This is a genomic window from Pseudonocardia benzenivorans CB1190 (assembly GCF_000196675.2).
In the GTDB taxonomy this organism is placed as follows: domain Bacteria; phylum Actinomycetota; class Actinomycetes; order Mycobacteriales; family Pseudonocardiaceae; genus Pseudonocardia; species Pseudonocardia benzenivorans.
Genome location: NC_015312.1, coordinates 1 through 57,671, shown reverse-complemented (window position 1 = coordinate 57,671; position 57,671 = coordinate 1). Strand labels below are relative to the sequence as shown.

The window sequence follows — 57,671 nt, the reverse complement described above, 5'->3', positions numbered from 1 at the left end:
CCAGCGCATCGCCCAGCGGGTTCGGCCCTTCCCGGTGGGGTCGAGTGAGCGGGTGACCAGGTAGAGGCACTTCAGCGCGGCCTGCTCGGTCGGGAAGTGCCCCCGGGCCTTGATCGCCCGCCGGTAGCGGGCGTTGAGCGACTCGATCGCATTCGTGGAGCAGATGACCTTGCGGATCTCCACGTCGTAGTCCAGGAACGGCACGAACTCCGACCACGCCGCCCGCCACAGCGCGATGATCGCCGGATACTGCCCGCCCCAGGTCTCGGCGAACTCGGCGAACCGGGCCTGGGCCGCGGCCTCGGTCGGGGCGGTGTAGACCGGGCGCAGGTCCTTGGCCAGCTGCTCCCAGTAGCGCCGGGAGGCGTAGCGGAAGGTGTTGCGGATCAGGTGCAACACACACGTCTGCACCACCGCCTGCGGCCAGGCGGTGGTGATCGCCTCGGGCAGGCCCTTCAGGCCGTCGCAGACGGCGATGCACACATCGCCGACCCCGCGGTTTTTGATCTCGGTCAGAACCTGCAGCCAGAACTTCGCGCCCTCCCCACCGGTGCCGCCCTCGCCGGCCCAGATCCCGAGGATGTCGCGCTGCCCGTCCACGGTCACCCCGATGACCACGTAGAAGGGCCGGTTGGTGACCTGCCCGTCGCGGACTTTGACGTAGAGAGCGTCGATGAACAGCACCGGATAGACGGCGTCGAGCGGGCGGTTCTGCCACTCGCCCAGCTCGTCGAGGACCTTGTCGGTGATCCTCGAGATGGTGTCCTTGGAGACCTTGGCCCCGTAGACCTCGGCGAAGTGCGCGGCCACCTCCCCGGTGGTCAGGCCGCGGGCGGTCAGCGACAGCACGATCTCGTCGATCCCGTCCAGGCGGCGTTGGCGCTTGCGCACGATCTGAGGCTCGAAGCTGGCGTCGCGGTCGCGCGGCACCTCGATCTCGACCGGGCCGATCTCGGTGAGCACGGTCTTGGTGCGGGTGCCGTTGCGGGAGTTCCCGCCGTCGCGCCCGGCCGGGTCGTGGCGGTCATAGCCCAGGTGCTCGCTGAGCTCGGCTTCCAGGGCGGTCTCGAGCACTGTTTTGGTCAGCCCGGTGAGCAGCCCGTCCGGGCCGACGAGCTCCACCCCGTCGGCCTTGGCGGCCTCCACCAACTGCTGAGCGAACTGCTGGTGATCAATCCGAGCCCGCGGCATGGGCTCGATCGTGTCGGTCATTGGTGGTCCTTCCCCCGGGACACGCCCGGAGCTACAGACCAGTTACACCGAAGATCGGACACTCCCCAGTTGGTTATGTATGTCGTTCGCGGCGGCGGTAGTGGGCTTCGCGGGCTCGGTGTTGGTGGCGGCGTCGCCAGCGCGACCAGGCCCACCGCAATGGTTATGCTGGATGGTGGATCAGAGGTGCCAGGAGACGTCGGATCTCGGCGAGGGTGAGCGGGATGAGGCCGCTGCCAGGTCTTTTGGGGCGATCGCGGCGGTGACTGAGAGGTAGGCGTGGGCGAGTAGGGCGAGGGTGATGTGGCGGTACCAGGCGTCGTAGCGGCGGACCTGGTACTGGTCGAGGCCGACCTCGTTCTTCGCGGTTTGGAAGCATTCCTCGATGGCCCAGCGGGTGCCGGCGACTCGGATGAGGTCCTCGTCGGTGGTGCCGGGCGGGCCGGCGCACAGGTAGTAGGCCAGCTCGGGCTCGACCCCGGCCTGGAGCTGGTCGGGGTCGAGGATCTGGCGGCGGACCAGCAGCCAGCGGCCCCAGCCGGCGGGGGCGTTCTCCGGCGGAAACAGCGAGGCCACCGCCCAGTCGTAGAACCGCTCGCCCTTCACCCCGGGGCCGGCCGAGCCCCGCTTCCATGCTTGTTCTGGGGCACCGGCGACGAGATCGTCGGCTCGGCGTGAGCCGGCCATCTGGGCGAGGTTGCCGTCGATCGACAGTGGGATGGTCTGGCTGCGCGGGACCGCGACGACGTAGCCGATCCGGCGCTGCTCGCACCAACTGCGGAACTTGTAGTCCTGCCCGTAGGCCTCGTCCGCGGTCACGAACGATGCGGGCACTCCGGCGTCGAGAGCGCGGCCGAGCATCTGCTTGGCAAGCTCGGTCTTGGTGGCGAACTCGACCTCGTCACCGACCGCCGCGCTCCGACACCGTTCCCGGTCCGAGGTCCAGGACTTGGGCAAGTAGAGCTCGCGGTCGATCAGGGTGCGACCCTTGCCGGTGGCGTAGGCCAGGAACACCCCCAGCTGGCAGTTCTCGATCCGCCCGGCGGTGCCGGAGTACTGCCGTTGCACCCCGGCGGACTTGGTGCCCTTCTTCAGGAATCCGGTCTCGTCGACGATCAGCACCCCACCCGGCTCACCGAGGTGCTCGACGACGTAGTCCCGCACATCGTCACGCACCCCGTCGGCGTCCCAGGTGGCGGCGTTGAGCAGCCGCTGCATCCCATCCGGGGTCGCGTCCCCGGCGACCTCGGCCAGCGTCCACCCGTTCTTCCCGGCCAACGGCGCCAACAACCCCCGCACATACGCCCGCGCCCGACGCCGCGGCTCCGCCCGGAAGAACCGGCCCGCCACCAGCCCGAACAACCCATCCAGCCCGCTGGCCCACGCCTCGAGATCCTCCGCCGACTCCACAAGATCGGACCCTAGCGGACGCCTGCATAACGAAGTACGGCTGGAGTACTAGTACTCCAGCCGCAGTTCGTTAGGTGTGCTGTTCCCGTCGGCGGTAGTGGGCTTCGCGGGCTCGGTGTTGGTGGCGGCGTCGCCAGGTTGACCAGGCCCATCGCAGCGGTTGGGTCGGGATGTGGGTCAGAGGTGCCAGGAGACGTCGGATCTCGGCGAGGGTGAGCGGGATGAGGCCGCTACCAGGTCTTTTGGGGCGATTGCCGCGGTGACCGAGAGGTAGGCGTGGGCGAGGAGGGCGAGGGTGATGTGGCGGTACCAGGCGTCGTAGCGGCGGACCTGGTACTGGTCGAGACCGACCTCGTTCTTCGCGGTCTGGAAGCACTCCTCGATTGCCCAGCGGGTCCCGGCGACCCGGATCAGGTCCTCGTCGGTGGTACCGGGCGGCCCGGCGCACAGGTAGTAGGCCAGCTCCGGCTCCGCACCGGCCTGGAGCTGGTCGGCGCCGAGGATCTGGCGGCGCACCAGCAGCCATCGGCCCCACCCGGCCGGGGCGTTCTCGGGCGGATACAGCGAGGCCACGGCCCAGTCGTAGAACCGCTCACCCTTCACCCCGGGGCCGGCCGAACGGCGCTTCCATGCCCGTTCGGGAGCGCGGGCGACCAGATCATCCGCCCGTCGTGAGCCGCTGATCTGCGAGATGTCGGCGTCCACGGACAACGGGATGGACTGATTTCGGGGAACCGCGACGACGTAGCCAATCCGGCGCTGCTCGCACCAGGAGCGGAACTTGTAGTCCTGCCCGTATGCCTCGTCCGCCGCCACGAACGAGGCCGGAACTCCGGCATCGAGGGCGCGGCCGATCATCTGCTTGGCCAAGACGGTCTTGGTAGCGAACTCAACCTCGTCGGGCACCGCCGCCTCCCGGCAGCGTTCCCGATCCCCGGTCCAGGACTTGGGCAGATAGAGCTCGCGGTCGATCAGGGTGCGCCCCTTGCCAGTGGCGTAGGCCAAGAACACCCCGAGCTGGCAGTTCTCCACCCGGCCCGCCGTGCCGGAGTACTGGCGCTGCACCCCGGCGGACTTCGTGCCCTTCTTCAGGAACCCGGTCTCGTCGACGATCAGCACCCCACCCGGCTCGCCGAGATGCTCGACCACATAGTCCCGCACATCGTCACGGACCCCGTCGACGTCCCAGCTGGCGGCGTTGAGCAGCCGCTGCATCCCATCCGGGGTCGCCTCACCGGCAACCTCGGCCAGCGTCCACCCGTTCTTCCCGGCCAGCGGGGCCAGCAACCCCCGCACATACGCCCGCGCGCGCCGCCGCGGCTCCGCACGGAAGAACCGGCCCGCCACCAGCCCGAACAACCCGTCCAGGCCACCGGCCCACGCCTCGAGATCCTCCGGCAACTCCACAAGATCGAAGCCTATCGGAAGATCACATAACAAACTGCGGCTGGAGTACTAGTATGCAACGGCAGTTGGCCGCTGTTTGGGATAGTCCCGCTCGTGGTGGTGGATCTTGCGGTGGCCGAGCTTGATCGGTTGCACGAGCGGGTGGCGGGCCGGTTTCGGCGGGCGGAGCCGCGGGCGCGGATGCGCGAGTACGTGTCCGGGCTGGTCGCGGGGTTGGAGCGCAAGAACGGCTGGACCCTTGCCGAACACGCCGGCGAGGTCTCTCCCGACGGTATGCAGCGGCTGCTGCGCTGGGCGGACTGGGACATCGACGGGCTGCGCGACGACGTGCGCGAGCACGTCGTGGAACAGCTCGGCGACCCAAACGCGGTGCTGATCCTCGACGACACCGGACGCCGTCCGGGCACGCGTGCCCGGACCGATCCTGGCCGGCGGCCGATTCCGGGCCGGGTTCCGGGCCGGGACAGGGGCCGGGACATGGCTCGGCTCGGTCTGGACATCGGCAGCTGCAGCACGGTCGTGTGGGACACCGCCGGAGGCTTCCTGCTCGACGAACCCTCGGTGATGCTGGACATCCCGCACGGCGGCGGCACGGAGATCGGCTGCGGCGCGGCCGAGCTGGTGGATCGGCTGCCGGCGGGCGCGCAGGCCGTCCGCCCCGTGCTCGCGGGCGTGGTGACCGACCTCGACGGGGCCCGTCGGTACGTCCGGGCCGTGCTGCGCCGGGTGCTGCCGCGTCCGTGGCAGCGCACGCGGCTGTCCACGGCCGTTGTGGTGCGATCGGCGAGCCCCGCCCGGGGCTCCGACGGGGCTCGGGACGGCCCTCCGTCCCTGCGGCCCGGCGGCCGACGAGCGGCCGCGTCGACACGTCGGGCCGATACGGCACGGACGGCATCCGCCTCCGCCCTCAGCGCTCGCCGGCCGCCCAGCCGCCGGCGCTCGTCATCGCGTAGATGATCACGACGTCGACGGCGATCACCACCACCGCCCACAGCGGGTGGGCCCCGATGAAGGCGAGGTTGACCAGTGCGCACAGCGCGGCCAGGACGATCCCCGTCACGGGTGCCACGTTGTTGCGCGCGAGCACGCCGAGACCGCTGAGGATCAGCAGGGCGCCGAGGATCAGGTGCACCCGCCCCCAGACGGGGTAGCCGACCTGGACCACCAGCTGCTGGTCGGTGGCCACGTAGTAGCCGCTGTTCAGGAGGGCGACGAGGCCCTAGATTGTCGCGGGCCGGGTGGCCAGGCCCGCCGGCCGGCCGCGAACCTCCATCAAAACCCGGGACTTGACAGACGGGCTTCCGCGACCGGCGCTTCGACTTGGCCGGCTCGTCGTCGACGCACGACTGGTCACCGGAGGCCGGCACGGCCGCGGTCACCTCCCCCGACACCGTCTCCATCACCGGCTCCCTCGTCGGTGCTGTCGCGGGTGGCGCCACTGCGACCGGAAGCGTCGCTCGCAGTCATCCCGGCAGCATCGGCCGAAATCCGCGGACCGGCCAGAATGCTCGACAGATTGGGGCGGTCTTGGCCAAGAGTTTGTTCCGGACGAACCGAAAGATTGACCTGCTGCCGCCCGAGAACGGGAGGATGACGACAGTTCCGCCGTAATACGGAATGGCGAGGACCTCGCTGCGCAACAGCCAGCAAGAGCCGGAGTCGTGCCGGTTGTTTGGGGTCGACGGACAAATGCGGCGGCCACTAGCATCGCTGGGTCAGGCCGGAGGGCGACACATGGTGGGTAAGAGGTCCGGAGGGAGGCGATGTCCCGGGCCGCCGCGGCGCCGGGCGCTGGCCGCTCCGCTCACGGCCGGTCTGGTGGCGATGGTGTCGGTCACGGCGTGCGGACCGGGCCCTGCCTCGCCCACTGTCGTCGGCACACCCTCGCCCACACCGCCGAACACATCGGTGCTGTTCGGGCAGCGATTCACGTGGCCAGACGGCCCGACGCTCATCGTCCTCGCGCCTGAGCCGGATGCGACCGGCCATCGCCAGGTAGAGCTGCGTCTGCGGATCACCGCCGGTGCGAGCGGCGTGGACCCCGCCACGGATCTGCACCTGGACCTGACCGCGCGCGGCCAGCGGCTCGCACCGCAGCAACCGCCGTCGAGCGGAACTTGGCGGGCGGTCGGCCTTCCCGCGACCGCCCTGCCCGCGGGGACATCAGTGGGAGCGACGCTGGAGTTCGCCGCACCACCCGACCAGGGCGGCTGGCAGTGCACCGCGACCCTGCGAGGCAGCCCGCTGGTGGTGACCTACTCCGAAGACATCTGAGGGCTGGACGATACGACGGCGGAGCCTGGCGGCCGCACGTGCCGGACCAGCGGAGCGGGTCGCCGCCTCCCGATCGGTTCGAGAGTCAGAAGCGCTCTCAGACTCGATGACGCACCGTCGGCGGGCTCGGGGTCTTGCGCACATGGCGACGGGCCGGGTCGGTCAGCGGGCTCGATATCTGCGGGGGAGGAACCCCCGGAGTGCGGGGGGTCGGCGTCGGCGCTCGAGGTAGGCGCGGCGCATAGCTTGTTGGTCGGGTGTGTCGAGCGGTGTCAGGTCCTGGCCAGTGGCAATACCGAGCAGGTGGTCGGCGAGCGCGGGGTTGCGCGCGAGAACTGGGCCGTGCAGGTAGGTGCCGACGATCGTGGGGGTCAGCGCGCCTTCGGTGGGCCGGCCATGGCGGCGGGTTCCGTTGCCGGTACCTCGGCTGGGAACGGCCAGGGGCTGCACGCCGGGGCCCAGGGTGGTGTGGCCGCGATGGTTCTCGAAACCGGTGAGTTCCCCGATCGAGGAGACGGTTGCCGAGGCGATGACCTCGCCGACGGCGCGGCGAGGTCCTGCACTGGTGGTCACGTCAAGCGCTCCGACCCCTTCCAGGACGCGTCCGTCGCGATCGGTGATCGTCGTGCCGAGGAGCTGGAAACCGGCGCACACGGCGAGCACGGCATGCCGGTCGGCGAGCTCGTCACGCATCCGGTGACGCAGCAGCCAGCGGGCGGCGGCCTGCTGGGCAGCGTCCTCACCGCCGCCGAGGACGTATATGTCCGCGCTGCGGGGAGGAGCGTCGGCGATCGTGACGGTGCAGACCTGGGTCGCGATACCACGACGGCGGGCTCGTTCGGCCAGGATTACGGCGTTGCCCGCGTCGGAGTAGGTCCCCAGCACGTCGGGCAGCAGCACGGCGATCGTCAGCTCCACAGCACTGGCTCCGCTTGCCCCGTGTCCGCTCACATGAGGCCTGGACCGGTGATCACCTGCAACTCCCGTTCGAGGTCGAGGGCACCGCCCGGGTCGTGGTCGGTCGTGGCGAGCCGGGAGGCCAGCGACCGGAACGCCGTGTAGTTGGCGATGACGTCGACCTTCCCCGGGGGAAGTGCGGTCAACGCGATCAGCGGGTCGGCGAGCGTGATGTGCGCGATGTTCGCGTAGCTCAGCCGCAGGCCGAGATCGTGCGCCTTCTCCCCGGCGACGGCCACCAGCCCGGGCCCGCGGTCGATGTTGTCGTGCTGGGCGAGCTGTTCGAACGGGACGTCCCAGAGCCATGACGTGTCGCGGCCGTCCGCGGCGCGGGCATTGACCACGAGGAGCCGGGCCGCGTCGGGTTCCAGCAGCGGCAGGGTCTCGGCCCAGCCGGCAGGGTTCTTCGCCAGCAGCAACCGGAGCCGGTGCGGTCCGTGGACCGCGGTGCGGTAGCGGCCGCCCACGTGCCGGATCGAGGACAGCGCGCCGGCGGCGGCCACGACGTCGATGCCGAGCTCTGCCGCGGCAGCCAGCGCGAGCGCCGCGTTGCCAAGGTTGAACGCCCCCGGTAGCCGCAGCGACACCCGGATCGACTCGGTGCGCCCGTCGAGGTGGGCGGTCTCTCGCAGGACGGTGTCGTCGGCGGGATGCAACCGCCACCGCGTGGCCGGGCGCGCCAGACCGCACGTGCAGCTCCACGACCCGCTGTCAGCGACCTGGAGTGCCTCGCCGCACGCCGGGCAGCCTGCGGTGTCCCCGGTCCAGTTCGCCCCGGCCGCGACCCAGACGACGCGAGCGGCGGCACCGGTAGCCCACACGACCATGGGGTCGTCGGCGTTGGCCACAACGCACGTGTCGGGATGACGACGCAGGGCCTGCGAGATGGCGGCGGCGACCATGCGGACCTCGTTGCCGCGGTCGAGTTGGTCGCGACTGAGGTTGAGCAGCACCACCACCGCAGGGTCGACGGCCTCGGCCACGGCGGCCACGTGCAGCTCGTCGACCTCGAGAACCGCCAGTTCCGCGTCGGGGGCGGCGGTGAGCGCGGCGACGGCGCCGTCGGACATGTTCGCGCCGGTGGCGTTGTGCGCGACGGAGCCCGAGGTTCGGAGCAATGTCGCCAGCAAATGGCTGGTGGTCGTTTTGCCGTTGGTGCCCGACACCAGCACGACGCGCCGTCGATGCGCGAGACGCCGTAGCGCGCTCGGGTCGAGAGCGAGGGTCACCCGCCCACCAATAATCGCCCCTTCTCCTCGGCCGAGACGCCGCGACAACCCGGCCGTCCACCGACCGGCACGAAGAGCCATCCGGCTCGTCGTCGTGTCCATCTCACCTCTCACAGGAAGTCATCATGCCTCGCACAGCTCCCGCAACCGGAACCGGGCGCTCGAATACGCGAATACTCGATCAATGTCGATGCCAAACCTTTCCGGGCCCGACCTCCCGCGATTTCGGACCGTCGCCACACATTCCACGGAAACCGCAAAACTCGCATTCCCGGCCGAAACCCCCATCCAGGCTTTTCGGCAAGCGCGAAATTCGTGCTCTCCGCGACGTGTGGGGTGGGGCGGGCCTGGCGGCCCGCTGCGGCGACCGTCGCGGCAGGCGTTGGTGCGGCACGTCAGGCACGACCGCCTCGTTCGTGAGGCGCCCAGTTCACCGATCTCGGACCCGACGACCTCGCGTGGTAGACGCAGACGCGTCGAACACGTAGCTCGGTTGGACGACGGGTCATCATGCCGGGGGGCGAGCGTGGCGGACGGCAGCCGCGCGGCCGACGGACGCCGCGGATCGAACGGTAAGACAGGGCGCTCACGGGTTTGGCGAGATGGCCGCCGCAGGTGTCGTCCGTCGGTTCGATGCGGCTTGCCGACAGCTCACCGCGGACTGGCTCGATCCGAACCCGGCGGTCAATACGGTGATGGGCATGGAGCTACGCAGGTCAGCGGGGCCGCCGACTGCCGACGCCCCTGCCCGAGTTCGCATCCGCCCCAGCGACGGCAAGCTCATGGTGTCCGCCTGCATTGCCACGCTCGCCGCTGCCGTCACCTTCATCGCCCTGCTTTCACTCGCGACGTCGTATCGCGCGACCGTTGAAGTGATCCTTGTGCCCAACCCCGCAGCCTCGGCGCAGCAGACGGCAGACGGGACCGTACTGGCTCCCCAGCAGGGCGTGACGGCCGCGGCGGCAGTCCTCAACGAGCCGCAGTGGCTCGCCCCGTCGGCCGCAGCGGCGTCGGTTCCGTCCGGAGCGCTCACATTCGCCGCAGCCGTCGTGCCCACCACGCCGATCGTCCAGCTATCGGCTGTCACGACCAGCCCCCGTGCAGCCGAGATCGCCCTTGCGGCATGGGTGACCAACGCGACTCCACTCGTCGAGCGCTTGAGTGGGCCCTACTCGTTAGTGACGGTCGGGTCACCCGACGGCACCGGAACCGTTCGGGGACTCGCGGCGTCGACGATCCGCTCGCTCGGGACCGGGGCCGCCTTCCTCGTGGTCTTCGCAGGCTCGTGGTTCGTCCTGTCCCGGCGCCGGAGCCGGAGCACTGTCGTCTGACGCCCGGGGTCGCCAGCACCACCACGGCCGCCGACGGATTCGCCCTCCCACCTGCCCCTGCCACCTTCCGCCCGGAGTGAGCTGGGACGCGGTGGTGCCGCTTCCTTCCGACGAGCGAGCTCGTGCCATGAGGAGCTCAGTCGGCCGCGGTAGATCGACGACGGGCCTCACCAAAGGACGCGTCCTCGCGGCACGGCCGCCACCGCTCCCGGGGCGCTGCTGCGGGTGGCGAGGAACGGGCGTCCAACTCGGGGGGTCTCGCTACTCGTGTTCCCCCTCGTCGCCGCGATGCGGCAACGATTGTCGGTCATGCAGTGACCGAGGTCACATCGGGAACTCGTTCCCCGATGTCGACTGATCGCCCGATTCAGCCCAGCCCCCACGCACAGTCGAGCAGTTCGTCAATCTTGAAACCGTGGAGTTCACCTGATGTGCTGTCGCGGCCCGTCTGCAAGCGCCGAAGGGTCGCGACAAGAGGGACAGCGATGGCCACGGCGGGCCTGGTGGCGGTCGCGACCAGCACGACGCCCGCCATCACCAGGCCGGCCCACAGGTGTCGAAGATGGTTCCTGCGTGGCCGTCCTTCTCGACAGTATGTGGCGGCCCGAACACTGTAGGTGTTCTCCTACGCGAAGTAGAAGTAGCGGGCCGGGCCTGCCGGACCGCATTTCAGACGTTGCCGCAGCTATCAGACGACGCGCACCGGTGCGGGCCGGGCAGCGCCGCCTGCTGGTCCGGGCCCTGGTGACGATGGCGTGGTGCTCGGGTGTTAGCCAAGACCGAACCAGCCGAGGATCGTTTGGACGAGCACGGTGGCCGACAACGCGGCGACGACGACCACGCATGCGGTGGCGATGGCGCGGAAGACGGGGCCGTTGGCGGCGTTTCCGAGCACGCTTCGGCGGTTGGCGAGGATGAGGACGTAGGCGAGCAGGATGGGTGTGATGATGCCGTTGAGGACCTGGGCCTGGACGAGTAGTTCGATGAGGTTGCCGGGGATGAGGGCGATCGCAGCGCCGAGCACGATCTGCCCGGTGAATAGGCCCAGGAACAGCGGGGCCTGCCGGAAGCTACGAGAGACCGAGCTTTCCACCCCGACGGCTTCGGCGACGGCGTACGAGGTGGAGAGGGGTACGACGGCGGCGGCGAGGGCGGAGGCACCGAGCAGGCCGAGTCCGAATAGCTGACCAGCGAAGCGTCCTGCCACTGGTTCCAGGGCGGTGGCTGCTTGCGCCGCGGAATCCAGCGGTGCGCGGGTGGTGATGGCGGCCGCGGTGGCAATGATGATGAAGATGCTGATCACGTCGGCGAAGATCGAACCAACGACGGTGTCGACACGCTCGCGGGGGTAGTCGGCCGGGCCGATGCCGCGGTCCGCGACGGCGGCCGCGACGTAGAACTGCATGTAGGGGGTGATGGTGGTGCCGATCAGCGCCACGCCGAGCAGCAGGAAGTCCTTGGACGCGACGAAGTGCGGCAGGGCCAGTTGGGCGCCGGCCTCGGCCCAGTCGGGGTGGGCCAGAATCGCTGCGATCGGATAGGCCAGAAACGCCATTGACAGGACCAGGAAGATTTTTTCGGCGTATCGATAGGAGCCGAAGATGACCAGGCCCCAGATCGCGGCCGCGGCGATCGGCACAGAGATGTAGCGCGACACTCCCAGCAGTTGCATTCCGGCGGCGATTCCGGCGAACTCCGACACGACTAGTCCGATATTGGCGATAGCGAAGCACAGCAATGCGAACGCAGAGACGCGGATGGAGAATTGTTCGCGGATCAAAGCGCCGAGCCCGACGCCGGTGTAGGCGCCGAGCCGGGCGCACATTTCTTGCACCAGGACCAGTCCAACGGTGACCAGCAGCATAAAGAACAACGTGCGGTAGCCGAACTGGGCGCCCGCGGAGGCGTAGGTGGCGATGCCGCCAGCGTCGTTGCCGGCGTTGGCTGCGATGAGGCCGGGCCCGGCGATCGCCAGCGCGGCGACGAGTCGACGGCGCCACCTTCGTCCTGTGGGCGGGAGCCCGGTCGGCCGAGCATCCTCGGCGGCCGGTGCGGTGCGAGTGGTGGATTCCATGACTAAGCGGCCTTTCCGGGCAGGCGCGCCGGGGCGACGGCATGGTGCGAGTCGCCGGGAGAGCGGGCTGTCAGGGGACGAGGGGGAAGATGCGGAACCGGCCGCGATCGGGGACAAGGGCATCGACCAGGTCGTCGGCGAGGATGCGGCCCACGGGGCGGTGCTCGTCATCCACGACGACGACGGATTGGCGGCGGGCATCGATGAACTGCTCCACGACCTCGCGCAGCGGCGTGTCGGGGGCGACCGTCACCGGCCACGGTGCTCCCACGAGCTGCCCGATCGGGGTACCGCTGTCGGCCAGCAGCAGCTCCAGCGTGGTCACGTCGTCGATCAGTCGCCCCTCTGGGTCGACCACGCAGATCGCGTCCAGCTCGCCGGCGTGGTCGGCCTGCGCGCGCAACCGGTGCACGACGACGCCCACGGTGTCGGTCTGGGTCGCGGTGACCAGAACCGGGGTCATCACACCGCCCGCACTGCTTTCGTCGTAGCCCAGTAGCCCCCGCAGCCGGTCAGCCTGCTCGGCCGGTACCGCTGCCAGCAGGCGGTCGCGCTCACCCTCGGGCAGCTCACGCAACGCGTCCACGGCCTCGTCGGGCTCCATCTGCGCGAGCAGCGCCGCCGCCTGGCCGGTCGGCGCCTCGCGCAACAGCGACTCCAGCTCGGAGGACTCCATCTCCTCCAGCGCGTCGGCCGCCGCGCCCGGCTGCACCATCTCCAACAGCTCGTTGCGCGGTTCCCGGCCCAGCTCGGCGAGCAGGTCGGCCAGCTCAGCCGGACGCAATGCGGTCAGCGCGGCGTTGGGTGTGCGCAGCCGCACCTGCCGGGCAGCAGCGCCCTCCTGGTCCGACCCGCCCAGGGCCTGGATCGCCGACCAGTCGATCACCTTGTCCGGCGCCGGGCGAGCCCGCCAGCGCGCCGGGCCGATCCTGCGGGCCAACACCCGCAACCCGACCTCGGCACCCACCAACCGCCACATAGCATCCATTTCGGATAGATAGAGATCGGAGGCGCGGATCACCCGGACCCCGTCGGTGTCCACCATCTGGTGATCCAACACATCGTGCGCCAACCGCACCTCACCGCCGCGCACCTGGAAATCCCGCAGGTCCAGCCGCGCTGAGCGCAGCCGCACGGCGGTGGGCTCGATCCGGTCCACTACCTCGGCCGGCACGTAGGCCCGGCGCCGCCCAATCTTGACCACGAGCCCGGTCACAGGGGGATACGGCTCGCCCGCCCACCGGCACACCACATCGACCAGCTGCCCGATACCGGCCCCCGCCTGGTTGAACACCGGGCGGCCCAGCAAGCCGGCCAACGACACCAAAACGCCCCGCACCGGTCGGCGCGCCCGCACCTGCTGCGCCCGCCGGCGCAACGACTCCGCTCCCGGCATGCTCACCATGATCATTCACTCCTATCGATGCCACAACAAACACGGAGGAAACGGTCACGGAATCACCGCACGCGCAGCCGGATAACGGCCCTGCCACCGCGACACCGGCACCGCAAGGCACCAATCGCAGCCTGGTGATCAAACAGAAAAAGCGAGAACCGGGGGACGAATCGTCAACCCGCCGCCACGGTGAACCGCGACCGGCTACTACTGGGGGGCTCACTGTTCTGCACGAGCCTCACCTCCCACCGATCGCGATTCCCAAGGTCCACCACACAACAGACCGGGCGGACAACCGCCACCAGTATCGCCTCCTGCGGGCCGCCTGTTACACCCGGCCGCCATCGGACACTCCCCGCGCGGCCCTGAGGTGCCCTGCGTCGCCCCTGGCCCGTTAGGAAGCCGTTGTGGGCCTATCCCCATGCGGTCGTTGCGGTCACCGCATCGACGTCGGCAGCTTCCTGCTGGTCACTCGACAACGAGTTGATCACCGCCTTGAGGTCGACGTGAACCGGCCCTCCTCTGCCGCTGTCCTCGCCGAGGTCACGATCGGGGTATCTGCGGTCTGGGCCGAAGTGGCAGTCGGTGTCGGGCTGGTCGAGCGAGGGCTGGTGAGGAGTCGCAGGCCGTTGAGGCAGACGATGACCGTGGACAGTTCGTGGCCGGCGACGCCGAGGGCCAACGGCAGGGTGTCGAGCAGGTCCCATGCCGCGAGCCCGACGATGACTGCGGCGGCAAAGGCGAGGTTGACCCGGGCTATGCGGCGGGCTCGGCGGGCGAGGGTGACCAGCGGGGCCAGTGCGCCGAGGGGGTCACGGGTGAGGACCCCGTCGGCTGCCTGCACGGTCAGAGCGCCCGCGCCTCCGCCCGCGGCGTCGCCAACGACGAGACCCACGTCGGCCGCCACGAGCAGCGGGGAGTCGTTCAGCCCGTCACCGACGGCCAGCACGCGGCGACCGCTGGACTGGTGCCGGCGAATCACGGCGACCTTGTCCGCAGGCAACAGGTCAGCGTGCACCCGGTGCACACCTACCTGGTCGGCGAGGACAGCGGCCGGCCGGGCCGCGTCACCGGTCAAGATCTCGGGCTCGGTGCCGATCTCTTGGCCGAGCGCGCGGACGGCGTCGGCGGCACCAGGGCGGGGTTTGTCCGACAGCCCGACGAGCGCGGCCGCTTCGCCGTCGATGATGACCAGCACCGCGGTGTGGCCGTCGTCCTGGAGTTGCGCGACCATGGCGTCGATGTCCGGGTCGGGCTTGGCCAGCAGTTGCGGGCGGCCGACGAGTACCTCGGATCCGTCGACGCGGGCGCGCACGCCCTCGCCCGGGACTGCGGTGAACTCCTGAGCTGATCGCATGTCCAGGCCGACAGCGACCGCGTGCCGGCGTACCGCCTGCCCCAGCGCGTGCTCGCTGCCGGCCTCGGCTGCAGCGGCGATCACGAGCGCGGCGTCACGATCGGCAGATCCCAGTGCGGTGATGCTGGTGACCTGGGGTCGTCCGGTGGTCAGTGTGCCGGTCTTGTCCAGGGCTACGGTGTCGATGTCGGCGAGGGCTTCAATGACGGTGACGTCCTTGACCAGGGTCCCGCGCCGTCCGGCGACCGCGACCGCAGCCAGCAGCGGCGGCATGGTGGCCAGCACGACCGCGCACGGCGAGGCCACGATCATGAACGTCATCGCTCGCAGCAGCGTCGGGGTGAACGCGGCGCCGACCAGCAGCGGCTCCACGAGCAGCGCGAGCGTGGCCACGACGACGAGGACCGAGTAGCGGGCCTCAACGCGCTCGATGAACAGCTGCCGACGCGCCTTGGTCTCGGCGGCCCGTTCGACCTGCGCGGCGATCCCCGCCACGACCGTGTCGGCGGCGTCACGCAGGACCCGTACCCGCAGTACGCCGGTGCCGTTCACGGTTCCGGCCAGGACCTCGTCGCCGACCCCGCGACGCACGGGGACCGGTTCCCCGGTCAGGCCCGCGGTGTCGACCTCCGAGACCCCGTCGACCACCCGCCCGTCACCGGGGATCCGCTCACCGGGCCGCACGAGCACCTCCTGGCCGGCGACGAGCTCGAGCGCAGGGATCTCCCGCTCGATGTCCCCGGCGTCGTCTCCGTCGGTGGGGTCGAGCACGGTCGCGGTGTCGGGGGTGATGTCGAGTAGCGCGGTGATGCTGGCGCGGGTGCGTGCTGTCATCACCGCCTCCAGCGCGCCGGAGGTCGCGAAGATGACCACCAGCAGAGCACCGTCGAACCACTGCCCGATCGCGGCGGCCGCGACCGCGGCCACGATCATCAGTAGGTCGACGTCCAGTCGTCGCGCCAGCAGCGCCCGCAGCCCTTCCAGCGCCGGTTCCCACCCGCCGGCCAGATAGCAGACCAGGTAGGCAGCGACGGTGACCGGCGACGGCGCCCCGACCAGGCCGAGCATCACCGCGACCACGAACGCCGCCAGCGACGCCGCCGCCCACCTGACCTCGACCACCCGTAGCACCTGACGCATACAAGTCAACGTACCTACGTATACGCGAAGGTACGTAGGGATGTGACCTATAAGATCATGAACTGAACGACTTCGTAGGTGTTCAGGTCCGATAGACTCCCGGCGTGCACGAGTCGATCGCCGGGTTTGAGATGCCGGCCGAGGACGAGGTCCGCCGGGCGGCCGACGTGCTGCGCATGCTGTCCGACCCAACCCGGATGAAGATCCTCTGGGCCCTGCTGCAGGGCGAGAGCTCCGTCGCCTGCCTGGCCGAGCTCGTCGGCGCCACACCCACCGCGGTCAGCCAGCACCTGAGCAAGCTGCGCTTGGCTGGTTACGTGCAGAACCGCCGCGAAGCCACATTCGTCTACTACACCGTCGAGAACCCGGCCGTGCGCCCCCTCCTCGAACAGATCTTCGCCACGACGCCCGCCGCACGCGACGCCGTCACCGCCCGGCCGTAGACCCTTCCGGGACAGACAGCGGGAACCGGCGCTTCTGGGCAGTCCGATCACCGCCGAGGGACCGGCTCGGCTCCCGAAGACAGAATGACCGCGCGCAGAAATTGACGCGCTCATGTCAATAGCCATCTGAATTCGGCACCATTGCTGACGGCGGAATTGTCCGTGGCGACCGACGCACTCGGACCCATGTCGACGTTGCGCAGTGTGCCGGAGTGGGTTGTCCCGCCGCTGCGGGCCGTCGAGGATACCGAACAGTTCCTGCTGCGGGTGTTCGGCACGACGCGGGCGCCGCAGGCGTTGGGGTCCTGGGTGAGCCTGTCGTGGCTGGGCGCGGAGGACGGCGAACAGACGCGCGGGCCATTGGGTGAGGGCTTGCCGACCGAGTCGGCGGCCTTGGCGGCGCTGCTGGTCGCGGACGCGATCGCCGAGAGCGCCCCGTATCCGGGCTCGAAGTGGTGGGCCGCCCGGGGTATCGCCCCGGCGGATCGGATCAGCGCGGACGGGTGGGCGGCCCGGGTGGGTGATGGCTACACCCGCCAGCACATGCATGGGGTGACGGTGGCGCTGGCGTGGCTTCTCGGGCAGCTGCCGGATCCGCGGCTGATGGCCCGGTGTTCGACGGCAACGCCGAGCGCATCCTCGCCGCCGAGCGGGAGGAGTGCCAAGCGAGGCTGTGGGCGATCTCCGAACGCGCACGATCGGCCGTCGCGGGCTGAGCCACGTCCAACGACACGGCGGCCGACCTCGATTCAGGTCCGGCCGCCGTGCGTTGAGAGGTCCTCGCCGGCTCGGCTATGCCGGCGCGGAGTCGAGGGCGTCGGCGTAGTCGTCGCCGATCTCAGCCTCGTAGTCGTCGGCATGGGCGTGGTTGAGTCGGCCTGGGGCGCGGTGCCGGGGTTTCTCCCGGCCCGTTTCCCCAGGCCGCTCGCCGAACCCGCCGTGCGCGTCTCCACGCAACGGGCTCTCCACGGCTTCTGTCATTAGGCGTTGCTCGGTAGGACCCAAGGGTTGGGGATCTTGCTGCGGTAGCGGTACCGGGTCACCGGCACCGTCGCCATGTTGAACAGCTCGATCCCGTCAGCCGCTGGTGGTAGCCATCGCCCGGTAGGGCCGATGAGCCAGCGACGGACGTCGGCCCACTGCCAGTGGTGGCGGTTGCGCACCATCGTGACCACCCGTCGCCAGGCGAACTCGGCGATCACGGCGAAGGTGTGCTTGGCCACCGCGTGGCGGAAGTAGGCCGCCCAGCCGCGCATCATCTGGTTGAGCCGAGTCAGCACGTATCCCAGGTCCAGCTGCGAGTTCCTGCGGGTCAGGGCCCGGATCTTCGCCTTCACCGACCGGACGGGCCGGTCGGCGATGAAGGTGTAGACGTGCCACTTGTTCGTTCCTCGCTTGCGGCGCCACTGGATGCGGAACCCCAAGAAGTCGAACCCCTCGCTCATGTGCACGACCGTGGTCTTGGCCGGTGAGAGCCGCAGACCCATCGGTGCGAGCACACGAGCGACCTCCTCACGCACCGCCTCGGTGTCGGTCCTGGTCCCGTGGACCAGGACGACAAAGTCATCGGCGTAGCGCACGATCCGCCACGTCGGCAACTCCTCGGCGCGACGGCGCCCGCGTCGATACTTGGTCGACATCTCCCCACCCGGCCGCCATGGCCGGTGCAGGTGCTCATCGAGCACCGACAAGGCGATGTTGGCCAGCAGCGGAGACAGGATGCCCCCTTGCGGCGTGCCGGTCGGGGTGTCCCGTTCCTCGCCGAGCTCAGTGAGCAGCCCGGCCTTGAGGAACCCCTTGACCAGCGCCAGGACGCGCCTATCGCTCACCCTCGCCCGGACCCGCTCCATCAGGGCGGTGTGGTCGATGGTGTCGAAACACGCCTCGATGTCCGCGTCCAGCACCCACCGGTAGCCGTTGGTGCCGAACAAGTGGATCTCAGCGATCGCGTCATGAGCTCGCCGCTTGGGCCGAAACCCGTAGGAGACCGGACGGAAGTCGGCCTCGAAGATCGGCTCCAGCACCAACTTCAACGCGGCCTGGACAACTCGATCCGCGACCGTGGGAATGCCCAGGGCACGCAGCTTCCCGCTCCCACCTGGCTTGGGAATCTTGCGTTCCCGCACCGGCAGGGGCAGGAACACACCCGTCTTGAGCTGGGTGCGCACGTCGTCCAGGAACACCGCCGACCCGATGTCGTCCTCGACGTCGGCGACCCGAAGGCCGTCCACGCCACGAGTCCGGGCCCCGGTGTTGCCAGCGACCCGATCCAACGCCACCCTCAGCGTCGCCGGGTCGTGCAGGAGGTTGAACAGGTCGTCGAACCGGCGGCCAGGCTCGGACGCCGCCCAATGGTGAAGCTTGGCCTGCATCCCCGATACCCGCGCCCACGACCCTTCCCGGGTCGCCGGCTCTGGAGCGTCGCCATTCGGCGGCGCGTCTTTCGGCATTGCAGCCTCCTCCCTTCTCGAAACCGCTGCCGCCCTTCCCCATGTGCGCGGGCTCTCCCCGGCTCGGAGTACTACGGCGGCTCCGCCCCCACCCGGATCGCTCAGCGGTCGATGCGCTCAGCCCACCCGCCACGTCGGACACGCAGCCTGCGGGCAAGACCCGGGAGGGTTCCCGTGTTCACTGTGATTCGCTCGATGGACTAGGAGCCCGACTCTGTCCCTGCGGCATCGCCACGAGTACGCCGCAGACCTTCCTCGTGGCCTCCCGACCAGCGACGACATGCCAGCCCGGGAGTTCCCCGACACGCTTGCAGCGCGGCGGGTGCGCACCGCTTCCGGCCCAGATCCGCCAGGTTGAGCCGGTGGCACGTTGAGAGACGTAAAACGCCGGTTCCTCGCGTACTCCTTCCCATCACGCTCGCCGAGCCCGCACCATCTGGCAGTGCTGGCACGTCCCGGCTTTGTCAGGGCTGCTCCCGCCCTCCCCGCCATCACCCGGGTCAGGCTGCCCTCAGCTTCACCGACCTGCTGCGACAGGTCAGAGGCAAAGGTCTTCCACCTCCACTCGAATCTCCAGCACCTCACGGCGCACGTCGTCGGTGTGCCAGCGGTTGAGCTCGGCGGCGCGGTGCTCGGCCTCGGCCTGCTCAGCGAGCTCGCGGGCTTCGATCTCACGTAGCGAGCGGGCAGCGCGGTCGAGCGCCGCGGTGACCTCGTCGGCGCTGGGCACCCGCACCACGTCCTCACCGGTGGGGCGGGGTTCGCCGGCCGCTGCTTCGCGAACGTCCTCGACGGCGGTCTCGACCAGCACGGCCTCGCCGTCGCGCCGGTGCTCAGGCGGGGCTGCAGCATCGGAGGTCAGGTCGGTGAGATCGGTGTCGGTGATGTCGCGGTAGGGGTCCTCGGCCGCCTCGGCTGCGCGGGCTACGGCCAGCCATTCCTCGGCGGTGACCTCCGGCTCGGGCTCGGTGTCGGCGTGGCGGTCGGCGAGCACGCGCCGGGCCTCGTCGGCGGCGGCACGGTTCCCAGCGGTGTGGGCGAGCCAGCGAGCGCGGACGTCGTCGAGCCGCTCCAGCTCGGTGGTACGCGCGTCGAGGGTCTCGGCCAGCGCGGTCGCGTCAGTAGCTTCCTGAATGAGCCGGGTCTGCTCGGCCGGGTCGGTGGCGGCGTCGGCTTCGGCGCGGCGCAGGGTGGCGGTGCGGCGGTGGGCGTCGGCTGCTTGGCGGGTGGCGGCGAGTTCGTTGCCGACGAATCGGGGCGCCCAGGGTTCGTCGCGGGCCGCGCCGCGGATCCGCATCCGCAGTTGCCCGTCGGAGAGCTCCGCGGTCTCCCGGGCGACCTCGGGACGCCCGAGCGCCGCCCACGCGGCGCGGTAGGCGGCGTAGCGCTCGATCTGACCGGGCTTGGGCGCGCGGCCGAGCACGTCGCCGCGGCTGTCCTCGGCGGCGGCGTCGAGGCCGCCGAGTTCGCGGTGCGCGGCGACGGCGGCGACCGCGGCCCGCCACCGCTGCCCGCCTTCGATGTCTGCGGGCGGGGGCCCGAACGCCTCGACCGCCCAGGCCGGCTGCTCGTCGGCCGCGGCTGCGCCGAGCGCGGCGGTGCGCTCGTCGATGACGCCGGCGAGCTGGTCGAGGTAGGTCTGCCAGGTCGGGTCATCGAGCCGGGGAACGCGAGCCGCCCACGTGTCGGCGGTCGGGTCCAGCGGCAGGCCGGCGTCGGTGATGCGGGTGTAGATGACGTTGGTCAGGTTCCGCGCCCCGTCCAGCGGCCGGCCCTCGACCGCGACCGTGAGGACGGCGCGCGGGTTGTGGCCGGCGAGCTCGGCCCGGCGCAGGATCCGGGTCAACGACGCGGCACCGTCCTCGGCGGCGATCCGCCGCCGGTCCGCGATCGACAGGACGCCGTCGGCGGTGAGCTGGTCGAGCCAGGAGGCGGTGCGTTCGGTCGCGGCGAGCTGGGCGGCGTCGGCGAGCAGCTCCACCGCCGCGCGCAGGCTGCCGATCTTCGCGGCGGAGTCGGCCGCGGTCGCCAGGGCGGAGCGGGACACGGTGAGGTCGTCGGGGTCGAGCAGCCCGGCCAGCACGGCGACGGGGTGGCGGTGCTCGGTCTGGTCGGGTCGACCGTCGGCCGGGTCCGCCACCGTGGTCGTGGTAGTGACGTGGGCGGTGTTGCTGGCGCGGCCCCGGGACATGCCGACGTAGAGCGCGGCCGGCCCGGTCTGGCCGGTGACGACGGTGTGGCTGGTGTCCACGGTCGCGCCTTGGGCGGCGTGGACCGTGGAGGCGTAGCCGAGGGCGATGTGTCCGGCGACGTAGTCGGCAGGGAGCACGATCGCCTCGCCCAGCTCGTCGCCGCCGGGGCCGCAACCGGTGATCACCGCGACCTCAAGTGAGCCGTCGGGGCGGGTCGCGGTGACCCGGTAGGTCTCGCGGTTGATCGGCCCGCGCCGGTTGCCCTCGACGCCAGCGAGGTGCCAGCCGTTGCGGCGGGCCTGGACCAGGTCCCCGACCCCGGCGTAGACGCCCTGCAACCCCAGCGGCACCCCGTCCTCGGCGACCCGGCCGAGCCGGACCAGCTCGGCGCGCAGCTGCGCGGACAGCTTCGCGGCTTGGTCGTTGGTGTCGACCAGCAGCAGCGACCGGCGCCCGGCCAGGGTATCGGCCAGCCATGCGGTCGCGGCGGACTGCTCGGCGGCCTCCGGCGTGCCGGCGTCGACGAGCCGGCCCTGCTCAAAGTAGTCGCGCAGGACCGTCTCGTCGCCCGCGCGGAGCCGCAGCGACGCCCCGCGCTCCCACGGTGCGGTGAACCGGCGGGCCTCGGCGAGCTCGTAGCGGGCGCCGGCGCCGGCGAGCAGGTCCATGCCACCGCCGGCGCCGACGGCGGCGAGCTGCTTGTGGTCCCCGACGAGCAGCAGCTTCGCCCCGGCGGCGTCCACGTGGCGGTGGATCGCGGCCAGCGCGGCGGTGTCGGTCATCGCGGACTCGTCGACGACCACCAGGTCCCCGCCGCGCAGCGCCCACCCCGCGTTGTCACCGACCGCCCGACCCTCAGCGAGCGGGGCGGCGAGCCGGTCCTGGGTGGCGAGCCAGCGGGCGACGTTGCGGGCGGTCAGCCCCTCCCCGGTGAGCACGTCGGTGGCGACCTGGGAGGTGGCGAGCCCGAACACCCGGCCGGCGGCCGTGCCATCGGGGCGGTCCGCGGTCGTCCACCCGCGGGCGATCGCGCCGACGACGAACGACTTGCCCGTCCCAGCCGGCCCGACCAGCGACTCGATCCGCGCTCCGGAGGTGAGCACGCCCCGCACGGCGGCGGCCTGGTCGACGCCGAGCTCGATGCCTTGCTCGGCCAGCCCGGCGAGGAACCGCGCCGCCGCATGAGCCGGCAGCGCGGCGGCGCCGCCCTCGGCGGCGGCCGCGGTGAGCACCTGCTCGATCCGCACGTGATCCGGGGTCGAGTAGAGCCGCCCACCGGGCTTCGCGTAGGCCGAATCCCCGTTGGCCAGCCGCAACGCCGCCGGCAACACCTCCTCGGCGGGGCGGGCGGTGTCCATCGGCGTCGCGAACGCCAACGCCTGCTCGGTCAGCTCGTCGAGCAGGGTGGCGATCTCGGTTCCGTCGGCGAGGCCGAGGTAGTCCGGCAGCGCCGCGTTGATCGCCGCGGTCAGGTCCGCCCGGGTCCAGGTCGACTTGCGGGACTGCACGTCGGCGAGCGCGGTCTGCATGACCGCGGTCGGCGACCACGCCTGTGCCCCGACCTTGTGGCTGCGGGCGGCCAGCGCCGCATCCGCGACCCCGGCCAGGCCGCCGGCGATGTCGGCGCGGATCCGCGCGTCGACCCGATCCAGCAGCTGCGCGCGGGTCTCCCCGGTATGGGACTTCGCCTCACGGGTGACCAGCGTGGCTGCCTGGTGAATGCGCTCACGCTCGTAGCTGGTCGGGGCCCGCCCATAGCGCGTCTCGAAGTCGGCGACCAGCTCCGCCGCCTTCGCGGTCAGCGCCCGCCGACGCGACGACACCAGCGCCATCGCCTGCGCCGAGACCCCGACGACCTCGCGGGCCTTCCCGTCCGGGCGGGTCGCCAACAGCATCCCCAGCGCGGCGGTGATCCGCTCCTCGGTCGTGCGCTCCGCGACCGCGGCGCCGGCCGCCCGCCACCGGTGCAGGCTGCGCCCGTCCACGGCCAGCCACTTGCCGTCCGGGCCCTCGACCCGGTTGAGGATCGTGTTGTGGATGTGCAGCTGCGGGTCGTGGTCGCGGCTGTCGTGCTGGAAGAACGACGCGACGACCCACTCGTGGGCGTCGGCGTGCCGGCCGGCGACCCCGCCGTGATGGCCAACTCGGGTGTAGCCGGCCCTGTCCTGCAGATAGGTCAGGCCAGCGTTGTTGCCCGCCCAGATCGCCTCCTCCACCGCCGCCCGGAACTCCCCCCACGCCGCCGCAGCCACCTCGTCCCCGCCCGCGCGGGCGGCGACCTCCTTCGCCTCGAACGCGGTGTGCAGCAGCGTCACCGACTTCTGCACGCTGAACGTGGCGTCGTAGAACGCGACATTGCGCCGGGCGTTCTTGCCCGCTTCTGTACGCAGTTCAACCCGGCGTTCAGCACTCGCCTCGGGCTCGCGTTCAAGCGCCGCGGCGTACAACTCGTCCTCCGTCTTGTACACCCGACCGGTCTGCCCCAGCGTGCTCACCTCGTCCCACCGCGACGGGTCGTTGAACCCCTCGGAACGCGGGTCGAGGAAACGCTCGTAGACCGCCCGCATGTCCTGCGCCTCGACCAGACCCCGCAGGCCCAGCCGCTCGGCCCCGGCACCCCACCAGCGCCCCGGCGGCTCCCCCTCGGCGACCGCGCCGGTGTAGTAGTTCTCCCGCCCCGTCGCGACCTGCTTGAGCAAGTAGTCCGGGCTGTAGCCGTTGCTGATCTTCAGCACCACGACCATCCCGCCCCCGTCGGGAGACCCGACCCAACAAGATCAACGCGGGGATGGGCGGTTGCCGGGCGGCCGAAGGCCGGAACGGCCCCTCGGATCGTGATGCAATGGTGTGATGGCTTTGATCTTGTAGTGGTTTGGTCCGTTTCAGTCACTTTGTCGGTCTTGCTGGAGTGCTGCTTGGTCGTGCGGGGCTTGTCGCTGAGGTGTGCTGCTCGAGGGTGCGGGATGACGGTGGCGGTCATGACGGGGCGTCCTTCGCGTCGTCGGTGAGGCCGTCGCGCTCGGCGGTGCCGCGGTCCGGCGCGGCCGTGCGCAGCGCGCGGAGGGCGGGCTCGTCCTCGCGCAGCGCCTTGAGCACCGCGGCGGCGGTGCCCCGGGAGACCCCGGCCTCGGTCTCGAGCTCGGAGACGGTCGGCAGCGCTCCGGTGCGGGCGGTCAGGCGGGCGGCGGCGGCCAGCGCGCGGTCGCGCGCCGGCGACTCTTGGCCGTGGCCTTGGAGGCGTTCAATGCGTCCGATGAACGGGGTGACCACCCCGTCGTCGACGTTGAACGCCGCCTCCCTCGAGGGTTCGCATTCGATGGTCGGCAGCGGCGCAGTCCACGCCTCCGAACGGCCCGTTGAACGCCGGTTTGAACGCTCTGAACCGTTGAACGGGTCGGGTTGGACGCTGACCGTTGAACGTGGGGGCTCGGCTTGAACGGCTGAACGCTGGTCGTCGACGGCGGCGTGCTCGGCAGCGGGGTGGTCGGCGGCGAGCAGGTGCAGCAGGTGCGCGGCCAGCGCGGCCGCGATGGCCGGCCAGGCGCCGATGCCGAACCGCAACGCCCCGGGCACCGCCAACCCGGCCGGGACGGCCGGGCTGGGGTCGCTGGCCAGGAACACCGCCTGCGCCAGCCCGGACAGTCCAGCGGACAGGACCACGACCGCCCAGGCGTAGCCGCGCGCCGAGCCGGACAGGCGGGCGGTGGCGGTGTAGGCGACCACGGCGAGCCCGTCGGTGATCAGCGGGTAGATCCAGGCGATCGAGGTCGGCACCCGGGCGGCGACGGCGACCTCGTAGAGGCCGTGCGCGGTCGCGGCCGCGGCGCCGACGGCGACGACGAGTCCCGGCAGCCACAACACCCACCGGCCACCCCCGCGGCCGCTGCCGGTCATCGGGGCCGCCGTTCCCGGCCATCGTCGGTGCCGCGCTGGACCAGACGCCGGGCGACCGCGGACCAGTCCGCGCCCGCCGAGATGGCGTGCGAGGCCTGCCGGGCGGCAACCAACCGCGCGGTCCGGACGACAGCGATCTCCGCGGCCAGGCGGGCGGCGATCATGACCGGGTCGCGTTCGACCAGGCAGCCGAGCACGAACACCGCCACCGCCGCGAGCTTCACCTCGGTGTCGGCCTCGGCCCACTGCGCAGTGCCCAGCAACGGGACCTCGGTGTAGCCCGGGGTCTGAGTTGCGGCGGCGATCCAGGGGTCGAGGAACTCGGCGACGGCCTCGACGTCGCGCTCGCACAGCCAATTCGGCCGCTCGCCCATGCGGTGGTAAGGGGTGCTGGTCATGTCCAGGCTCCTTCCGAGTCGAGCTGAGCGGGCTCGGGCGGTGTCGCGTCACGACCAATCGCCCACCAGGCAGCGATCTCGCGCAGTTGCTCGGCGCCGGCCAGGGCGGGACGGCCGGTGTGGAGTGGGGGTCGGCCGGGGCGGTCGCGGTGGCGCTCGCGTGAGCAGGAGCCGACGGCTTGGCGGATGCGGCGCACCACGCCGGGGCGTTGGCGGTCGTGCCAGTCCCCGGCGAGGGCGACCGAGGCAGCGGGGCCTTGGTAGGCGGCCGACCAGGCGTGCATCAGCCACACCAGCTCCTCGATGACGTCTGGATGCCAGAGCCAGCAGTCCGGCAACGTCGCGACTCCGTCGGGATACCTGAGGTAGATCGCGGCCATCCAGCCGGAAAGCTCGTCGAGCAGCGTCGCGGTGTCCTCGGCGCTCTCGGGCGCGAGCAGCCAGCTGGGCGCGGGGCCGGCGTTGCGGCGGTTGGCGATCGACGCAACGGTCTCGGAGAGCCGGGCCAGGACCTCGGCCAGCTCCTCCACGCGTTGCGGGAGCGGGGTGAGGGGGTCGATGTCACGGCGGAGGCCGTCGACAAGGCGGGCCAACCCGGCGAGCGGGCCCACCCAGCCATCCTCGTTTGCACTCGGCGGCGTGTTGTTGCTGGTCATGCGAATGCTCCTGGGTAGTTTGGGGCACGCCGGGCCAGACCCACCTGACGTAGGCGGGTCTGGCCGGCAGCCCGGGAAGTGGGAGACGAGGTCAGCCGGTCGGCCGGTGGTCCCCGTCGTCGGTTTCGAGCGGGAGGGCGTCGACGACGACCAGCCGGGGACGCTCCGACGCCGGCTCGTGGGGACTGGCGGTGAGGACGCCGCGGACCTGGGTGCGGCGACGTCCCAGCCGACCGATCCGGCCCGGCAACGTCTGCCACCAGGCCGCGCACCGCGCGAGGCGCTCGGCGAGCTCCGGGTGCTCGTCGGCGAATGCGGCCCGCCGGACTTCGGGGCGCTGCCAGATCATCTGCGCCCGACCGATCACCGGCGGAATCCCCCGCCGGATCACCAGCACCCGCCCCGCGGGCAGGTTCGCGATCTGCGCCGGCGAGAGCACCGCCGTCTTGCGTCTTCGGTGGGCCGTGGTGTGCCGCCCCGGGTCCACGGTGTCGGCGGGCTCGTCGCGTTCACCGGTGAGGGTGGACCAGAACTGCAGGTCGTCGCGGTCGCGGGTACCGCCGAAGACCATGACGGCGCCGGCGTTGTTGAGGATCGTGGCTGCGTCGTGGGTGCCGTAGCGGGCGAGGAGTTGGGCGCGAGACTGGAACGCGCACAGGATGTTGACCCCGCGCCCACCCATGTCCGCCGTCCAGCTCTCGAGCGGGACCGGGCAGATCAGCGCCGCCTCGTCGAGCGCGAGTCGCAGCGGCGGATCGAGGCGTCCGCCGGGTCGGGTGGCGGCGGTGCGGCGGGCCTGGCGGGCGATGTGCCCGGTCAACGCGCACACCAGCGGGGCGACCTGCGCCTCCTCCCCACCGAGCAGGTAGATGGTGCCGTTAGTGGCCAGGAGCTCGTCGACGTTCAGCGGTCGGGCCCACGGCTGCTCCTCGCCGAGCCCGGCTGCGGCGCTCGCGGCGGGGCTGGTGAGCCAGCCGAGCGCGGGCATGATCGTCGAGGTGATCGAGGACCGGGTCCGGTCGTTCGTGCCCAGGAACTGGCCCAGGTCGAGCTCGAACGCCGGCTCCGGGCTGCGCCGCAGCAGCACCGTCACCTCCCGCGAGGCCGCGCCGGGGTCGGCGAGCCAGCCGAGGACGTCGCGCATCGACTTGTCGCCGAGGGCCGCGGCGTGGAGCAGGGCGGCAAGTACCCGCCGCCCTTGGGCATCCCAGAACTCCCGATCCCCCGAGGTGCTGGCGCGAGTGGTGGCGGCGAGCATGTCCGTCGCTCGTTCCCCCGCCGTCACCGGATCCGCACACCCGGAGATCGGGTCGAAGGTGACCGTCGAGGGCAGCCCGGCGAGGCCGACAGCGTTGAACACCCACACCGGGCCGCGTCCCGCCCGCGCACTGGCGGTGCGCTCGTAGAGATCGCCGCGGGTGGAGGCGACGAGCGCGGCGCCGGGGGCGTCGAGGATCTGCCCGGCCAGCCAGCCGGACTTGCCGGTGCGGGGGCCGCCGAAGATCAGGGTGACGTCCTCGACCGAGGACCACACCCACAGCAACCCGCTGCGGCACAACCGCACGGCGACCTCGGGCACGGGCAGGCGCCAGCGGTCTCGGCGGTCCATCCCGGCCAGCGAGGGCCGGACTCCACCGGCTCGGCGACGCATCGCCGCCGAGCCGGCGAAGCGCACGACGTCCAGGCTCGAGGCGACCCCGGACTTGCGCCGGGACCGGGAGCCCCACCGGTTCACCGTCGCCGACGACCGCGTCCACCGATGCCACGCCCACACACCGCCAGCGGCGCCGACGATCAGCAGCAGCGGCAGCCCGACCACCATCACCGGCGCCGTGAGCGGCAGCAGGGCGAACAGACCGAGACCAGCGCTGAGTACCTTCGCTCCCCGCTTGGCCGCCCAGACTGAGGCGGCCACCGCGGCGATGGGAAGAAGAACGGTCCACAGGTTCATCGGGTCACCCCGACTGCTGCGGCGATGACGTCGGCGATCGCGCGAGCGTTCGCCGGGCCCATGCGGGAGAACCGGAAACGGTCCTCTCCCAGCGCGATCGCCAGGTCCAGCACGGCAATCTCGCTCGTCGACGCCTTCATGAAGGCGCCGGCGTCGAAGGCTTCGCGGACGTCGGTCCAGTCGATCCAGCAGGTCCCGTCGCGGTCGCGCTCGATGCACGCGTCACGGAACTCCTGCCGGGCCGGCCACGTGCCGTGGGCGATCAGCAGCCCTACCGCAGCCGCGACCTGCGGACTATGCCCACGTGCCCACCGACGTAGCCCGACGATCGCCGAGGTCGCCGACGCCGGCGCGCTCATCGGGACACCTCGACGACCTCGCCGGTCGCGACCTGCTGGTCGGTCGGCTCGTCGTGGACGCCGATGTGGCCGATCCGCGACCAAAAGGTGTTCGCCACCCGATCCGCGGAACGAACGCATGCGGCGAGCTCGTGCAGGTCCAGCGCGGCGGCGTCGAGCCGCTCCCGGGGGTCGACCACGCCGCTGTCGTCGTAGACGGGGCGGGTGTCGCCGTAGCGGGCGACCTGCCAGGCCAGGACCTCCGCCAATCCGGCCACCGCGGCGAGGGTGTCGACCAGGTCCGCGGTCATCGCGTAGAAGTCCGCGTGATCCGGGTCGGCGGTCCGCTGGGCGTGCACCGCAGCGCGCCAGGCCTTTGCGCCGGCGGCGACCTCGCGGACCGCCTCGGGGCGGTCGTCGGAGTCGTAGTGGGTGTCGTTTGACAGCGGCCAGTCCAAACTCCCCGTAGGCGGCCATTTACCGCCCCACTGATGGCCAGCGATCTCCCCGCTGGCGGCCAGATATCTCCCCGGTGATCAAGCATCCGATGCCGGTGGTGAGGGTCTGCCGGTGAAGCGAGACGAGGAGATCATGGAGATCCTGGAGGCGTTCGACCTCACGGGCAGTTACCGCGCCGCCGCGGAGTTGGCCGGTTGTGATCACCACACCGTCGCCCGCTATGTGGCGCTGCGGGAGGCCGGTCAACCCCCGGTCGCTCGCGAGCACCGGGCACGACCGATCGATGAGTACCTGGACAAGATCGAAGAACTGGTGGTGCGCTCCGACGGGCGGGTGCGCGCCGACGTGGTGCACGAGCGGCTGCTCGCGATGGGCTTCACCGGCGGGGAGCGCACCACCCGCCGCACCGTCGCGCAGGTGAAGGCCCGGCTGCGGGCCGGGCAGCGGCGGGTGTTTCGGCCGTGGGTGGTCGAGCCGGGGCTGTGGCTGCAGTGGGACTGGGGCGAGGGCCCCCGCGTTGCCGGGCGCCGCACGAATCTGTGGTGCGCGTGGCTGGCCTGGTCGCGGTTCCGGGTCGTGCTCGCGGTCTTCGACCGCACCCTGCCCACGATCGTGGCCTGCATCGACACCACGCTGCGCCGGCTGGGCGGGGTGCCGACCTACGCGCTGACCGACAACGAACGCACCGTGTCGGTCGATCATGTCGCGGGGATCGCGGTGCGCCACCCGGAGATCGTCGCGGTCGGGCGGCACTACGGGATGACGATCCGCACCTGCGTGCCGGCGGACCCGCAGTCCAAGGGCGGGTCCGAAGCGACGGTGCGGATCTCCAAGGCCGACCTCGTCCCGACCGCGGCGAACCTGCTCGAGGAGTACCGCACCTTCGCTCAGCTTGAGACGGCGTGTCGAAGCTTCTGCGAGCAGGTCAACGCGCGGCCGCATCGGGAGACCCGCCGCCCGCCGGTCGAGGCGTTGGCCGAGGAACGCACCCGGCTGCATCCGTTGCCCGATCGGCCGTTCACCGTCGCGTTCGGCACGACCCGGCGGGTGAACTGGGACGCCACCGTCTCGGTCGACGGGGTGCGCTACTCGGTGCCGCATCAGCTGGTCGACACTCGAGTCTGGGTCCGGTTCCACGGCGACGACCTGGTCATCACCGCCGTCGATGCCCCGTTGGAGGGGCACGGACCCGGCAGCGGCCCCACAGAGGTCGCCCGCCATGCCCGCTCGACGCCGGGCACGCCCTCGATCCGCGACGAGCATTACCCGCCACCCACCACGGCCGCGAACGCCGCCGGAGAACGCACCCCACGCGCGGGCAGTGCCGCGGAGGCCGAGTTCCTGGCGCTCGGCCCGGGCGCAGCGTCCTGGCTGGTCGAGGCGGCCGGGGCGGGTGCGCGCGGGGTGCGCCGGAAGATGGCCGAAGCGGTCGCGCTGGCGAAGCTGCACCCACCCGGCGAGGTCGACCGCGCGCTGGGCACGGCCGCGGTCGCGGGCCGGTTCGCCGAGAACGACGTCCTGCGCATCCTCGCCCACCAAGCCGGCCGCAACGTCAACAAGCCCACCATCCGCGCCAGCGAGGACCACAGCTTGCAACCCGGCACTTCCGCCTGGTCCGGCTTCGGCATCACCCCACCACCCGAAACCGACCCGTCAGGGCTCGACCCGGCAGGGCTCGACCCGGCAGGGCCGTCATGAACGCGGCCACCGGATCAGTGCCGGCATCGGGCGGGGACCCGCTCGCCGAGGCCGTCGCGCTGACGCGGCGGTTGAAGCTGCCCCACATCCGCCGCCACCTCGTCGAACTCGTGCCCACCGCGCGAGCACAACGCTGGGACCATGCCGAGCTCGTCCGGGTGCTGCTGGCCGAGGAAGCCGCCGGCCGCGACGCGACGAACCTGCGCACCCGCCGCCAACGAGCTGGGTTCCCCGCCGGCAAGACGTTGCACGACTGGGACGCGGGCGCGTCCTGCATCCCGCGCCCCACCCAAGACGCCCTCACCTCGCTGGAGTGGGTCAGCCGGCGGGAGAACCTCTGCGTCTGCGGGCCGTCCGGGACCGGGAAGTCCCACTTCTGCGAAGCCCTCGGTCAGGCCGCGGTCGAGACGGGGATGACCGTGGCCTGGTTCACCATCGAAGACCTCGGCGCCCTCGTGCGTCGTCACCGCGCCGACGACTCGATCACCCGCGCACTCGCGAGACTGATCCGCACGGACCTGATCATCGTCGACGACATCGGGCTCCTGCCGGTCAGCCCGGACGCCGCGGAAGGGTTCTACCGGCTCGTCGATGCCGCCTACGAACGCCGCTCCCTGGCCATCTCCAGCAACCTGCACCCGTCAGGATTCGACGAGATCATGCCCAAGACCCTGGCCACCGCCACGGTCGACCGGCTCCTGCACCACGCCCACATCGTCGTCACCGACGGTGACAGCTACCGGCTCGCACAAGCCACCGCCGGCAAGGGGGTGAGCCCGTTGAGCTGACCACGCACGACCGAGGCGGGGAAATATCTGGCCGCCGTCGGGGAGAAGTATCTGGCCACCAGTGGGGAGAACTACTGGCCGCCAGCGGGGAGATCAAGCTGGCCGTTGACAGTCGTTGGGGTGCATCTAGGATCGGTTTCCTTCCGGTGCTGTGTTGCCTGCCAGGGCCTCGTGTGCTGTGGAGATTCGGAGGGGAGTCCCGGTTGCAGCCGGACTCCCCTCCCCCGCCTGCTGCTCGGGCGGTGGGGCGGTGGTTGCGATGCGGCGCCCGCCGTTCGCGGCATCGTGTGACGCGCCGAGCCGACGGACCCCGGCAGGGACCTCAGCCGCCACCCGATCGGAGCCAGCGGGCGCGGACGAAGAGGCTGCCCACCTATCGACCGTGCGACGAGACACCCCGAAGGTCTCAGCCACGTGATCGCGGGACGCTCCATCGGCGAGAGCCCTGCGCCCCGCCGCGATCAATTCACCCCGAGACGGTCCTCTCTTCGCGTACACGACCGGCACTACGACAACCGGCTCCGACGACTCCCGGGTCTGCCGCGAACCGACGCTTCGCAGCGCGCTCCGTTCCTGCTCCGTCAGGCCGCCGGCCACTCCGTACGGGAGTGCCTTCAGAGCCCACACCAGGCACGCCGCGCGGGCCGGACAACCCGCGCACACCTGCTTCGCCTGCTCCTCCGCCGCAGCCCGCTGCGGTCCGCGCTCAGCCGGTGGGAAGAACACCTCAGGGTCGACACCACGACACGCCGCGCTATCTCGCCAGTTCCGGACACCGCTCGGACTCACTGGGCTCGCCAGCGTCCCTGCTGCCTCGGCCACCTGCATGCCGTTCACTGGTCGACCCCTGCGTGCTGGCTGTCGCCGCCCAGTGCCGGCGTTGAGGCGCTGTCGATCGCGTTCACAAACGATCCGATCGCCTCCGGCAAGCCCTGCCCGACCGGTGTGGCAATGAACAGGACCAGGGCCATCAGGGAGAAGGCGACGGCGCCACCGGCGACCCGCACCTTCGCGCAGATGAACGCCCCCAGGAGCGACATGAAGATCAGGACTCCGACGGCACTCACGCCACACCGCCGCGAACGTCCGCAGGAGTGTCGGCCGAAGTCGAACATCCGTGGACGGCCTCGTCGAGGACCTTCTCGACAGCCTTCGCCGGGACGACATAGCGTCCGTGCCTGCCACCGAGTCGCATCCGTACAGCCGGGAACTCCCCGGCCTGGATCAGCCGGTAGAGGTACTCCTGCGAGATGCTCAGGAGCGCTGCGGCTTCCGGGACGGTGTAGGACGGCACGCCCTCCGCACGCTTCCGGATTGCCCGGTCGAGCGCCGACGTCCGCACCTGGGCACGAACCGGCGCCGTCACCTTCTCCACTTGCTCGTTCTCGCTGCTCACGATGTCTCTCCTGATCGTCGTTGCCTACAGTGTCTCACAGTGCACTCTGCCTCATAGTGCGTCAAGTGTTCCCCCTCGAATGGCCGCGCGGCATGCTGTGACCGACGAGGCTCCACTGCCTGCGTCGAGCGAGAGGATGTGCGGCCCGTGCCCGACTGGACCCGGGGGGAGCCGGCGTACCTACAGGTCGCCGAGTCGCTTCGCCAGAAGATCCGCAACGGCCAGCTCGAGCCGGGCGATCAACTGCCGTCCTACGCCGCGCTGATGCGCGACTTCGATGTCTCGATCACCGTCGCCCGCTCCGCCGTCGGCGAACTGCGTGCCGAGGGCCTCGTGAGCACCCATCAGGGCAAGGGCGCGTTCGTCCTCGAGGGCGCCGCCGAGGCGGCGGTCCCGAGAGACGCCACGATCGCCGCCCTGCGGCGTGACCTCGACGCCCTGGCCGCGCGTGTCGCGCAACTGGAGGCCGAGCAAGCCAATCCGCGGTAGGCGCTTTCGTCGACTTTCTCTGTTCATGCCACAAATGTCGTCCCCACAAGGCAACATCAACAGACGACAGCGAGGACACCGATGGACACGTCCGTTGTCACATGGACAGAGGGGACATCGGGCATGGACACAGGGACATCCCGCGTGCCCAACCGCGTCCTGTTCGAGCTGCGGACTTCGCGGACCTGGGGCAGGCCGCGGCTCGCCCGCGAGCTGCACAACTTCTGCCGCTCCCGCGGCTGGAGCTCCCCGGGCGAGTCGAACATCGAGAAGCAGATCTATCGTCTGGAGACCGGACGGGTCCGGCGGCCGGACGACTTCTACGCATCGCTCCTCGCCGAGTTCTTCCAGCGCTCACCGATCGAGCTGTTCGGTCCCTCGGAGCCGACCTCGGGAGCTGGGAGCACCTTCCGGATTCGAAGCCACAAGTTCGTCCCGCTCTACGTCGGAGCCGAGGCAGTGGCCCAACTTCAGCGGCGCCATGCCGTCGACGAGGCGGACGATGACTGGCTGACCTGCGAGCGAGTCCACGACCTCGACCTCGCGGGCGCCCGCGCGCTGTGCTGGCAGTTCGGGGTCATCATGTTCCACGTCGTCGAGGACCTGGAGCCGGAGTCGATCGCCTCGGTCGCTGTCTGGCGCCGAATCACGTACGAGGAGAACATGCAGCGCGCTGCGCAGGTCCTCCGTGACAGCGGGCTCGAGGTCCTCGGCGACCCCTACGTGCTCAGCGCCTACTGGGTCGACGACGTCCCGCTCGACGGCCAGCAGCACAGCAGCGCGCTCCGGCTTCTGTGCGTCCCGCGGGTCCTCGTCAGCCGGCACGAGCAGGGGACGCCCGAGGAGAAGCTCGCCCGCGCCTCGGTCGTCGAGCAGGCGTTCCTGCGCGATGGGTTCGACCACCCTGACATCTGCGAGTTCGGCGTCCGCGCGATCGCGACCGGCTATGCCTCCTGGTCTGGCGTCGTCTACTCGCCGCTCGCACCCGAGCAGTGCCTCGCGGAGCGGGAGCTCATCGCCTGCGAGCTGTCCGTGCAGGCCGCTTGGGCGTACACCGACTACATCCGCCGGGTCGTCGAGGCCGGCGAGGACCCGGACGTCCCACCGGAGTACGGCTGGCGCTACCTCCGCGGCATCCGATCGCGGTTGACTACGGAGAGGCCGCAGGAGACCTCGCAGCACCGCGCGATGCGTGAGGCCATCGTCCAGACCAGTGGCCTGCTCCGACGACTCGACCAGGCCATTGACACCCTCCGAGACTGCGACAGGCGGTAAGCGTGGCAGAGATCAACCCGGTCCTGGTCGTCGTCGACGTCCAGAACGGCTTCGTCACCGAGCACTCCCGGCACGTCGTGCCGGTGATCGAGCAACTCGTGCGGGAGTGGCTGGAGAAGGGCCACGACGTCGTCTTCACGCGGTACCTGAACTACCACGGCAGCCCCTTCGAAAAGATCATGGGCTGGTCGAAGCTCAAGGAGTCACCCGAGATCGACATCGTCGACGAGCTCCAGGAGCTGAGCAAGCAGGCGCTGGCCGTTGTCGATAAGAAGGTCTACACGCTATTCACGGAGGAAGGCGCCGAGCTCGCACGAGAACACGGCTGGACCGACATGTTCGTCTGTGGGATCGATACCGAGGTTTGCGTTCTCAAGACGGTGGTCGACGCATTCGAACGAGGGGTACGCGCGTGGCTACTTACAGACGCATCAGCGAGCCATTCGGGAGAGCCGCCCCACAGCGCGGGAGTCCTGGTGGCACAAAAAATGATCGGCCGCCAGCAGACTATCTCCGTGGCCGAGTTGGAGAGTCATAGCCGAGCACGAAAACCTGAGGTCTAATGCGAGGCGCCGCCTCACCGAGGCACATCCGAGGCCCGAGCTTCGCGGCGACCACCGACATCAAGGGCGCCAACCGTAAGACAACTGATCGGGCCGACGACCGAGACTTAGCTGGTCGTGAGATCTCTGCCGTACGAACCTACGCAAGATCACCCGGACGCACCGATGTGTCGCGCAGCGATATGCCGCTGATCGGTCGCATTTCGATCCACAGCATGTCGCGAATTCTTCGTCATGTCAAAATTGTAAACTCGAATTCTGTCACGAGCGGATCAGCGACGCCCCGGGGCTTGCTCGACGACATCGCCGAGGACATCGAGGCCCGACACGCGTACTCGGCCAAGATCCTGCGGCTGATCGGCACCAACATCGCCGGGCAGCTCGTAGAGCGCCGGCGTGCTGCCACTGATGCGGGCGCCGCGGCCCCCGACCGATGAGACGGGCTGCGCGTCCTAGACGAGTAAGTCCTAACGGCGTGGCGGCCGTGGACGGGGCAGGAGGGTGTTCAAGATCCGGTTGTGTCGACCGACCTGAACACCCTCCTGACCGCACTCTATGTGAAGATCGATGACCTGCTGGGCAGGTGCACCCGGACCGGGCGCCCACCGAAGCTGTCCGACGCCGAGCTGCTCACCCTGGCCGTGGCCCAGGTCCTGCTCGGAGTCCGCTCCGAGGCCCGCTGGCTGCGGTTTGTGCCCCGCGCGCTGCCCGCCGCGTTCCCGTACCTGCCCGGCCAGTCCGGCTACAACAAGCGCCTACGCAACGCTCTGCCGCTGATCAAACGCCTGATCCGGGTGCTGGCTACCGACACCGACCTGTGGGCCGACCCAGTCTGGATCGTCGACTCCACCCCGGTCGAGTGCGCCCGCTCCCGCCCGACGGCCAAACGCTCGAACCTGGCCGGGTGGGCCGGCTACAGCTACTGCCCCTCGCACTCGCGGTTTTCTGGGGACTGCGCCTGCACCTGATCTGCACCCCGGCCGGGCTCCCCGTGGCCTGGGCGCTGGCCGACCCGAAACTCGACGAACGCCATGTGCTGATGGCCGTGCTCGACCACGACCCGGCCCTGACCACCGGCCGGACCGGCCTGACGATCATCGCCGACAAGGGCTACGTCTCCCGCGAACTCGACGCCTACCTGGCCGAGCGGGGCGTGATGCTGCTGCGACCGTCGTATCGCAACCGCGCACCACGCCCCGGTGTGGGCGCTCACGCAATTCCGCGGGGTTGTGCTCAGGTAATTCCGCAGGTGGTGGGTCCTGGTGATGTTCTACCCGGTGGCCTCCTTCGCCGGTAGAGCTGCGCCCGCGGGAGTGTCAGAGGAACGGTGTAACTGGCCGGGGTGGCGGCTAGTTTCCGTTGCTGGGGACGATACGGCCGGCGAAGGTGATCGCGAAGGCGTTCAGGGCCGGCTTCCAGCGCATCGCCCAGCGGGTTCGGCCCTTCCCGGTGGGGTCGAGTGAGCGGGTGACCAGGTAGAGGCACTTCAGCGCGGCCTGCTCGGTCGGGAAGTGCCCCCGGGCCTTGATCGCCCGCCGGTAGCGGGCGTTGAGCGACTCGATCGCATTCGTGGAGCAGATGACCTTGCGGATCTCCACGTCGTAGTCCAGGAACGGCACGAACTCCGACCACGCCGCCCGCCACAGCGCGATGATCGCCGGATACTGCCCGCCCCAGGTCTCGGCGAACTCGGCGAACCGGGCCTGGGCCGCGGCCTCGGTCGGGGCGGTGTAGACCGGGCGCAGGTCCTTGGCCAGCTGCTCCCAGTAGCGCCGGGAGGCGTAGCGGAAGGTGTTGCGGATCAGGTGCAACACACACGTCTGCACCACCGCCTGCGGCCAGGCGGTGGTGATCGCCTCGGGCAGGCCCTTCAGGCCGTCGCAGACGGCGATGCACACATCGCCGACCCCGCGGTTTTTGATCTCGGTCAGAACCTGCAGCCAGAACTTCGCGCCCTCCCCACCGGTGCCGCCCTCGCCGGCCCAGATCCCGAGGATGTCGCGCTGCCCGTCCACGGTCACCCCGATGACCACGTAGAAGGGCCGGTTGGTGACCTGCCCGTCGCGGACTTTGACGTAGAGAGCGTCGATGAACAGCACCGGATAGACGGCGTCGAGCGGGCGGTTCTGCCACTCGCCCAGCTCGTCGAGGACCTTGTCGGTGATCCTCGAGATGGTGTCCTTGGAGACCTTGGCCCCGTAGACCTCGGCGAAGTGCGCGGCCACCTCCCCGGTGGTCAGGCCGCGGGCGGTCAGCGACAGCACGATCTCGTCGATCCCGTCCAGGCGGCGTTGGCGCTTGCGCACGATCTGAGGCTCGAAGCTGGCGTCGCGGTCGCGCGGCACCTCGATCTCGACCGGGCCGATCTCGGTGAGCACGGTCTTGGTGCGGGTGCCGTTGCGGGAGTTCCCGCCGTCGCGCCCGGCCGGGTCGTGGCGGTCATAGCCCAGGTGCTCGCTGAGCTCGGCTTCCAGGGCGGTCTCGAGCACTGTTTTGGTCAGCCCGGTGAGCAGCCCGTCCGGGCCGACGAGCTCCACCCCGTCGGCCTTGGCGGCCTCCACCAACTGCTGAGCGAACTGCTGGTGATCAATCCGAGCCCGCGGCATGGGCTCGATCGTGTCGGTCATTGGTGGTCCTTCCCCCGGGACACGCCCGGAGCTACAGACCAGTTACACCGAAGATCGGACACTCCCGCGCCCGCAGGGCGCTGCTTGGGGCGGTAGCTCGGTCCGTTCATGAAGACTTGGTGGCTGGTGTTGATGAGCCGGTCGAGCAGGGACTCGGCGACGACGGGGTTGGGGAACAGTGGATACCAGTCGACCGGGGAGCGGTTGGAGGTGAGCACCAGGCTGCGCCCGGCCGCGGCGCGGGCGCAGACGAGTTCGTAGAGGTCGTCGGCCTGGGCGGGGGTGAGCTCGCGCATGCCGAAGTCGTCGCAGATCAACACGGCGGGCCGGACCAGCTCGGCCAGGCGCCGGTCCCAGGTCCGGTCGGTGTGGCCGCCGGCGAGGGTGGCCAGTAGCCGGCTGGTCTTGGTGAACCGGACGTCGCCGCCGTGGCGGATCGCCAGGCGGCCCAGGGCTTGGGCGACATGGGTTTTCCCGACGCCGACCGGGCCATAGAGGATCACGGACTCCCCGGCGGCGAGCCAGCGCAGCGCGGCGAGGTCACGGATCTGGGCGGCGGGCAGTTTCGGCGAGGCGGCGAAGTCGAACTCCTCGAGGGTGGCCTGGGACTCGAACTGGGCGCGGCGGATCCGGCGGGTGATGGCCTGGGTCTCGCGGCGGGCGATCTCGTCGTGGCAGAGGACCTGCAGGAACTCCAGATGCCCGAGTTCCCCGGCGCGGGCTTGGGCCAGCCGGGCGTCGAGGGTCTCGCGCATCCCGGACAGCTTCAGCGCGCGCAGTGCCTGGTGCAGCTGAGCATCGATGATCACGCCGACACCTCGTTGTTGTTGGTGTCGGCGGCGTTCGTCGTCCCGGCCTCGCCGACCGACCCGGGGGAGGTCTGCTCGTCGCTGCTGCTCGAGTGCTGGTCGCAGGCATCCGCGGCCGCGGTCATGGTGTCGGTCATCGCGCTCGTGCTCCCGCCGGGATCATGACCGCTGCCCGTAGTGGGCATGGGGATGACGTTCACGAACAGCCGCGAAGGCCCGTGCAGGAACGCCGCAGCACCTCCGTCACCGGTGGGCGGTGGGGCGGGTTCGGCCTCCAGACCGGCGGCGAGGATGCCACGAATCGTCCGATAGGACGGGTCACCCGCGGCCAGTGCCTTCCCGGCGGCGCGCTCGAGCCGGGCCGGACCGTGCTTGTCGGCCAGGCCGAGGACGCCTTGGGCGGCGCGCAGCCGGAACAGCGCATTCACCGCGAGCAACTCGGCGATCACCGCGGTCGTGTTCTCGCCGATCTCGGCGGCGCGGGTGCGACACCAGACCGGGGTCCGCATCCGGAACGCGATCTTCTCCGGCGGGTAGTGGGCCAGGTCGGTGCGCTTGAGCCGCGCCGAGGTGCTGACCGGATGCGTCGCGATCAACTGGCTGCCCCCGTCGTCGCCGCGGGCGAAGATCTGCACGCTCGTCGCCGTCGCCCGGGCGTCGACGCGCTGGCCGATGTGACGCCACGGCACCGAGTAGAGCGCCTTGCCGACCTTGACATGGATGTCCGGCCCGACCGTGGCGCTGCTCCACCGGGCCAACACGAACTGGGTGCGCGGCAACGGGTTCAGCTCATCAGCCTCAGCTGCGGCGAACACCGCACCGGGCTGGGCGCCGCCGAGCGGGCGACACTGACGGCGGGCGGCGACCTCGCGGCACCAGTGCTCGGCCTCGGCCTGCATCTGCTCCAGCGACCCGAACACCCGCCCGCGCCAGAACGAGTCCCGGACATAGGGCATCTGCCGCTCCACCCGCGGCTTGTCCTTCGGCTTCCGCGCCCGGGCCGGGTCGATCAACGTGCCGTAGTGCTCGGCGAGCTCGGCATAGGAGCGGTTGAGCTTCGGGTCGTAGAGATCGGCCCGGTCCACCCCGGTGCGCAGGTTGTCCGGCACCAGCCGGACCGGGACCCCGCCGAAGAACTCGAACGCCGCGACGTGCGCGGCGGTCCAGGCATGCTGGTCCATGGTCAGCACCGGGCGGACGAACACGTGCCGGGAGAACGACAACACCATCACGAACGCCCACACCCGCCGCCGGCGCCCGCCGACCGGGTCGGTCCACGATCCGAGGAACCCGTAGTCGATCTGCGCCTCCGCACCCGGCGGCGGGTCCTCACGCAGCACCGTGACCCGCTCGCGGACACCCTGGTCGGGCAGCGTCGCGGCGATCCACCGCTTCAGCGAGGCCGCGGACGCGGCCACGCCGTGTTCGTCGCGCAGCCGCTGCCAGATCGTCGCCTTCGTGACCCCAGCGGCCAGCAGCTCGGCGATCAGGTCGCGGTGGCGGTCGAACTCCGGCCAGGTGATCTGCCGCAGCCTCGTGTTCGCCAGCCCGGGAAACCAGCCGCGGACCAGCTGCTCCCACTCGGCCTTGGCCCGCTGCCGGTCACCCGGGCTGACCCCGGCCTCCAGCGCCGGGGACACGTACTTCTTCACCGTCTTGCGGTCCACCCCCAGGCTGGCCGCGATCTCGCTCTGCGACCGGCCCGCATGCCAGTGGATCAATATCTCGGTCACATCGACCACGTCGAACGTTCTCCTCGCCACTCACGCCTCCGCCAGATCCGACCGACGGCGGCAGCCTCATGCCTGCGAGGACCACACCCACGACGCCACGCTCGCCCTCCCGCTGAGGAATTACGTGAGCGCCGACCTGCGGAATTACGTGAGCGAGAACCGGCTCAACCTGGGGAATTACGTGAGCGCCGACACCCGGTGAGCACCTGCTCAAACCGGTCCGGCAGCTGATCGAGTCGGTCAACGACACCCTCAAAGGCCAACTCGATCTCGAACTCCACGGCGGACGCAGCATCGACGGCGTCGGCGCCCGCATCGGCCAACGCCTGCTCGCCCTGACCGCCGCCATCTGGCACAACCGCGCCACCGGACAGCCCCTCACCCGGTCCCAGATCGCCCACGACCACTGACCGGGTTCAGACTTACTCGTCTAGACGAGTAAGTCCTAACGGCGTGCCGGGCCCGGGACGTGACGGGAGGGTGTTGAAGATCAGTTTGTGACGACCGACCTCAACACCCTCCTGACCGCACTCTACGTCAAGATCGACGACTGGCTGGGCAAACGCACCCGCCCGGGCAGGCCACCGAAGCTCTCCGACGCCGAGCTGCTCACCCTGGCCGTGGCGCAGGTGCTGCTGGGAGTCCGCTCCGAGGCCCGTTGGCTACGGTTCGTGCCCCGGGCGCTACCAGCCGCGTTCCCGTACCTGCCGGGCCAGTCCGGCTACAACAAGCGGCTGCGCTCGGCGGTGTCACTGATCAAGCGGGTCATCCGCGAGCTGGCCGGCGACACCGACCTGTGGGCCGACCCCGTCTGGGTCGTGGACTCCACCCCGGTCGAGTGCGCCCGTTCCCGGCCCACCGCGAAACGCTCGAACCTGGCCGGGTGGGCCGGCTACAGCTACTGCCCGTCGCACTCGCGGTGGTTCTGGGGGCTGCGCCTGCACCTGGTCTGCACCCCGGCCGGACTGCCGATCACCTGGGCATTGGCCGACCCGAAGCTCGACGAACGCCAGGTCCTGATGGCCGTGCTCGACCACGACCCCACCCTCACCACCGACCGGCCCGGCCTGACCATCATCGCCGACAAGGGCTACGTCTCCCGCGAACTCGACACCTACCTGGCCGAGCGTGGCGTGGTGCTGCTGCGGCCCTCCTACCGCAACCGCACCCCACGCCCGGGCGAACACCTGCTCAAACCGATCCGCCAGCTCATCGAGTCGGTCAACGACACCCTCAAGGGCCAACTCGATCTCGAGCTGCACGGCGGACGCAGCATCGACGGCGTCAGCGCCCGGATCGGGCAGCGCCTGCTCGCCCTGACCGCCGCGATCTGGCACAACCGCGCCACCGGACAGCCCATCACCCGATCCTTGATCGCCTACGACCACTGACCGGGTTCGGACTTACTCGTCTAGGCCTCTGTCGACGGAGCCGCCACGTCGACATGCGTGATCGCGTCTATCGCCTCCGTGCGAACGTGGATCAGCCGGCTCGGCAGGTCGACGCTGCGCGGCGGGTACGAGAACGCGAAGATCTCCAGCTCGCCGGACTCGTCGTCCACCGAGGCGTCGTACTCGTCAGTCCGGAACGTGATGCTCTGCCCGCCCCGCAGGTGGAGCGTCACGTCCGCGAGACCACCGACGAAGGTCGGCGTCGACGGGGTGTACTCCTGCGTCACTGCTGCCCCTCCTCGTTGGCGGCCCGCTCGGACCACGTGCCCGTCACGAGGACCTCCTCCAGCGTCGCGGCCACCGCCGAGTACGTCGCCGCGGTCACCATCGGGCCGAGCCCGGTTGGCGAGGTCGGCGCCCTGCGTGTCAGCGATGGCCGAGGCCTCGCGCTCTCGCGCTCTGGCCCAGTCCGCTGCGGCATGGATCCGCTGCTCGATGCCCGCACCCTGGGACAAGCTCATGGTCAACATCTCCGTTCCACATCGGCCGGCAAGCAACTCGCCAGCCAGGTCCGATCAGAGGATCAGCTGCAGCAGCTGACCGGCGACGTCCTCGGCGTGACTGATCAACCGCTCGACAGCCGGGCCGACCGGCTCCGGCAGGCCGTCGGGCCCCAGCAGGGCCTCGATCGCGAGCCCGAAGCGGAACGAGTAGTCGTTGGAAAACGGGCCCGTGTCGACGAACCGCGCCGCCTCGGCGATCCTCATCACCTCGGTCGCCTCCACGATCGGGAAGATCGGATCGCGCGGCAGCATGGTCAGCGGGCCCACATCAACTCCGTTGACGCGGGTCAGCAGGTCGAATGAGGAGAGCGTCATCCCGACGGGAGTCAGGAGCCGGTGCTTGTCGGCCAGGTCCAGCTCGTGCAGGTTGCACAGATCCTCATCGCCCCCGCCCGGGTAGATCCGCATGGCGCGGACGGCCTCGCGGACAGGGATCGAGGCGTCGCCGAGCCCGGACTTGACCGCCTTGCGGAACGACTCCTCGCCCGTTTTTCCGACGGGGAAGTGGGCGCCGTCGGGGCTCTTCCCGTTGGCTTCTACAAGCCGGTGAGCGATGTGGTCGAGGCCGCTACGGGCGTTGTGGATCACGTCGCCGAGAATCAAGCCGAGATCCTCCGGGGGCGCCTCCAGGACGCGCACGCGGTAGACCGCGTCGCCGCTGCCGGGCTGGGCATCGACGTACACCTCGAACGGGCCACGTTCGAGGTATTCCTTGGCCGCCTTGTTGTAGTCGTCGAGGTGCTGCCGGCTGCGCCGGAACTTCGGGGTGACACCCGACGGGGTGGTGCTGTTCACTATTCTAGTATCTCGCGGCGTCGGACGGACCTCCCGACCGGGTTGCGACGCTTGGCCGCGGCTCCAGGAAATGCCCCGGCAGCCGTGATGCCGGTCACGGAAAGCTGCACACGTGCACGTCCCAGGTAGAAATACGACCGCAGAACAACGATAGTTGTGCACGCGGCCGGCGAGCCCGGCCCGACGGATGGGCGCCGAGGTCCTGCAGAACTCCGACGCCCACCCGCTCCTCACTGGCGGCCCACTACGGCCACCAGTCGAGCACGTCGTCGACGTACTCCCGTGCGAGGGAGACGACGTGCATGAGGATGAGGATGAGGCGGGTCCGCTCTAGAGCGGACTCGTCCCTTCTCCTGGGTAGTGACGCATCGTTGCGTCGGTTGAACGGCTTCTTGCCTTTCCTTCGCTTGGCCATGTGCCTCCCTTCTCCCGTGGCCACGTGGTCCACGGGAGCCGAGAGGGCGCCGAAGCGCCGGACATGCGAGAAGCTGGGGCAGAGGTTACGGAATGGTGACCGACAAGCTCCATTCGAGCCTGAGTGACAACTGTCACCGTAATGCGACATACCTCACGGTGCAGGCAAGTCTGCGCAGGTCAGCGACCCTGTGGGTTCATTCACACGCGATCTTGAACGAACTACATCTGTGACGTTCATTGTGAGATGAGCGACCGCATCCACAGTAAGGCGCAACCTAGCTTCGTGACCGTGCATACCCATCGCGGATGCACTCGGTGACTAGCGACGTCCCATGCAAGACTGCGCATAGGTCGCGTGGGGCTGGAGAGCTCCGCGACCACACGCCAACCAGGCGAACCCACCTCAACCACCCTTGACATATGCAAGACTTTGCATATGTCTGGTGCGGGCCCACCCCTCCTCAACCGCGACACCACCTACGGCATCCTCGCCGCGCTCACCGGCACGCCGTGACCGCCCGCGAGAAGTGCACCGCCACCGCCAACCACGGCAACCGGTGCAAGCAGTGGCCCGTCGACGGCGCCAACGTCTGGTGCCGATGGTCAGTCCGTCCCTGCTGCCGGCCCTGAGGCGAAGATCTGTGGCATCAGCCCTGACGCCTCGACGCGTCGCCCGCACCATCGAGGAGAACGGAGTCCAGCCCCAGCCCGGGATGGAGCCAGCTGCGCCGCGCCAAGGCTCTGCTCAGGCGTTCGGCATCGACAGCCGGCTCCCGAGGATCTCGGCGGCACGCCGATCAGCTCCATCAAGCCAAGCGGCATAGACCCGCAGGGTGGTGGCTCCACCGCCCCCGTGCCCGAGCCGGCCTGCCACCGTACGCAGGTCGACACCGGCGGCGAGGAGTTCCGTAGCCGAGTAGTGCCTGAGGGCGTGCAGATGGCTGTCGATGTCGAGACGCTCGCACATCCGCCTGTATCGGTGTGTCACTCCGCTCGGATTACACGGGCGGTCGTTCGTCGGCGAGTACGAGAAGAGGTAGGCCGTGGGCACCGGCTTCAATCCGAGCTGACCGCACCGCTCTGAGTACCGCTGGTGGTGCTCACTCAGCAGCTCGACAGTGGCCTGGTCAACCGTGATGCGGCGTGCTCGGTGGGTCTTGGTGTCCTTTTCGATGTTCTTGCCAGTCACGCGGACGTGGTTGCGCCGGACGTAGATCAGCCCCTCGGCGAGGTCGAAATCCGACCAACGCAGGGCGAGGAGCTCCGCCCGCCGCATCCCGGTGACCATCACGAGCCAGACCAGCGTGCCCCAGCTCGGGTCTTCCTCCCACGCAGCGGCGACGAGAGCCGCCGCCTCGGCGGTCGTGGGCGGGTTGGGGTCCGGAGCAGGCAGGCGAGGGATTCTGGCGAGCTCGGCGGGGTTGGTGGTGATCCATCCCCAGCGCTGTGCCGCGGTCATCGCTCCGCGAATGACAAAGTGAATCTTGCGAATCGTGGCTGCGGCGAGAGGCGCACAAAGATGCGGCCGGCACTCGACGACGAGGCAGCCCTTCTCGGCACAGTCGTGGGGCGGATAGCCGGCGGCTGGCGGCCGGCCCGGAGGGCGCTTGTGCCGGACCTCGCGGCACTCGTGCGGCCCGTCGACCCTGTGCGCGACGTACGGCCGTCCGTCGCACCGTGAGCCGCAGCGGCGGAACTCGGCGTAGAGCCGCTCCAGGACGTGCGTGGTGACCTTGCCGATCGGCTCATCGCCGAGGACCGGGTAGATGTGGCGCTCCGCGTAGCCGACGTAGTTCTCGCGGGTCGACTCCTCGAGCTCGTGGGTCTCGAGCCAGGACTCAATCGTCGTCCGCAACGAGGCGCGGGTCTTGGCGTGGCGCTGCTCAGCGACCTGCGCCTTGAACTTGCGCAGCAGCTTCTTAGCCTCGGCCTCGTCGGTGCTGGAACCGCGCAGGTAGAGCTGCCGTCCGGTCACCGGGTCCGTGCCGGCGTAGAGGATCGCCTGAAACGAGTTCCCGCGGCGCCGGATCATCCCCTCGGTGCGGGGCTTCGGCGGGTTCTTGGCCACGCAGTGACGGTAGCCATTGCCACTGTCATTGCCATCACGCTGGGCAGCGTCGGCTTGGACCGGCAAACATGCTGGTCAGCTTGGTGGAGACGAGGGGAATCGAACCCCTAACCCCCGCCTTGCAAAGGCGGTGCTCTGCCAATTGAGCTACGTCCCCGGACGGGCAGGGACGACGGTACCCCGCTCCGAGCAGGCCGGTCAGTTCGTGGTGGCCTCATGCCAGAGGTCGTCCTCGTTGCGGCCGCGCAGCTTGGTGACGACCAGCAGCGCCGCGCCGGCGACGACAACAAGTGCGATGAGCTTCTTCAACGAGATCACGTCCTCGACAGGAGATGTGTGACCAGGAACCGTGGGAGTGGGCCTAGCTGGATTTGAACCAGCGACCTCGTCGTTATCAGCGACGCGCTCTAACCAACTGAGCTATAGGCCCCTGCGGCGGTGACACGACCCTACATCAGCCCCACCACCACCCTCGCACCGGCCCGGCCTCACCCTTGCCGGCCCGGTGCGACGGACGTCGTCGCAGGTCAGTCGCGCTCCGAGAGCGTGACCTCGACGCCGCCGACGAGGTCGGCGGACACGTTGTAGACGAAGGCCCCGATCGTCATCGCGACGGCGAACAGCAGGCTGTTGATCGCCCCGACGACAGCGGCCAGCCCGAACACCCGGCCGGCACTGATGAGGGCGCTGCCACCGGACGCGGACTCGCCGGACACGAGGTCGTTGTAGGTCCCGTTGAGCCGGTCCCAGACGCCCATGCCGTCGAGGACGCCGTAGAGCACGCCGATCGCGACCATCCAGATGAAGAAGATGACCACGGCGAGTACGAGCGCCAGCTTGAGCACCGACCAGGGATCGAGCCGCTTGAGCTGCAGCGCGGCCTGGCGCGGGCGCCGGGGCCGAGCGGTGACGGCGGCAGCGGCCCCGGTCTGGGGTGCGCCGTCGGCGGTGCGGTCGTCACCGGCCGGGTCGAGGTAGGTCGTCGGGCCGTCGAACAGACCGCCCACCGGCCGGTCCTGCGCGGCGGTGGTGCGCGCGACGGGCGGCTCCGCCCCCGGCATCCGCTGCCAGGGCGGCGGGGTCTCGGCGAGCGGCCCGGGTGCGGGCACCGGTTCGCCGGCGGGGCGGGTCTCCCCGGCGGGCCGGGGCGTCGGGACCGGCCGCGCCGCCGCCTCCGCAGGCCGCGCGGCCCCGTTGCCTGCCGATGCGGAGCCGCCGACCGGGGTGGGCGACGGCCGGGGGGACGGCTTGTCGACCGCGACCGTCTCCGGCGGGGCGTCGGCACCGGCGACCGCACCGTTCACGGCTCCGGCGGCAGGCGGGGTTCCGTTGGCAGCACCGCCGGCCACCGGCCCCGTGGCGGGGACGGTCGCGGCCGCCGCGTCGCCCGGGACCGCCGACGGCGTCGCGTCGGCAGGACTCCCGTTCCCGCCCGGACTCCCCTTCTCGCCGGGGTCACCGCTCGCCGCGGGGCCACCGCTCTCAGCGGCGGCCCCGTTGGAGGCGGGGAGCCCGTTCGGGTCGGCCGGGCCCGGTGCGGCTCCGTCGCCGTTGGTCCCCGGGGCCCCGGCGGGCGTCCCGCCGGTGGCGACCCGACCGCTGTCGTCGGCCTGCTTGCTGTTCTCGCTCACGAGGTGACGCTCTCCTCGGTGCTCGGCTGAGTGCTCGGCGCGCAGGTCCCCGGGGGGATCAGCTCGACGAACCGTTCAGCTCGGAGTCGTCGGCATCGTCCTCGGCGTTGCGCGCGACGGCCTGCAGAGTGGCGTTGTCGCCAAGGTTCATGAGCCGAACCCCCTTCGTCTGCCGGCCGGCCTTGCGCACTTCGCGGGCCGATGTCCGGATCACCCCTCCGGTCGAGGTGATCGCGTACAGCTCGTCGTCGATGCCGACGATGAGTGCGCCGACCAGCGTGCCACGACGACGGTCGTACTGAAGGGTCAGCACGCCCTTTCCGCCACGACCCTGCACCGGGTAGTCCTCGATCGGGGTCCGCTTGGCGTAGCCGCCCGCGGTGGCGACCAGGACGAACTTGTCGTCCTGCACCACGCCGATCGACAGCAGCCGGTCGCCGTCGTTGAAGCGCATGCCCAGCACACCGGACGTCGCCCGGCCCATCGGCCGAAGCGCGGCGTCGTCGGCGGTGAACCGGATCGACTGGCCCTCGGCCGAGACGAGCAGCAGGTCGTCGTCGGCGGAGCAGAGCACGGCTCCGACGAGCTCGTCCTCGTCGCGCAGGTTGATGCCGATCAGACCACCGGAGCGGTTGGAGTCGAAGTCCTCCAGCCGGGACTTCTTGACCAGGCCGCTCCTGGTGGCCAGCACGAGGTACGGCGCCGCCTGGTAGTCCTTGATCTGCATGACCTGGGCGATGTGCTCGTCGGGCTGCAGTGCGAGGAGGTTCGCGACGTGCTGCCCGCGGGCGTTGCGGTTGGCCTCGGGGAGCTCGTAGGCCTTGAGCCGGTAGACGCGTCCCTTGTTGGTGAAGAACAGCATCCAGTCGTGCGTGGAGCACACGAAGAAGTGGGCGACGATGTCGTCCTGCTTCAACGTCGCGCCCTGCACGCCCTTGCCGCCGCGCTTCTGCGCCCGGTACAGATCGGTCTTGGTGCGCTTGGCGTAGCCGGTCTCGGTGATCGTGACGACGACGTCCTCGACGGCGATGAGGTCCTCGTTGGTGACGTCCCCGTCGTCGGCGACGAGCCGGCTGCGGCGCTCGTCGCCGTGCTTGTCGACGATCTCGGTCAGCTCGTCGCGCACGATCTGCCGCTGCCGCTCCGGGCGCGCCAGGATGTCCTGGTAGTCGGCGATCTCGCGCTCGATCTCCGCGAGCTCGTCGATGATCTTCTGCCGCTCCAGGGCCGCGAGCCGGCGGAGCTGCATGTCGAGGATGGCCTGGGCCTGGATGTCGTCGACGTCGAGCAGGTCGATCAGGCCCTGCCGGGCGACGTCGACCGTCTCGGAGGCCCGGATCAGCGCGATGACCTCGTCGAGCGCGTCGAGCGCCTTGACCAGACCGCGCAGGATGTGGGCCCGCTCCTCGGCCTTGCGCAGCCGGTAGCGGGTGCGCCGGACGATGACCTCGATCTGGTGGCGGATGTAGTTGCGCACCACCTGGTCGAGCCGCAGCGTGCGCGGCACGCCGTCGACGATCGCCAGCATGTTCACGCCGAAGCTGGTCTGCAGCTGCGTGTGCTTGTAGAGGTTGTTGAGGACGACCTTGGCCACCGCGTCGCGCTTGAGCGTGAACACGATGCGCATGCCGATGCGGTCGGACGACTCGTCGTTGATCTCGGCGATGCCCGTGAGCTTGCCGTCGCGGACCATCGACGCGATCGACTCGATGAGGTTGTCCGGGTTGACCTGGTAGGGCAGCTCCGTGACGACGAGGATGGTGCGCCCCTTGGCGTCCTCCTCGACCTCGACGACCGAGCGCATGCGGATCGAGCCGCGGCCCGTGCGGTAGGCGGACTCGATGCCGTCGCGGCCGACGATGAGGCCGGCCGTCGGGAAGTCGGGGCCCGGGATGCGGGCCATGAGGGCCTCGAGGAGCTCCTCGTCGGAGGCCTCGTGGTTCTCCAGCGCCCACACGACGCCCGCGCCGACCTCGCGCAGGTTGTGCGGCGGGATGTTCGTGGCCATGCCGACGGCGATGCCGACGCTGCCGTTGATCAGCAGGTTGGGCACCCGCGACGGCAGGACGACGGGCTCCTGCGTCTTGCCGTCGTAGTTGTCGAGGAAGTCGACGGTCTCTTCCTCGATGTCCTGCAGCATCGCCATGGCCAGCGGCGAGAGCCGGCACTCGGTGTAGCGCATGGCCGCGGCGGGATCGTTGCCGCGCGAGCCGAAGTTGCCCTGGCCGTCGATCAGCGGGTAGCGCATCGACCACGGCTGGGCGAGCCGGACGAGCGCGTCGTAGATCGCGGAGTCGCCGTGCGGGTGGTAGTTACCCATCACCTCGCCGACGACGCGGGCGCACTTGACGTAGGAGCGGTCGGGCCGGAACCCGTTCTCCCCCATCGAGTAAAGGACGCGGCGGTGGACGGGCTTCAGGCCGTCCTCGACGAGCGGCAGCGCGCGCCCGACGATGACGCTCATCGCGTAGTCGATGTAGGAGCGCTGCATCTCCTGCTGGATGTCGACCGGCTCGATCCGGTCGCCACCGCCCGCACCGCCGGTGGGCGGGACCGTGGGGTCCAAGGTGTCTGTCACGAGGTCCTCTTATCCATACGTGCGTCTGGAACGGATGTGTGGATCACACGTCCAGGAAGCGCACGTCCTTCGCGTTGCGGGTGATGAAGGAGCGGCGGGACTCGACGTCCTCGCCCATGAGGACCGAGAACAACTCGTCGGCCGTGGCGGCGTCGTCCAGCGTGACGCGCAGCAGGACCCGGTGCGCCGGGTCCATCGTCGTCTCCCAGAGCTCCTTGGCGTTCATCTCGCCGAGGCCCTTGTAGCGCTGGACGCCTTCCTCCTTGGGCAACTTCTTCCCGGCCGCGCGGCCCGCGGCGATCAGCCCGTCGCGCTCGGCGTCGGAGTACGCGAACTCCGGCTCGGCGCCCCGGCCGCCCCACTTGATCTTGTACAGCGGAGGCTGCGCGAGGAAGACGTGGCCGTGCTCCACGAGCGGGCGCATGAAGCGGAACAGCAGCGTGAGCAGCAGCGTGCGGATGTGCTGGCCGTCGACGTCGGCGTCGGCCATCAGCACGATCTTGTGGTAGCGCAGCTTGGCCAGGTCGAACTCGTCGTGGATTCCCGTGCCCAGGGCCGTGATGATCGACTGGACCTCGGTGTTCTTGAGGACGCGGTCGATCCGGGCCTTCTCGACGTTGATGATCTTGCCGCGGATGGGCAGGATGGCCTGGAACATCGAGTCACGGCCGGACTTGGCCGAGCCGCCCGCCGAGTCGCCCTCGACGATGTAGACCTCGGAGCGCGACGGGTCGGTCGAGCGGCAGTCGGCCAGCTTGCCGGGCAGGCCCCCGATGTCGCCGGCGCTCTTGCGGCGCACCAGCTCTCGCGCCTTGCGGGCCGCCATCCGCGCCTGCGCCGACTGCACCGCCTTGTTGACGATCGTGCGCGCCTCGGTGGGGTTGCGCTCGAACCAGTCGGCCAGCCACTCGTTGCTGACGCGCTGCACGAACGACTTGACCTCGGTGTTGCCCAGCTTCGTCTTGGTCTGGCCCTCGAACTGGGGCTCCTTGACCTTGACCGAGACGATCGCGGCGAGGCCCTCGCGGATGTCGTCGCCCGACAGCGCCGGGTCCTTCTCCTTGAGGAGCTTCTTGTCGCGCGCGTAGCGGTTGACCGTGCTGGTCAGCGCCGCGCGGAAGCCCTCCTCGTGAGTGCCGCCCTCGTGGGTGTTGATCGTGTTCGCGAACGTGTACACCGACTCCGTGTAGCCGGAGTTCCACTGCATCGCGACCTCGAGCGCGTGTCCGGGGGCCTCCCCGGAGAACGAGACGAGCTTCTTGTGGATCGGGTCCTTCGTCTTGTTCAGGTGCGCGACGAAGTCCTCCAGCCCGTTCGGGTAGTGGAAGGTGTACTCCTTGATCTTGGCGACGTACCCCTCGGCATCCGGCTCCTCGGCCTCACCGTTGTCGCCGTTGCGCTCGTCGCGCAGCACGATGGTCAACCCCTTGTTGAGGAAGGCCATCTCCTGCAGCCGGCGGCGGACCGTCTCCACGTTGTACGTGGTCGTCTCGAAGATGTCGGGGTCGGCCCAGAACGTGACGGTGGTGCCGGTGGCGCGGGTGGGGGCGCCCTTGACCAGCGGGCCGGGCACCGACCGCGTGTACTTCTGCGACCAGTGGAAGCCGTCGGTGTCGATGTCGACGTCGAGCCGGCTCGACAGCGCGTTGACCACCGAGACACCGACGCCGTGCAAGCCGCCGGACACCGCGTAGGAGTCGCTGTCGAACTTGCCGCCCGCGTGCAGCATCGTCAGCACCATCTCGACGGCGGGCTTCTTCTCCACCGGGTGCATGCCGACGGGGATGCCGCGCCCGTTGTCGACGACCGTGACGCCGCCGTCGGGGCGCAGGACGACCTCGACGCGGTCGGCGTAGCCGGCCATCGCCTCGTCGACGGCGTTGTCCACCACCTCCCAGATGAGGTGGTGGAGGCCGCGCTCACCGGTGGAGCCGATGTACATGCCGGGGCGCTTGCGGACGGCTTCCAGGCCTTCGAGGACGGTGATGGACGACGCGCTGTAGCCGTTCTTCTTCTCCGCTGCCACGGGCTGTAGGTCTCCTCGTACAAGGTCACGCCCCTCGCGTGCTCGGTGCACACGGGGTGACGGTCGAGCGGGCGGATTCGGGGTCCGCCCGAAGCACCACTCTTGATTCTACTGGTCTGCACCCACAGGAACGCGGCTAGGACACCCCTGAAAGCGCCAGAGAACGACGAACGCGTCACAAGTCGGGTCGCGACGGCGGAACCGGGGTCTCCGGGAGGCTCTCGGCGAGTCACGTCGCGCTGAACGGCACGAGAACGCGTCGAACGGTGGATCCCGCACCGTTCACCCTCTCAACGACGGCTGCCCGACGAGGATGCCCGGTTCCTCCCGACGCGGGCGGAACGGCCGGTCAGCCGTACGTGTCGCGCGGACCCCGGCCGCGAACGTGGCGTGGGCCGTGCCGCCAGCTCGGCCCCGACGGTCCGACGACGCGGATCCGGCGCACGACGTCGTTGCCGACCGCCACGGCGAGCCGGGCGAGCAACTGGCGCTGCAGCGTCCGCAGCTGGGTGGCCCAGGCGGTCGACTCGGCCTGCAACGTGAGCTCGCCGTCGCGCAACGACACCGGCGTGCAGTGGTCGGCGATGTCGGGCCCGACGAGCTGCGGCCAGCGTCCGAGGACCGTCGCGTCGGTCAGCCGCGGCGACCAGCCGCGGTCCATCGAGACCCGTGCGACGAGCCGGCCGAACGGCTGCGGGTCGCGCTCGTCGGGTCCGGGGCCGGACCAGCGACGCCGGCTGCCGCGCCGGCCCGCGCCCCGGCGCCGCCGCGGGTCGTCCTTGCCGGCGCGCTCGGCCGCGCGCTGAGCCGAGGCCTCGCGCGCGGCGCGCAGCGCCTCGCGGGCGAGATCCGGGCCGCGCAGACCGTCCTCGGCGCCTGCGTCGCGACGAGCGGCACCGTCGCCGTCATCCCCAGGGCTGGGGACAGAGTGGCCGTCGTCACTCACGATCGGCGGTCCCTTCGCATCGACAGACGGCCGAATCCGACGACTGTCACCAGATCTCCGCGAGTTATCCACAGTATCCACAGCGTTGTCCACAGGTCCGGTGATCGGCGGTGTCCTCCGGCGTCGACTGTTCCCGCGCAGGTCATGTCGCCGTCACCGGATGATCGACCGCGGGCGAGCCTGCCGTGCGCACCGCTGTACCACCGCTCACCGTGATGCGCGCGCCCCCGAGCTCCGCCGGGACGTCCTCGGCGACCGCCGCGGTGACCAGCACCTGTTCCGCCTGCAGCGCAACGGCGGCGAGCGCACGCCGGCGCCGCGTGTCGAGCTCGGCGAACACGTCGTCGAGGATCAGGACGGGCTCGACGTCGTCGGCCTGCAGCAGCCGGTAGGACCCGAGCCGCAGCGCGAGCGCCAGCGCCCACGACTCGCCGTGGCTGGCATATCCCTTGGCCGGACCGTCGCCGAGTCGGATCTCCAGGTCGTCGCGATGCGGGCCGACCAGGCACACCCCCCGGTCGACCTCCTGTCTGCGGACGCGACCGAGCGCCTCGAGCAGCAGCTCCTCGAGCGCCGCGGCGTCGGCCGGCAGCTCGCCCTCGAGGCTCGAGCGGTACTGCAGCGCAGCGGGATCCGAGCTCGGCGCGACGTCGGCGAACGCAGCCGTGGCCGGCGGGGCGAGCCCCGCGACGAGGTCCAGCCGGCCCGCGAGCAGCTCCGAGCCGTGCCGCGCCAGGTGCCCGTCCCAGACGTCGAGCGTGCGCAGATCGCCGCCCGCGCGGGCAGTCTTCAGCAGCGCCGAGCGCTGCCGCAGGACCCGCTCGTAGTCGGCCCGCACGCCGGCGTAGCGCGGATAGCGGGCGACGAGCAGGTCGTCGAGGAACCGGCGGCGCTCCCCCGGGTCACCCCGCACCAGTGCGAGGTCCTCGGGGGCGAACAGGACGGTGCGCAGGATGCCCAGCACGTCGCGCGTGCGCGGCACCGGCGAGCGGTTGACCCGCGCTCGGTTCGCCTTGCCCGCCGTGATCTCCAGCTCGACGGCCAGCTCGCGCCGCTGGTTGACGACGACGCCGCGCACCACCGCCCGGGACGCCCCGCGCCGGATCAGCGGGGCGTCGGTGGCGACGCGGTGCGAGCCCAGCGTCGCGATGTAGCCGACCGCCTCGACGAGGTTCGTCTTCCCCTCGCCGTTCGAGCCGACGAGGACCGTCACGCCCGGGTCGAGGTCGAGGTCGGCCTGCTCCCAGGAACGGAAGTCGGTGACCGCGAGACGGCGCAGGTGCACGGCGGCCGGACTCCTGTCGATCGCTGCGGCGGAACCTCTTCAGGCTAGCTGCGGGGTACGACGGTGCCGCGGCGCCGCCGTCGCGCAGGACGTCCCCCGGCGCCGTCGGCGGTCGGCGCCGGCCTCAGCCGGGCAGCCGCACCGGCATAAGCAGGTGCAGGTACCCGGGGTTCGCGGCGTCGTCCGCCACGACGGGACGCGCCAGCGCCGGCCGGTTCGGCGTGGTGAAGGAGAGCTGCACGCGCTCGGTGTGCAGCGCGCCGAGCGCGTCGAGCAGGTAGGACGGGTTGAACGCGATGGTCAGCGGCTCCCCTTGCAGCGCACAGGGAATCTCCTCCTCGGCGCTTCCGACGTCGTCGCCGCCCGCCGCCAGCCGCAGGCCGTCCTCGCCGAACTCGAGCCGGATCTGGGCGACCCGGTCGGCCACCAGCGCGACGCGCTTGATCGCCTCGACGAGCGTGGCCACCTCGATCTCGGCGTTCGTGGTGCTCTCGGCCGGGATCAGCTGGCGGAAGCGCGGGAACTCCGCGTCGAGCAGCCGGGTGGTCGCCCGCCGGCCGCTGCCGGTCATCCCGAGCATGCCGTCCCCGGCCGACAGCGCGATCTCCACGGTGCCGGAGCCGGAGAGCGCCTTGGCGACGTCGGCGAGCGTCCGGGCCGGGATCAGCACGGCGGTCGACGCCGAGGGGTCCTCCGGCTCCCAGTCGAGTTCGCGGACGGCGAGCCGGAAGCGGTCGGTCGCCGCGAGCGTGAGCCGCGAGCCCTCGATCTCCAGTCGCACGCCGGTGAGCATCGGCAGCGTGTCGTCGCGGCCGGCCGCGACGGCGACCTGCGCGACGGCCGAGGCCAACACATCGGCCGCGACCGAGCCCGCCCGCTGCGGCATCGCCGGCAGCTGCGGGTAGTCCTCGACCGGCATGGTCGGGAGGCTGAACCGGCTGTTGCCGCAGTTGATCGTCGCGCGGGACCCGTCCACCACCAGGTCGACCGGCTTCGACGGCAGCGCGCGGGTGATGTCGGCGAGCAGGCGGCCGGAGACGAGCACCTGGCCCGGGTCGCCGACCGTCGCGTCGAGCTCGACCCGGGCCGACGTCTCGTAGTCGAAGCCCGACACCGTGAGCGTCTCCGCGCCGGGGTCGCCGCCACCCTCGATCAGGACGCCGCCCAGGACCGGGACCGGCGGCCGCGCAGGCAGGCTGCGGGCCACCCAGGCCGCGGCATCGGCCAGGACGTCGCGTTCGACCCGGAACTTCATGACGTGAGGACCTTTCACCGACGGTCACGAGACTGCGACCGGATGGCGGGGCACCCGGGGACGTGCAGGCACCGACCGGACCTTCCGAGCTGTTCGCGGTCGGAGCAGAACCGAAGCGCGGACGAGAGCCGGGGACGACCAGGACGGTCGGACCACCGTAGAGCCTCATCGGCCCGGGTGTCACGCCGGGCCGTGCGTCCCCCGGTGGCGCTCCGTGGAGGCGACCGCGTCGCGGTTGTCCACCCACCTCTTCTCTTCGTGTTCTTCGAAGAAGAGAGATCCAGCAGTAGGAGTAGGGCCTGTGGATGGTGTGGATGGAGCGCGTCGTCGCAGGTCCGACGGCGCGGCGTCGTGGGGACGGCGTCCGGGGACGGCCGGTGAACGGATCCGGCCGGCCGTGGACAACCCCGGATCCGCCCCCGCTGTCCCGGATCCGTCCCCGCCCCGCGAGCGGGTTGTCCACGGATCCGACGGCAACGATCCACCGCCCCCCGGGCGTCAATCCACAGAGTTGTCCCCAGATGTGGGTGAAAAGCAGGCCATGCGCCGACGCAGCGCGACCGGTCGGCGCGGTCGCGGCGGGGGCGGGCGGTGGCGCGAAACCCACTCTTGTCCCGCGCGGCACACCACTGTCAACGGAGCGTGACGGCGGAGGATGCGGCCGCCACCCCTGCGCGATCTTCGCCTGCGCCGAACGTGGCCTAGCTGACGCCGAACGGTTCATCGGCGAGCGACACGCATCGGCGGTCGGTACCACCGGAAGGTGTGACGTGCACCCGGTCGGCCCCTGGGCGGCGTCCCCACGGTCCACGTCCCCACGGTCCACGCGCCGGCTCGCCCCGCGCGCGCTCGTGCGTCCGCCGTCATGGAGGACGCGTCTCGTGACGGCGGCGCGCCAGGAGAAGAGGTGCGCCGCGCGAGTCCGGGGCGCATCCCGGTGCGGCACACGGCTCCTCGACGGAGCTCCGTGCTCCGGACGCGGTCAGTGCCGGGCGCGCTGCTTGATACGGGCGGTGAGCTCCTGAACCTGTTCGAACGTCTTGCGCCGCAGCGAGATCTCGTTGCGGATCTTCTTGTCCGCGTGCATGACGGTCGTGTGGTCGCGGCCGCCGAAGGTCTGGCCGATGCGCGGCAAGGACAGATCGGTCAGCTCGCGACACAGGTACATCGCGATCTGCCGGGCCTGCGCGAGCGCCTTGGTCTTCCCGGGACCGCACAGCTCGTCCATCGTCACGTCGAAGAACTCGGCCGTGACGGCCATGATCGTCGGCGCGGTGATCTCCGACGCCGCGGAGTCGGGGATGAGGTCGCGCAACACGATCTCGGCGAGCTGGGTGTCGACGGGCTGCCGGTTGAGCGACGCGAACGCCGTCACCCGGATCAGCGCGCCCTCGAGCTCGCGGATGTTGCGCTCGATGCGGGCCGCGATGAACTCGAGGACGTCGCCGGGGACGGCGAGGCGGTCCTGCGCGGCCTTCTTGCGCAGAATGGCGATGCGCGTCTCCAGCTCCGGCGGCTGGATGTCGGTAATCAGGCCCCACTCGAACCGGGTGCGCATGCGGTCCTCGAGGGTCTCGAGGCGCTTCGGCGGCCGGTCGGAGGAGACGACGATCTGCTTGTTGGAGTTGTGGAGGGTGTTGAAGGTGTGGAAGAACTCCTCCTGGGTGCCTTCCTTGCCCTCCAAGAACTGCACGTCGTCCACCAGCAGCACGTCGACGTCGCGGTAGCGACGTTGGAACGCCACCTTCCGGTCGTCGCGCAGGCTGTTGATGAAGTCGTTGGTGAACTCCTCGGTGCTGACGTAGCGCACCCGCATGCCCGGGAAGAGCCGCTGTGCGTAGTGCCCGACGGCATGCAGCAGGTGCGTCTTGCCCAGTCCGGACTCGCCCCAGATGAACAAGGGGTTGTAGGCGCGGGCGGGTGCCTCCGCCACGGCGACCGCCGCGGCGTGGCTGAACCTGTTCGACGCCCCGATGACGAAGGTGTCGAAGGTGTACTTCTCGTTGAGCATCGAGCGCGAGCGCGCGGCAGGCGGGGCATCCGGCGCCGGCGCGGAATAGGTGGGCCAGCCGTCCTGGCCGGGGCGCGAGTCGGGCCCCGGAATCCCGGAGGCCGGCGGCGGAAGGAGATCCGCCTGGGCGGCAGCGGGTCCGGACCGGAACCGGCCGGCACTGTCGTCGATCGGCGCGGCCTCGCCCAGCGATCCGAGATCCGAGTGTGAGCCGTTGGCGGACAGCGGCTCCGCATCGCCGACCACGTCGACCGACGCGGCGAGGCCCGACGGGCCGGCGGACCGCTCGGCGGGAGCGACCCGCGCAGCGGCGCGGGGATCGGGCGGGTCGGGAACCTCGGTGCCCCCGGACGCGGCGGACGCGTCGACGACGACGGCGAGGTTGACCTGGACGCCGAGATGGCGACCGAGGGCGTCGCTGATCGGCTTGCGGAGGATTCGCTCGATCGCGTCCTTCGCGAACTCGCTCGGCGCGGCGAGCAGCGCGGTGCCGTCGAGGAGCCCGAGCGGTCGCGTCAGCCGGAGGAACGCCCGCTGCTGAGCGGAGAGCGGCGGCGTGTCCCCGTCGCCGGAGGACCCCGAGAGATCGCCGATGACCCGGTTCCAGACCGCTCCCAGATCCCCTGGTTGGTCGGTCACCGGTCCCCGCCCCCTCTGCAGTTCCTGCCCGTGCCGGCCTCTCCATGCATGGGCGCGACGGTCGTCGCCGGATGTCGCACTCCGGGACCCGTGGATCCCCGCAGTCGATCCCCAGAGTTA

At 70.5% G+C, this 57,671-nt stretch carries 47 protein-coding genes, 2 tRNA genes and 3 pseudogenes (1 of these 52 running past the window's edge); 15 read left to right on the top strand and 37 right to left on the bottom strand.

Going from position 1 to position 57,671, the window contains the following annotated elements; translation table 11 throughout:
* The 3 genes from PSED_RS00265 to PSED_RS00255 form a co-directional block, all read right to left on the bottom strand.
* Window positions 1-1,212, bottom strand: the 5' portion of a protein-coding gene (locus PSED_RS00265) for an IS256 family transposase (RefSeq protein WP_013672244.1). The gene continues 66 nt to the left of window position 1, outside the view; the window shows 1,212 of its 1,278 coding nt (coding positions 1-1,212); it begins with the start codon at window positions 1,210-1,212; its stop codon lies off the left edge, out of view.
* Between the two features lie 180 nt (window positions 1,213-1,392).
* On the bottom strand, window positions 1,393-2,622 hold the full coding sequence (locus PSED_RS00260; protein WP_013672272.1) for an IS701 family transposase: 1,230 nt from the start codon (window positions 2,620-2,622) through the stop codon (window positions 1,393-1,395).
* 177 nt (window positions 2,623-2,799) lie between these two features.
* On the bottom strand, window positions 2,800-4,044 hold the full coding sequence (locus PSED_RS00255; RefSeq protein ID WP_407692854.1) for an IS701 family transposase: 1,245 nt from the start codon (window positions 4,042-4,044) through the stop codon (window positions 2,800-2,802).
* Between the two features lie 78 nt (window positions 4,045-4,122).
* Between PSED_RS00255 and PSED_RS00250 the strand changes: the two are divergent.
* Window positions 4,123-4,443: pseudogene (locus PSED_RS00250) on the top strand (transposase); the annotation flags it as partial.
* A 63-nt stretch (window positions 4,444-4,506) separates the two neighbouring features.
* Complete coding sequence (locus PSED_RS00245; RefSeq protein WP_233899507.1) at window positions 4,507-4,986, top strand: rod shape-determining protein; 480 nt, start codon at window positions 4,507-4,509, stop codon at window positions 4,984-4,986.
* Here PSED_RS00245 and PSED_RS00240 read toward each other — a convergent pair.
* Window positions 4,937-5,215: a DUF7144 family membrane protein gene (locus tag PSED_RS00240; RefSeq protein WP_013672270.1), complete on the bottom strand. Its 279-nt coding sequence runs from the start codon at window positions 5,213-5,215 to the stop codon at window positions 4,937-4,939. The genes PSED_RS00245 and PSED_RS00240 overlap by 50 nt on opposite strands.
* 722 nt (window positions 5,216-5,937) lie before the next feature.
* Here PSED_RS00240 and PSED_RS00235 point away from each other — a divergent pair.
* Window positions 5,938-6,303 carry a hypothetical protein gene (locus PSED_RS00235; RefSeq protein WP_041759132.1) on the top strand — a complete coding sequence of 122 codons (366 nt, stop codon included), beginning with the start codon at window positions 5,938-5,940 and terminating at the stop codon, window positions 6,301-6,303.
* 162 nt (window positions 6,304-6,465) lie between these two features.
* On the opposite strand, the gene PSED_RS00230 is transcribed toward PSED_RS00235, so the two are convergent.
* Window positions 6,466-7,221, bottom strand: coding sequence for a type 1 glutamine amidotransferase (locus PSED_RS00230; RefSeq protein ID WP_013672268.1), 756 nt, complete (start codon window positions 7,219-7,221; stop codon window positions 6,466-6,468).
* 29 nt (window positions 7,222-7,250) lie between these two features.
* The gene (locus tag PSED_RS00225; protein ID WP_013672267.1) at window positions 7,251-8,591 is read right to left on the bottom strand and encodes a MurT ligase domain-containing protein; all 1,341 of its coding nucleotides are present in this window, start codon (window positions 8,589-8,591) and stop codon (window positions 7,251-7,253) included.
* A 500-nt stretch (window positions 8,592-9,091) separates the two neighbouring features.
* Between PSED_RS00225 and PSED_RS00220 the strand changes: the two genes are divergently transcribed.
* A complete protein-coding gene (locus PSED_RS00220) occupies window positions 9,092-9,820 on the top strand; it encodes a hypothetical protein (RefSeq protein ID WP_233899248.1) in 729 nt (242 codons plus the stop codon).
* 769 nt (window positions 9,821-10,589) lie between these two features.
* On the opposite strand, the gene PSED_RS00215 is transcribed toward PSED_RS00220, so the two are convergent.
* The 3 genes from PSED_RS00215 to PSED_RS00205 form a co-directional block, all read right to left on the bottom strand.
* Window positions 10,590-11,894: an NRAMP family divalent metal transporter gene (locus PSED_RS00215; RefSeq protein ID WP_013672265.1), complete on the bottom strand. Its 1,305-nt coding sequence runs from the start codon at window positions 11,892-11,894 to the stop codon at window positions 10,590-10,592.
* A gap of 70 nt (window positions 11,895-11,964) precedes the next feature.
* Complete coding sequence (locus PSED_RS00210) at window positions 11,965-13,305, bottom strand: magnesium transporter MgtE N-terminal domain-containing protein (protein WP_143770300.1); 1,341 nt, start codon at window positions 13,303-13,305, stop codon at window positions 11,965-11,967.
* Between the two features lie 472 nt (window positions 13,306-13,777).
* Window positions 13,778-15,769 carry a heavy metal translocating P-type ATPase gene (locus tag PSED_RS00205; protein WP_233899246.1) on the bottom strand — a complete coding sequence of 664 codons (1,992 nt, stop codon included), beginning with the start codon at window positions 15,767-15,769 and terminating at the stop codon, window positions 13,778-13,780.
* Between the two features lie 122 nt (window positions 15,770-15,891).
* On the opposite strand from PSED_RS00205, the gene PSED_RS00200 reads away from it, so the two are divergent.
* Entirely contained in the window at window positions 15,892-16,230 is a 339-nt protein-coding gene (locus tag PSED_RS00200; protein WP_013672262.1) for an ArsR/SmtB family transcription factor, read from the top strand.
* Window positions 16,231-16,416: 186 nt separating this feature from the next.
* On the top strand, window positions 16,417-17,214 hold the full coding sequence (locus tag PSED_RS00195; RefSeq protein WP_041759128.1) for a hypothetical protein: 798 nt from the start codon (window positions 16,417-16,419) through the stop codon (window positions 17,212-17,214).
* On the opposite strand, the gene ltrA is transcribed toward PSED_RS00195, so the two are convergent.
* The 8 genes from ltrA to PSED_RS00155 all read right to left on the bottom strand — a co-directional run bounded on the left by ltrA (window position 17,211) and on the right by PSED_RS00155 (window position 28,567).
* A complete protein-coding gene (ltrA, locus tag PSED_RS00190) occupies window positions 17,211-18,680 on the bottom strand; it encodes a group II intron reverse transcriptase/maturase (protein WP_013672260.1) in 1,470 nt (489 codons plus the stop codon). The genes PSED_RS00195 and ltrA overlap by 4 nt on opposite strands.
* A 538-nt stretch (window positions 18,681-19,218) precedes the next feature.
* Window positions 19,219-23,616 (bottom strand): MobF family relaxase, encoded by a 4,398-nt coding sequence (gene mobF / locus PSED_RS00185; protein ID WP_013672259.1) that lies wholly within the window; start codon window positions 23,614-23,616, stop codon window positions 19,219-19,221.
* A gap of 232 nt (window positions 23,617-23,848) precedes the next feature.
* Complete coding sequence (locus tag PSED_RS00180) at window positions 23,849-24,766, bottom strand: hypothetical protein (RefSeq protein WP_013672258.1); 918 nt, start codon at window positions 24,764-24,766, stop codon at window positions 23,849-23,851.
* On the bottom strand, window positions 24,763-25,164 hold the full coding sequence (locus PSED_RS00175) for a DUF2742 domain-containing protein (protein WP_013672257.1): 402 nt from the start codon (window positions 25,162-25,164) through the stop codon (window positions 24,763-24,765). The genes PSED_RS00180 and PSED_RS00175 overlap by 4 nt, the downstream gene beginning before the upstream one ends.
* Window positions 25,161-25,820: a hypothetical protein gene (locus tag PSED_RS00170; protein ID WP_013672256.1), complete on the bottom strand. Its 660-nt coding sequence runs from the start codon at window positions 25,818-25,820 to the stop codon at window positions 25,161-25,163. The genes PSED_RS00175 and PSED_RS00170 overlap by 4 nt, the downstream gene beginning before the upstream one ends.
* A gap of 91 nt (window positions 25,821-25,911) precedes the next feature.
* Entirely contained in the window at window positions 25,912-27,771 is a 1,860-nt protein-coding gene (locus PSED_RS00165; protein WP_013672255.1) for a type IV secretory system conjugative DNA transfer family protein, read from the bottom strand.
* Window positions 27,768-28,130, bottom strand: coding sequence for a hypothetical protein (locus tag PSED_RS00160; RefSeq protein WP_013672254.1), 363 nt, complete (start codon window positions 28,128-28,130; stop codon window positions 27,768-27,770). The genes PSED_RS00165 and PSED_RS00160 overlap by 4 nt, the downstream gene beginning before the upstream one ends.
* Complete coding sequence (locus PSED_RS00155) at window positions 28,127-28,567, bottom strand: hypothetical protein (RefSeq protein WP_013672253.1); 441 nt, start codon at window positions 28,565-28,567, stop codon at window positions 28,127-28,129. The genes PSED_RS00160 and PSED_RS00155 overlap by 4 nt, the downstream gene beginning before the upstream one ends.
* A gap of 112 nt (window positions 28,568-28,679) precedes the next feature.
* Between PSED_RS00155 and istA (PSED_RS00150) the strand changes: the two genes are divergently transcribed.
* Complete coding sequence (gene istA, locus PSED_RS00150) at window positions 28,680-30,266, top strand: IS21 family transposase (RefSeq protein ID WP_013672252.1); 1,587 nt, start codon at window positions 28,680-28,682, stop codon at window positions 30,264-30,266.
* Window positions 30,263-31,054 (top strand): IS21-like element helper ATPase IstB, encoded by a 792-nt coding sequence (gene istB, locus PSED_RS00145; protein WP_013672251.1) that lies wholly within the window; start codon window positions 30,263-30,265, stop codon window positions 31,052-31,054. The genes istA (PSED_RS00150) and istB (PSED_RS00145) overlap by 4 nt, the downstream gene beginning before the upstream one ends.
* A 126-nt stretch (window positions 31,055-31,180) precedes the next feature.
* Here the strand turns inward: istB (PSED_RS00145) and PSED_RS00140 are convergent, their stop codons facing one another.
* The 3 genes from PSED_RS00140 to PSED_RS00130 are packed head-to-tail and all read right to left on the bottom strand — an operon-like array spanning window position 31,181 to window position 32,450.
* Complete coding sequence (locus PSED_RS00140) at window positions 31,181-31,882, bottom strand: WhiB family transcriptional regulator (protein ID WP_083845382.1); 702 nt, start codon at window positions 31,880-31,882, stop codon at window positions 31,181-31,183.
* 5 nt (window positions 31,883-31,887) lie between these two features.
* The gene (locus PSED_RS00135; protein WP_049803265.1) at window positions 31,888-32,121 is read right to left on the bottom strand and encodes a hypothetical protein; all 234 of its coding nucleotides are present in this window, start codon (window positions 32,119-32,121) and stop codon (window positions 31,888-31,890) included.
* Window positions 32,118-32,450, bottom strand: coding sequence for a helix-turn-helix domain-containing protein (locus PSED_RS00130; RefSeq protein ID WP_013672249.1), 333 nt, complete (start codon window positions 32,448-32,450; stop codon window positions 32,118-32,120). Before PSED_RS00130 ends, PSED_RS00135 begins: the two co-directional genes overlap by 4 nt.
* Before the next feature lie 147 nt (window positions 32,451-32,597).
* On the opposite strand from PSED_RS00130, the gene PSED_RS00125 reads away from it, so the two are divergent.
* The 5 genes and pseudogenes from PSED_RS00125 to PSED_RS00105 all read left to right on the top strand — a co-directional run.
* Window positions 32,598-32,939: a winged helix-turn-helix domain-containing protein gene (locus PSED_RS00125; protein WP_013672248.1), complete on the top strand. Its 342-nt coding sequence runs from the start codon at window positions 32,598-32,600 to the stop codon at window positions 32,937-32,939.
* 144 nt (window positions 32,940-33,083) lie between these two features.
* Window positions 33,084-34,214, top strand: coding sequence for a hypothetical protein (locus PSED_RS00120; RefSeq protein ID WP_202946333.1), 1,131 nt, complete (start codon window positions 33,084-33,086; stop codon window positions 34,212-34,214).
* A 2-nt stretch (window positions 34,215-34,216) separates the two neighbouring features.
* A complete protein-coding gene (locus PSED_RS00115) occupies window positions 34,217-34,777 on the top strand; it encodes a cysteine hydrolase family protein (protein ID WP_013672246.1) in 561 nt (186 codons plus the stop codon).
* A gap of 290 nt (window positions 34,778-35,067) precedes the next feature.
* Window positions 35,068-35,214 (top strand): hypothetical protein, encoded by a 147-nt coding sequence (locus PSED_RS00110; RefSeq protein ID WP_158511276.1) that lies wholly within the window; start codon window positions 35,068-35,070, stop codon window positions 35,212-35,214.
* An 81-nt stretch (window positions 35,215-35,295) separates the two neighbouring features.
* Window positions 35,296-35,978, top strand: a pseudogene (locus PSED_RS00105) (IS982 family transposase); the annotation flags it as partial.
* A gap of 148 nt (window positions 35,979-36,126) precedes the next feature.
* Here PSED_RS00105 and PSED_RS00095 read toward each other — a convergent pair.
* The 3 genes from PSED_RS00095 to istA (PSED_RS00085) are packed head-to-tail and all read right to left on the bottom strand — an operon-like array spanning window position 36,127 to window position 39,955.
* Window positions 36,127-37,404, bottom strand: coding sequence for an IS256 family transposase (locus PSED_RS00095; RefSeq protein ID WP_013672244.1), 1,278 nt, complete (start codon window positions 37,402-37,404; stop codon window positions 36,127-36,129).
* On the bottom strand, window positions 37,401-38,213 hold the full coding sequence (gene istB, locus PSED_RS00090) for an IS21-like element helper ATPase IstB (protein WP_013672243.1): 813 nt from the start codon (window positions 38,211-38,213) through the stop codon (window positions 37,401-37,403). The genes PSED_RS00095 and istB (PSED_RS00090) overlap by 4 nt, the downstream gene beginning before the upstream one ends.
* Entirely contained in the window at window positions 38,210-39,955 is a 1,746-nt protein-coding gene (istA, locus tag PSED_RS00085; protein ID WP_013672242.1) for an IS21 family transposase, read from the bottom strand. The genes istB (PSED_RS00090) and istA (PSED_RS00085) overlap by 4 nt, the downstream gene beginning before the upstream one ends.
* 188 nt (window positions 39,956-40,143) lie before the next feature.
* On the opposite strand from istA (PSED_RS00085), the pseudogene PSED_RS00080 reads away from it, so the two are divergent.
* A pseudogene (locus PSED_RS00080) lies at window positions 40,144-40,356 on the top strand (IS982 family transposase); the annotation flags it as partial.
* An 87-nt stretch (window positions 40,357-40,443) separates the two neighbouring features.
* Entirely contained in the window at window positions 40,444-41,337 is an 894-nt protein-coding gene (locus tag PSED_RS00075; RefSeq protein ID WP_013672241.1) for an IS982 family transposase, read from the top strand.
* A 20-nt stretch (window positions 41,338-41,357) separates the two neighbouring features.
* Here PSED_RS00075 and PSED_RS00070 read toward each other — a convergent pair whose 3' ends face one another.
* From PSED_RS00070 to dnaA, 14 genes are all read right to left on the bottom strand, one after another.
* Window positions 41,358-41,624 carry a hypothetical protein gene (locus tag PSED_RS00070; RefSeq protein WP_013672240.1) on the bottom strand — a complete coding sequence of 89 codons (267 nt, stop codon included), beginning with the start codon at window positions 41,622-41,624 and terminating at the stop codon, window positions 41,358-41,360.
* Window positions 41,625-41,912: 288 nt separating this feature from the next.
* Entirely contained in the window at window positions 41,913-42,695 is a 783-nt protein-coding gene (locus tag PSED_RS00065) for a hypothetical protein (RefSeq protein WP_013672238.1), read from the bottom strand.
* Between the two features lie 244 nt (window positions 42,696-42,939).
* The gene (locus tag PSED_RS00060; protein WP_013672237.1) at window positions 42,940-43,110 is read right to left on the bottom strand and encodes a hypothetical protein; all 171 of its coding nucleotides are present in this window, start codon (window positions 43,108-43,110) and stop codon (window positions 42,940-42,942) included.
* Between the two features lie 747 nt (window positions 43,111-43,857).
* A complete protein-coding gene (locus tag PSED_RS00055) occupies window positions 43,858-45,180 on the bottom strand; it encodes a site-specific integrase (protein ID WP_013672236.1) in 1,323 nt (440 codons plus the stop codon).
* 81 nt (window positions 45,181-45,261) lie between these two features.
* A tRNA-Ala gene (locus tag PSED_RS00050) sits at window positions 45,262-45,337 on the bottom strand.
* Between the two features lie 41 nt (window positions 45,338-45,378).
* Entirely contained in the window at window positions 45,379-45,498 is a 120-nt protein-coding gene (locus PSED_RS00045; RefSeq protein WP_013672235.1) for a DLW-39 family protein, read from the bottom strand.
* A gap of 38 nt (window positions 45,499-45,536) precedes the next feature.
* Window positions 45,537-45,610: transfer RNA gene (locus PSED_RS00040), tRNA-Ile, on the bottom strand.
* Between the two features lie 97 nt (window positions 45,611-45,707).
* Window positions 45,708-46,811, bottom strand: a complete 1,104-nt coding sequence (locus PSED_RS35580) for a DUF3566 domain-containing protein (RefSeq protein WP_013672234.1) — start codon at window positions 46,809-46,811, stop codon at window positions 45,708-45,710.
* Window positions 46,812-46,869: 58 nt separating this feature from the next.
* Window positions 46,870-49,377, bottom strand: a complete 2,508-nt coding sequence (gene gyrA / locus PSED_RS00030; RefSeq protein ID WP_379653017.1) for a DNA gyrase subunit A — start codon at window positions 49,375-49,377, stop codon at window positions 46,870-46,872.
* A gap of 55 nt (window positions 49,378-49,432) precedes the next feature.
* Window positions 49,433-51,415, bottom strand: a complete 1,983-nt coding sequence (gene gyrB / locus PSED_RS00025; RefSeq protein WP_013672232.1) for a DNA topoisomerase (ATP-hydrolyzing) subunit B — start codon at window positions 51,413-51,415, stop codon at window positions 49,433-49,435.
* Between the two features lie 349 nt (window positions 51,416-51,764).
* Window positions 51,765-52,361 (bottom strand): DciA family protein, encoded by a 597-nt coding sequence (locus PSED_RS00020; protein ID WP_013672231.1) that lies wholly within the window; start codon window positions 52,359-52,361, stop codon window positions 51,765-51,767.
* A gap of 142 nt (window positions 52,362-52,503) precedes the next feature.
* Entirely contained in the window at window positions 52,504-53,646 is a 1,143-nt protein-coding gene (gene recF / locus PSED_RS00015; RefSeq protein ID WP_013672230.1) for a DNA replication/repair protein RecF, read from the bottom strand.
* Window positions 53,647-53,770: 124 nt separating this feature from the next.
* The gene (gene dnaN / locus PSED_RS00010) at window positions 53,771-54,901 is read right to left on the bottom strand and encodes a DNA polymerase III subunit beta (RefSeq protein WP_013672229.1); all 1,131 of its coding nucleotides are present in this window, start codon (window positions 54,899-54,901) and stop codon (window positions 53,771-53,773) included.
* A 982-nt stretch (window positions 54,902-55,883) separates the two neighbouring features.
* On the bottom strand, window positions 55,884-57,551 hold the full coding sequence (gene dnaA / locus PSED_RS00005; protein ID WP_013672228.1) for a chromosomal replication initiator protein DnaA: 1,668 nt from the start codon (window positions 57,549-57,551) through the stop codon (window positions 55,884-55,886).
* Window positions 57,552-57,671 lie beyond the last annotated feature (120 nt).

What these genes read in the sequence shown, in the direction of transcription:
- ltrA (WP_013672260.1), bottom strand. Translation starts at nt 18,680, where the DNA reads ATGCCGAAAGACGCGCCGCCGAATGGCGACGCTCCAGAGCCGGCGACC.
- PSED_RS00170 (WP_013672256.1), bottom strand. Translation starts at nt 25,820, where the DNA reads ATGACCAGCAACAACACGCCGCCGAGTGCAAACGAGGATGGCTGGGTG.
- PSED_RS00220 (WP_233899248.1), top strand. Translation starts at nt 9,092, where the DNA reads ATGGCCGCCGCAGGTGTCGTCCGTCGGTTCGATGCGGCTTGCCGACAG.
- PSED_RS00225 (WP_013672267.1), bottom strand. Translation starts at nt 8,591, where the DNA reads ATGGACACGACGACGAGCCGGATGGCTCTTCGTGCCGGTCGGTGGACG.
- dnaN (WP_013672229.1), bottom strand. Translation starts at nt 54,901, where the DNA reads ATGAAGTTCCGGGTCGAACGCGACGTCCTGGCCGATGCCGCGGCCTGG.
- istB (WP_013672251.1), top strand. Translation starts at nt 30,263, where the DNA reads ATGAACGCGGCCACCGGATCAGTGCCGGCATCGGGCGGGGACCCGCTC.
- PSED_RS00195 (WP_041759128.1), top strand. Translation starts at nt 16,417, where the DNA reads ATGTCGACGTTGCGCAGTGTGCCGGAGTGGGTTGTCCCGCCGCTGCGG.
- PSED_RS00175 (WP_013672257.1), bottom strand. Translation starts at nt 25,164, where the DNA reads ATGACCAGCACCCCTTACCACCGCATGGGCGAGCGGCCGAATTGGCTG.
- PSED_RS00060 (WP_013672237.1), bottom strand. Translation starts at nt 43,110, where the DNA reads ATGGCCAAGCGAAGGAAAGGCAAGAAGCCGTTCAACCGACGCAACGAT.
- PSED_RS00140 (WP_083845382.1), bottom strand. Translation starts at nt 31,882, where the DNA reads ATGCAGGTGGCCGAGGCAGCAGGGACGCTGGCGAGCCCAGTGAGTCCG.
- PSED_RS00160 (WP_013672254.1), bottom strand. Translation starts at nt 28,130, where the DNA reads ATGAGCGCGCCGGCGTCGGCGACCTCGGCGATCGTCGGGCTACGTCGG.
- mobF (WP_013672259.1), bottom strand. Translation starts at nt 23,616, where the DNA reads ATGGTCGTGGTGCTGAAGATCAGCAACGGCTACAGCCCGGACTACTTG.
- PSED_RS00215 (WP_013672265.1), bottom strand. Translation starts at nt 11,894, where the DNA reads ATGGAATCCACCACTCGCACCGCACCGGCCGCCGAGGATGCTCGGCCG.
- PSED_RS00210 (WP_143770300.1), bottom strand. Translation starts at nt 13,305, where the DNA reads ATGATCATGGTGAGCATGCCGGGAGCGGAGTCGTTGCGCCGGCGGGCG.
- PSED_RS00095 (WP_013672244.1), bottom strand. Translation starts at nt 37,404, where the DNA reads ATGACCGACACGATCGAGCCCATGCCGCGGGCTCGGATTGATCACCAG.
- PSED_RS00245 (WP_233899507.1), top strand. Translation starts at nt 4,507, where the DNA reads ATGGCTCGGCTCGGTCTGGACATCGGCAGCTGCAGCACGGTCGTGTGG.
- PSED_RS00165 (WP_013672255.1), bottom strand. Translation starts at nt 27,771, where the DNA reads ATGAACCTGTGGACCGTTCTTCTTCCCATCGCCGCGGTGGCCGCCTCA.
- PSED_RS00180 (WP_013672258.1), bottom strand. Translation starts at nt 24,766, where the DNA reads ATGACCGGCAGCGGCCGCGGGGGTGGCCGGTGGGTGTTGTGGCTGCCG.